The sequence below is a fragment of the Enterovibrio sp. FF113 genome (genome assembly GCF_041439165.1).
Classification (GTDB): Bacteria; Pseudomonadota; Gammaproteobacteria; order Enterobacterales; family Vibrionaceae; genus Enterovibrio; species Enterovibrio norvegicus_A.
The window spans coordinates 201,536-251,666 of record NZ_JBGONO010000001.1 but is presented as its reverse complement, the minus strand read 5'-3'; the positions used below and the strand labels follow the sequence as shown (position 1 = coordinate 251,666).

General features: G+C 47.0%; 46 protein-coding genes. 25 read left to right on the top strand and 21 right to left on the bottom strand.

Going from position 1 to position 50,131, the window contains the following annotated elements; all coding sequences use genetic code 11:
* Positions 1 to 153: 153 nt before the first annotated feature.
* On the bottom strand, positions 154 to 1,035 hold the full coding sequence (locus tag ACED36_RS01255; protein WP_371732610.1) for a LysR family transcriptional regulator: 882 nt from the start codon (positions 1,033 to 1,035) through the stop codon (positions 154 to 156).
* 185 nt (positions 1,036 to 1,220) lie between these two features.
* Between ACED36_RS01255 and ACED36_RS01250 the strand changes: the two genes are divergently transcribed.
* Positions 1,221 to 1,931: a cation transporter gene (locus ACED36_RS01250; protein WP_017003402.1), complete on the top strand. Its 711-nt coding sequence runs from the start codon at positions 1,221 to 1,223 to the stop codon at positions 1,929 to 1,931.
* A 126-nt stretch (positions 1,932 to 2,057) separates the two neighbouring features.
* Here ACED36_RS01250 and glcF read toward each other — a convergent pair whose 3' ends face one another.
* Genes glcF through ACED36_RS01235 form a run of 3 tightly spaced genes read right to left on the bottom strand, consistent with a single transcriptional unit; the run spans position 2,058 to position 5,837 of the window.
* Positions 2,058 to 3,323: a glycolate oxidase subunit GlcF gene (gene glcF / locus ACED36_RS01245; RefSeq protein WP_371732609.1), complete on the bottom strand. Its 1,266-nt coding sequence runs from the start codon at positions 3,321 to 3,323 to the stop codon at positions 2,058 to 2,060.
* Positions 3,320 to 4,393 (bottom strand): glycolate oxidase subunit GlcE, encoded by a 1,074-nt coding sequence (gene glcE / locus ACED36_RS01240; RefSeq protein WP_371732608.1) that lies wholly within the window; start codon positions 4,391 to 4,393, stop codon positions 3,320 to 3,322. Before glcE ends, glcF begins: the two co-directional genes overlap by 4 nt.
* Positions 4,386 to 5,837: an FAD-linked oxidase C-terminal domain-containing protein gene (locus ACED36_RS01235; RefSeq protein WP_017003405.1), complete on the bottom strand. Its 1,452-nt coding sequence runs from the start codon at positions 5,835 to 5,837 to the stop codon at positions 4,386 to 4,388. The genes glcE and ACED36_RS01235 overlap by 8 nt, the downstream gene beginning before the upstream one ends.
* A 270-nt stretch (positions 5,838 to 6,107) precedes the next feature.
* On the opposite strand from ACED36_RS01235, the gene ACED36_RS01230 reads away from it, so the two are divergent.
* Both ACED36_RS01230 and ACED36_RS01225 read left to right on the top strand, forming a co-directional pair.
* Positions 6,108 to 6,569: an isoprenylcysteine carboxylmethyltransferase family protein gene (locus ACED36_RS01230; RefSeq protein WP_016958543.1), complete on the top strand. Its 462-nt coding sequence runs from the start codon at positions 6,108 to 6,110 to the stop codon at positions 6,567 to 6,569.
* Positions 6,570 to 6,708: 139 nt separating this feature from the next.
* The gene (locus tag ACED36_RS01225; RefSeq protein WP_371732607.1) at positions 6,709 to 7,770 is read left to right on the top strand and encodes a helix-turn-helix domain-containing protein; all 1,062 of its coding nucleotides are present in this window, start codon (positions 6,709 to 6,711) and stop codon (positions 7,768 to 7,770) included.
* Here ACED36_RS01225 and ACED36_RS01220 read toward each other — a convergent pair.
* On the bottom strand, positions 7,767 to 8,804 hold the full coding sequence (locus tag ACED36_RS01220) for an alpha/beta fold hydrolase (protein WP_016958545.1): 1,038 nt from the start codon (positions 8,802 to 8,804) through the stop codon (positions 7,767 to 7,769). The two genes, ACED36_RS01225 and ACED36_RS01220, sit on opposite strands and share 4 nt — an antisense overlap.
* A gap of 222 nt (positions 8,805 to 9,026) precedes the next feature.
* Here ACED36_RS01220 and ACED36_RS01215 point away from each other — a divergent pair, with 222 nt between their 5' ends.
* Positions 9,027 to 10,187: an AAA family ATPase gene (locus ACED36_RS01215; protein ID WP_017003407.1), complete on the top strand. Its 1,161-nt coding sequence runs from the start codon at positions 9,027 to 9,029 to the stop codon at positions 10,185 to 10,187.
* 427 nt (positions 10,188 to 10,614) lie between these two features.
* Here ACED36_RS01215 and ACED36_RS01210 read toward each other — a convergent pair whose 3' ends face one another.
* The gene (locus ACED36_RS01210) at positions 10,615 to 13,707 is read right to left on the bottom strand and encodes an efflux RND transporter permease subunit (protein ID WP_371732606.1); all 3,093 of its coding nucleotides are present in this window, start codon (positions 13,705 to 13,707) and stop codon (positions 10,615 to 10,617) included.
* A 5-nt stretch (positions 13,708 to 13,712) separates the two neighbouring features.
* Positions 13,713 to 14,804, bottom strand: a complete 1,092-nt coding sequence (locus ACED36_RS01205; RefSeq protein ID WP_016958548.1) for an efflux RND transporter periplasmic adaptor subunit — start codon at positions 14,802 to 14,804, stop codon at positions 13,713 to 13,715.
* A 135-nt stretch (positions 14,805 to 14,939) separates the two neighbouring features.
* On the opposite strand from ACED36_RS01205, the gene ACED36_RS01200 reads away from it, so the two are divergent.
* Positions 14,940 to 15,566 (top strand): TetR/AcrR family transcriptional regulator, encoded by a 627-nt coding sequence (locus ACED36_RS01200; protein WP_371732605.1) that lies wholly within the window; start codon positions 14,940 to 14,942, stop codon positions 15,564 to 15,566.
* A 60-nt stretch (positions 15,567 to 15,626) separates the two neighbouring features.
* Here ACED36_RS01200 and dgt read toward each other — a convergent pair whose 3' ends face one another.
* The gene (gene dgt, locus ACED36_RS01195) at positions 15,627 to 17,087 is read right to left on the bottom strand and encodes a dGTPase (protein WP_371732604.1); all 1,461 of its coding nucleotides are present in this window, start codon (positions 17,085 to 17,087) and stop codon (positions 15,627 to 15,629) included.
* A 475-nt stretch (positions 17,088 to 17,562) separates the two neighbouring features.
* Between dgt and ACED36_RS01190 the strand changes: the two genes are divergently transcribed.
* Both ACED36_RS01190 and ACED36_RS01185 read left to right on the top strand, forming a co-directional pair.
* The gene (locus tag ACED36_RS01190; protein ID WP_371732657.1) at positions 17,563 to 17,955 is read left to right on the top strand and encodes a VOC family protein; all 393 of its coding nucleotides are present in this window, start codon (positions 17,563 to 17,565) and stop codon (positions 17,953 to 17,955) included.
* Positions 17,956 to 18,045: 90 nt separating this feature from the next.
* Positions 18,046 to 18,372, top strand: a complete 327-nt coding sequence (locus tag ACED36_RS01185; protein ID WP_016958552.1) for a hypothetical protein — start codon at positions 18,046 to 18,048, stop codon at positions 18,370 to 18,372.
* 56 nt (positions 18,373 to 18,428) lie between these two features.
* Here the strand turns inward: ACED36_RS01185 and ACED36_RS01180 are convergent, their stop codons facing one another.
* Entirely contained in the window at positions 18,429 to 18,998 is a 570-nt protein-coding gene (locus ACED36_RS01180; RefSeq protein ID WP_371732603.1) for a hypothetical protein, read from the bottom strand.
* A gap of 106 nt (positions 18,999 to 19,104) precedes the next feature.
* The gene (gene dctP / locus ACED36_RS01175; protein ID WP_371732602.1) at positions 19,105 to 20,139 is read right to left on the bottom strand and encodes a TRAP transporter substrate-binding protein DctP; all 1,035 of its coding nucleotides are present in this window, start codon (positions 20,137 to 20,139) and stop codon (positions 19,105 to 19,107) included.
* Positions 20,140 to 20,616: 477 nt separating this feature from the next.
* Here dctP and ACED36_RS01170 point away from each other — a divergent pair, with 477 nt between their 5' ends.
* The 4 genes from ACED36_RS01170 (at position 20,617) to phnP (ending at position 25,600) form a co-directional block, all read left to right on the top strand.
* Positions 20,617 to 23,160 (top strand): Ig-like domain-containing protein, encoded by a 2,544-nt coding sequence (locus tag ACED36_RS01170; RefSeq protein ID WP_016958555.1) that lies wholly within the window; start codon positions 20,617 to 20,619, stop codon positions 23,158 to 23,160.
* Positions 23,161 to 23,367: 207 nt separating this feature from the next.
* A complete protein-coding gene (locus ACED36_RS01165) occupies positions 23,368 to 23,940 on the top strand; it encodes a cytochrome b/b6 domain-containing protein (RefSeq protein ID WP_016958556.1) in 573 nt (190 codons plus the stop codon).
* 102 nt (positions 23,941 to 24,042) lie between these two features.
* Positions 24,043 to 24,354, top strand: a complete 312-nt coding sequence (locus tag ACED36_RS01160; protein ID WP_016958557.1) for a hypothetical protein — start codon at positions 24,043 to 24,045, stop codon at positions 24,352 to 24,354.
* 487 nt (positions 24,355 to 24,841) lie between these two features.
* On the top strand, positions 24,842 to 25,600 hold the full coding sequence (phnP, locus tag ACED36_RS01155; RefSeq protein ID WP_016958558.1) for a phosphonate metabolism protein PhnP: 759 nt from the start codon (positions 24,842 to 24,844) through the stop codon (positions 25,598 to 25,600).
* A gap of 81 nt (positions 25,601 to 25,681) precedes the next feature.
* Here phnP and ACED36_RS01150 read toward each other — a convergent pair whose 3' ends face one another.
* Positions 25,682 to 26,644 carry a hypothetical protein gene (locus ACED36_RS01150; RefSeq protein ID WP_016958559.1) on the bottom strand — a complete coding sequence of 321 codons (963 nt, stop codon included), beginning with the start codon at positions 26,642 to 26,644 and terminating at the stop codon, positions 25,682 to 25,684.
* Positions 26,645 to 26,800: 156 nt separating this feature from the next.
* Here ACED36_RS01150 and ACED36_RS01145 point away from each other — a divergent pair, with 156 nt between their 5' ends.
* On the top strand, positions 26,801 to 27,430 hold the full coding sequence (locus tag ACED36_RS01145; RefSeq protein ID WP_371732601.1) for a flavin reductase family protein: 630 nt from the start codon (positions 26,801 to 26,803) through the stop codon (positions 27,428 to 27,430).
* 43 nt (positions 27,431 to 27,473) lie between these two features.
* Here ACED36_RS01145 and ACED36_RS01140 read toward each other — a convergent pair whose 3' ends face one another.
* Positions 27,474 to 28,016 (bottom strand): DinB family protein, encoded by a 543-nt coding sequence (locus tag ACED36_RS01140; protein ID WP_016958561.1) that lies wholly within the window; start codon positions 28,014 to 28,016, stop codon positions 27,474 to 27,476.
* Between the two features lie 60 nt (positions 28,017 to 28,076).
* Positions 28,077 to 29,519 (bottom strand): cytochrome-c peroxidase, encoded by a 1,443-nt coding sequence (locus tag ACED36_RS01135; RefSeq protein ID WP_241823319.1) that lies wholly within the window; start codon positions 29,517 to 29,519, stop codon positions 28,077 to 28,079.
* Between the two features lie 362 nt (positions 29,520 to 29,881).
* On the opposite strand from ACED36_RS01135, the gene ACED36_RS01130 reads away from it, so the two are divergent.
* From ACED36_RS01130 to ACED36_RS01120, 3 genes are all read left to right on the top strand, one after another.
* Positions 29,882 to 30,481 (top strand): TetR/AcrR family transcriptional regulator, encoded by a 600-nt coding sequence (locus ACED36_RS01130; protein ID WP_016958563.1) that lies wholly within the window; start codon positions 29,882 to 29,884, stop codon positions 30,479 to 30,481.
* Positions 30,482 to 30,577: 96 nt separating this feature from the next.
* The gene (locus ACED36_RS01125; RefSeq protein WP_016958564.1) at positions 30,578 to 31,429 is read left to right on the top strand and encodes an alpha/beta hydrolase; all 852 of its coding nucleotides are present in this window, start codon (positions 30,578 to 30,580) and stop codon (positions 31,427 to 31,429) included.
* A gap of 69 nt (positions 31,430 to 31,498) precedes the next feature.
* Positions 31,499 to 31,972 (top strand): NYN domain-containing protein, encoded by a 474-nt coding sequence (locus ACED36_RS01120; RefSeq protein WP_016958565.1) that lies wholly within the window; start codon positions 31,499 to 31,501, stop codon positions 31,970 to 31,972.
* Positions 31,973 to 31,978: 6 nt separating this feature from the next.
* Here ACED36_RS01120 and ACED36_RS01115 read toward each other — a convergent pair whose 3' ends face one another.
* The 3 genes from ACED36_RS01115 to ACED36_RS01105 all read right to left on the bottom strand — a co-directional run bounded on the left by ACED36_RS01115 (position 31,979) and on the right by ACED36_RS01105 (position 35,339).
* Positions 31,979 to 32,491 carry a GNAT family N-acetyltransferase gene (locus tag ACED36_RS01115; RefSeq protein ID WP_016958566.1) on the bottom strand — a complete coding sequence of 171 codons (513 nt, stop codon included), beginning with the start codon at positions 32,489 to 32,491 and terminating at the stop codon, positions 31,979 to 31,981.
* A 119-nt stretch (positions 32,492 to 32,610) separates the two neighbouring features.
* Complete coding sequence (locus ACED36_RS01110; protein WP_016958567.1) at positions 32,611 to 33,954, bottom strand: TldD/PmbA family protein; 1,344 nt, start codon at positions 33,952 to 33,954, stop codon at positions 32,611 to 32,613.
* Positions 33,954 to 35,339, bottom strand: coding sequence for a TldD/PmbA family protein (locus tag ACED36_RS01105; RefSeq protein WP_016958568.1), 1,386 nt, complete (start codon positions 35,337 to 35,339; stop codon positions 33,954 to 33,956). Before ACED36_RS01105 ends, ACED36_RS01110 begins: the two co-directional genes overlap by 1 nt.
* A gap of 261 nt (positions 35,340 to 35,600) precedes the next feature.
* On the opposite strand from ACED36_RS01105, the gene ACED36_RS01100 reads away from it, so the two are divergent.
* The 3 genes from ACED36_RS01100 (at position 35,601) to ACED36_RS01090 (ending at position 37,759) form a co-directional block, all read left to right on the top strand.
* Positions 35,601 to 36,587 carry a GTP-binding protein gene (locus tag ACED36_RS01100; protein WP_016958569.1) on the top strand — a complete coding sequence of 329 codons (987 nt, stop codon included), beginning with the start codon at positions 35,601 to 35,603 and terminating at the stop codon, positions 36,585 to 36,587.
* A gap of 73 nt (positions 36,588 to 36,660) precedes the next feature.
* Positions 36,661 to 37,062, top strand: coding sequence for a DUF1801 domain-containing protein (locus ACED36_RS01095; protein WP_016958570.1), 402 nt, complete (start codon positions 36,661 to 36,663; stop codon positions 37,060 to 37,062).
* 187 nt (positions 37,063 to 37,249) lie between these two features.
* Positions 37,250 to 37,759 (top strand): rod shape-determining protein, encoded by a 510-nt coding sequence (locus ACED36_RS01090; protein ID WP_371732600.1) that lies wholly within the window; start codon positions 37,250 to 37,252, stop codon positions 37,757 to 37,759.
* A 13-nt stretch (positions 37,760 to 37,772) separates the two neighbouring features.
* On the opposite strand, the gene ACED36_RS01085 is transcribed toward ACED36_RS01090, so the two are convergent.
* The gene (locus ACED36_RS01085; RefSeq protein ID WP_026023870.1) at positions 37,773 to 38,054 is read right to left on the bottom strand and encodes a hypothetical protein; all 282 of its coding nucleotides are present in this window, start codon (positions 38,052 to 38,054) and stop codon (positions 37,773 to 37,775) included.
* Positions 38,055 to 38,197: 143 nt separating this feature from the next.
* On the opposite strand from ACED36_RS01085, the gene ACED36_RS01080 reads away from it, so the two are divergent.
* On the top strand, positions 38,198 to 38,632 hold the full coding sequence (locus tag ACED36_RS01080; protein ID WP_016958573.1) for a GFA family protein: 435 nt from the start codon (positions 38,198 to 38,200) through the stop codon (positions 38,630 to 38,632).
* A gap of 48 nt (positions 38,633 to 38,680) precedes the next feature.
* On the opposite strand, the gene ACED36_RS01075 is transcribed toward ACED36_RS01080, so the two are convergent.
* The 4 genes from ACED36_RS01075 to dgcN all read right to left on the bottom strand — a co-directional run bounded on the left by ACED36_RS01075 (position 38,681) and on the right by dgcN (position 42,745).
* Positions 38,681 to 39,148, bottom strand: a complete 468-nt coding sequence (locus ACED36_RS01075) for a GNAT family N-acetyltransferase (protein ID WP_016958574.1) — start codon at positions 39,146 to 39,148, stop codon at positions 38,681 to 38,683.
* 316 nt (positions 39,149 to 39,464) lie between these two features.
* Entirely contained in the window at positions 39,465 to 40,598 is a 1,134-nt protein-coding gene (locus ACED36_RS01070; RefSeq protein WP_017003421.1) for a fatty acid desaturase, read from the bottom strand.
* Positions 40,599 to 40,788: 190 nt separating this feature from the next.
* The gene (locus ACED36_RS01065) at positions 40,789 to 41,727 is read right to left on the bottom strand and encodes an enolase C-terminal domain-like protein (RefSeq protein WP_017003422.1); all 939 of its coding nucleotides are present in this window, start codon (positions 41,725 to 41,727) and stop codon (positions 40,789 to 40,791) included.
* A gap of 4 nt (positions 41,728 to 41,731) precedes the next feature.
* Positions 41,732 to 42,745 carry an N-acetyltransferase DgcN gene (gene dgcN / locus ACED36_RS01060; RefSeq protein ID WP_371732599.1) on the bottom strand — a complete coding sequence of 338 codons (1,014 nt, stop codon included), beginning with the start codon at positions 42,743 to 42,745 and terminating at the stop codon, positions 41,732 to 41,734.
* A 237-nt stretch (positions 42,746 to 42,982) separates the two neighbouring features.
* Between dgcN and ACED36_RS01055 the strand changes: the two genes are divergently transcribed.
* The 6 genes from ACED36_RS01055 to ACED36_RS01030 all read left to right on the top strand — a co-directional run bounded on the left by ACED36_RS01055 (position 42,983) and on the right by ACED36_RS01030 (position 50,096).
* Positions 42,983 to 43,873: a LysR substrate-binding domain-containing protein gene (locus ACED36_RS01055; protein WP_017003423.1), complete on the top strand. Its 891-nt coding sequence runs from the start codon at positions 42,983 to 42,985 to the stop codon at positions 43,871 to 43,873.
* 154 nt (positions 43,874 to 44,027) lie between these two features.
* Positions 44,028 to 45,611 carry a hypothetical protein gene (locus ACED36_RS01050; RefSeq protein ID WP_371732598.1) on the top strand — a complete coding sequence of 528 codons (1,584 nt, stop codon included), beginning with the start codon at positions 44,028 to 44,030 and terminating at the stop codon, positions 45,609 to 45,611.
* Positions 45,612 to 45,733: 122 nt separating this feature from the next.
* Positions 45,734 to 47,563 carry an MOSC N-terminal beta barrel domain-containing protein gene (locus ACED36_RS01045; protein WP_371732597.1) on the top strand — a complete coding sequence of 610 codons (1,830 nt, stop codon included), beginning with the start codon at positions 45,734 to 45,736 and terminating at the stop codon, positions 47,561 to 47,563.
* A 106-nt stretch (positions 47,564 to 47,669) separates the two neighbouring features.
* The gene (locus tag ACED36_RS01040; protein ID WP_017003425.1) at positions 47,670 to 48,419 is read left to right on the top strand and encodes a hypothetical protein; all 750 of its coding nucleotides are present in this window, start codon (positions 47,670 to 47,672) and stop codon (positions 48,417 to 48,419) included.
* A 238-nt stretch (positions 48,420 to 48,657) separates the two neighbouring features.
* Entirely contained in the window at positions 48,658 to 49,665 is a 1,008-nt protein-coding gene (locus tag ACED36_RS01035; protein ID WP_371732596.1) for a response regulator, read from the top strand.
* 2 nt (positions 49,666 to 49,667) lie between these two features.
* A complete protein-coding gene (locus ACED36_RS01030; protein WP_016958584.1) occupies positions 49,668 to 50,096 on the top strand; it encodes a PAS domain-containing protein in 429 nt (142 codons plus the stop codon).
* The last annotated feature ends 35 nt before the right edge of the window (positions 50,097 to 50,131 follow it).

The window sequence follows — 50,131 nt, the reverse complement described above, 5'->3', positions numbered from 1 at the left end:
ATGCTTAAAATGCTTAAAATGCTTAAAATGCTTAAAATGCTTAAAATGCTTAAAATGCTTAAAATGTTTGAAATGGCGGATATTTGGCTGATTACCTTTCACATTACCGCTTACAAGCACTCACATCAAAATGCGCAACTTACGCGTTTCCACTTAAGAATTCTCAGCTAAATACTCTTCTAAGCGATCTGACAGCCATGCTGTGAGTGCACCTGTGTGCCCATCCATCGAGGTGATTTCACCATAAGGTTGTAATTGCATCGCGCTGGAGTGGCGCAATACCTGCAATGTTCCGCTTCTTAAGTACTTTCTTAACAGCACCGATGGGACGTTTGACCAACCAGAACCGTCTAAAACAGCATCGCGTAAGTGCTCATAAAAGGGCAGGGCGATGTAGTGCGGCGAGATAGGGTCGAGGGCCTTTAGGCCTTCATCATCGACATACGCGAGCGTCACTTCGGTATAGCGTTCTAGATCTGCCCGTTGAACGCGTTTGAGTTTGGCGAGAGGGTGGTCTTTATGAACCACTGACATCATACGGATCTGCCCGAGCTTTTTAGAGCTGATGCGACCAAAGGCACGAGTTTCCGGTAGCAGACCAAAGGCAACATCGACCATGTTTTCATCGACCATTTCGTATAGCTCTGGCGGTGGTGCGACATATAGAGACACGCTGGAGTCAGGAAATAGCTGGTGGATTTCACGCATGGTGGCACGCCAGAACGCTTCGGGAATGGCGTCGTCTCGACCAATTCGCAGCGCAGATTCAATGCCACTTTCGAATTGACGACACTTGGCACCGATATCATGGACGGCTTGCAGCACCCGTTCGCAATCGTCGTGGATCATGCGGCCTACGTTGGTGAGTGTCACGCTGTTACCAGAGCGGGACAACAGTTCTACTCCAAGGTTATCTTCCAATGCACTGATGGCTGCACTGACTGTGGTTCGGCTTTTTTCTAGCTCGCGAGCGGCTCCGGCAATGGAACCTGTTTCGACGGCGGTGAGGAACATTTCTATTTGGCTACTTCGCATTTTATGTCCATGTCGGCGCATGTAATCGGCAAATTGATTTTAACTCTAAATAAAAAGAAGAAAACCCCAGCGACCAAAAAGTTGTCGCTCAGTAACTCATGGATTGCCAAAAATGGCTGTATTGTGGTTATCAAAGCGCTATTGGAAGGCGCTGCAGTCAAATTTTTTGTCACTTGTGGGGATTTATGTCGTGTGAATATGCGAAAGAACGTAACTTACTGAAATTTTCTAGTTTTGCTTGTTTTTGCTTTGCTGCATTGGGTGTTGGGATCGGTCTTTGGGCTGGATCTATGGCGATAGTCTTTGATGGTGCTTACTCTTTGGTTAGCTTGTTTCTGTCATTGATGGCACTTGGCGCAACGGTTTACATTAGCAATGGCACAGCAAAAAACGGAAAATCAGGTCAGTGTGTTTCTGCGCAGAAAGCCGCGGTTATTGAATCATTGGTGGTTTTGATTAAAGGTCTCGCCGTATCAGTGGTCTGTGTGGTGTCGTTTGCATCTGCCTTTGAAGCGATGTTTAACGGCGGCCGTGAAGTAAACGCAGGTTTTGCGCTGATTTTTGGTGTGGTTAACCTTGTTGCGTGTATGGCGTGTTATTACATCGTCAAAAAACACTCAGGCAAAAACGCGTCGACGATTTTGAAGGCGGAAACCAGTCAGTGGCTGATGGATACCGTTATTAGTGCAGCAGTGTTGGTCGGCTTTATCGTGGCGGCGGCTTTGATGGAGGCCGGTTTCACTGAGTATGCAATGTATGCAGACCCAATCATGGTCATTTTGGCTTCTGTCTATTTTGCTACCGTACCTGTGAAAATGGTGGGTGATTCAACGAAACGCTTGTGGAGCATCTATCAGCAACAAGATAGCGTTTCCGGTCATCGTGTATTGGCTTGAAAGCACCGCAATTAATCGACTGACATTTCAGGAAAGGGACAGCTCGATGCGCTGTCCCTTTTTTTGTCTGATGTATTCACCTGTGCTCTCTCAGACCCCCGAGCATTTGCAGTTAAGACGGAAAAATTAGTGCTTATTTGTTGATAGCCGCTCTGCAAGTAGTTCAATCCAATGTTTAACCGGCACATCGCTGCCTGATGATAGGTGAAGTTGGCAGCCAATGTTCGCGGTCACGATAACCTCGGGGCTGTCACCTTGCAGTGCTTCGAGTTTTTGTTTCAACAGCGTTTGACTCAGTTCAGGTTGTAACAACGAATACGCCCCCGCAGACCCGCAACATAAGTGATCTTCTTGAGTTTTCGTTTGGATCACGCCCAGTTGCGACAGGGTTTTGTATAAATTGTCTTTACGGTCGATACCGTGTTGTAGTGAACATGGGCAATGCACGGCAGCGCGTTGGTCACTTTTCTTGAGTGGTAAACGGCTCAAATCTTCTTGCGCCAAGATGTCGCTTAGATCTTTGGCAATGGCAGCCACCGCATTCGCTTTATCTAGATACGCCGCTTCATCGCTTAATAGCTCTGGGTATTCTTTAATGGAAATCCCACAGCCAGACGCGGAAATGACAATGGCCTCTGCGCCATTTTCAATGTGTGGCCACCATACATCGATATTTCGTTTGGCTTGTTCGATGGCACGTTGGTGTTCCGCAAGGTGAAGGTTCATCGCGCCACAACAGGTTTCTTTGTTGATGGTGATAAGCTCAATGCCAAGGTGGCTCAATACGGCTCTTGCCGCGGCCAATGTGTTTGGGGTGAGCGCCTGTTGCACACAGCCTTTAAAACCAATCATGGTTCGGTGCGCTTTTGTTGTTGAAATTGGCTTGGGTAAATGTAATGCGGAGACGCTGGCATAGCGCTTGTGAGTCTGCGCCATGGGTAGCTTTTTCTGCAAGGCTTTGGGTAAAAGAAGTCTAAAGGTTCGAGCAAGTGTCATGCTCATACTAACCAATAGAGAATGTGGGAAAACGCGGGTAAGGATGAATCGATACAGTTTTTCTTTTGCTGTTCTCGGGACTTTCTTTTCAAGTTGCTGTCGGCCGATATCAAGAAGTTGGCCGTATTTTACGCCGGATGGGCAGGTGGTCTCACAGCTTCTGCATGTTAGGCAGCGATCGAGATGCCGTTGTGTGTTTTCGGTGACTTCACCCCCTTCAAGCATCTGCTTTATCAAATAAATGCGACCGCGTGGTCCGTCTCTTTCATCACTGAGTTCTTGATAGGTAGGACAGGTAGCATTGCAGAACCCGCAGTGTACACAGCGTCGCAGTATGTCTTCGGCTTTTTGTCCTTCTTTTGATTTTAGAAACGTCCTGTCGAGGTTCGTTTTCATCGTGAATTCTCTCCAAGCCAAGAATACATGCGACCGGGATTGAATAGGCTTTGCGGGTCAAAAGCGGCTTTGAGTGCTTGATGCAGTCGTTGATGCGTCGGTGATAACGGATGAAAGCAGGGCTGTTGTCTGTTTTCATTGCTATAGCAAGCAACGTGTCCGCCGTGTGCTTCTGCGATCGGGGCTAATGCCTCGAGTGTTGCGTCTGTTTTTACCCAACGAATACTACCCGCCCAATTGATCAAGCTGTGTTCATATTGCGCCAAATGCGGCGCGGCCGGATTAATCGAAAACCGATAAAGCTTGCCACTGTTGCTAAAAAACGGATGACGAAAATTACGAATTGATCGCCAGAATAGCGATTGATGTTGCAGTGTTTCACCGCCGATTTCTTGCGCGGTGCTTCGCACCGTTTGTTCTGAACCAGCAAGACGAAGATACAAACAGCCTTCCACCCATGCAGCGCCAGAAAGCGGGTAACCTTTGGCGACAAGGCTTCGCATTTTTGTGATGGCTTGCTGAGCATCCATGTGTAATTGCAAGGTTTCTACCTGCTCGGGTTTTGGCATGACGCGAAGACTGACTTCCGTAACAATACCCAATGCACCCATGGCGCCAGCTTGAAGGCGTGACAGATCGTAACCCGCCACATTCTTCATGACCTGACCGCCAAATCGAAGATGTTCGCCAAGGCCGTTGATCAGTTTTACGCCAAGAATGGCATCGCGCAGTGACCCATGAAAAGGGCGAGAAGCGCCATTGATGTTACAGGCGAGTGAGCCGCCTAACGTTGCCTTTCCTTCAAATGCAGGCGGCTCGCCAACCAGCATTTGGTTGTATTCAGCGAGTACAGATTGCAACTCGGCGATGCGCGTGCCGGATCGTGCGGTGATCACCAGTTCACTCGGGTGATAAGCAATGATGCCATGATGGTTGGTCAATGAAACGGGCTGGCCGACCGCTTCACGACCCATGAAGTGTTTTGTATTGCCACCAATCAGATTGAGAGGCGTGTTGCTGGCTTTTGCATCTAAGACTTGTTCAATGAGGGAGTGCGTGACATCAGCCATTGGGGGCGCCTCCCTTTTCTTGCTTAGATTGGCTGCGCTTCATTATCGTGTGTTCTTGGCAATGCTTGGGCGTAGGAATGCCTTTTCCGGGATTTAGCAGGCTGTCAGTGTCAAACGCGGCTTTCACGCGCAGAAACTGAGCGAGTTCGGCATCGTTAAATTGCTCATACATTTGATCGATCTTTTCCATCCCGACACCATGTTCTCCGGTTATGCATCCTCCGGCTTCGACGCAAATTCGCAAAATCTCTGCACCAAAGGCCTCAGTTTTTTCTAGCTCGCCCGGTACGTTTGCATCAAACAGGATCAAGGGATGAAGATTCCCGTCGCCGGCGTGAAACACGTTCGCGACGCGTAAATCATAGTGTTGGGATAAACGGTGAATTTCGGTTAAAACAGGCGCTAATTGACGGCGCGGAATGGTGCCATCCATGCAGTAATAATCGGGAGAAAGTCTCCCAACTGCGGGAAAGGCAGATTTCCTGCCTTTCCACATGAGTGCACGTTCAGCGTCGCTGTTGGAAACCTTTAATGATGTCGCGCCGGCTTTGTCTAAGATGGACTGTGTAACAGTCAACTGATGGTTCACATCGTCAGCATTACCATCGAGCTCACACAGTAAAAGAGCGTGTGCATCTTTGGGATAACCGGCATGAGCAAAATCTTCTGCGGCTTGAATGGCATAGCTGTCCATCATTTCTAAACCAGCAGGAATAATGCCTTGGGAAATGATGTCGTTGACGGCGTTGGCGGCATTCTCGACGTTGTCGAACCCTGCGACGATCACTCGTGCCAGCTCGGGGATGGGTAAGAGTCGGACGGTGATTTCTGTCACCACACCTAACATACCTTCAGAACCTGTCATCAAAGCAAGAAAATCAAACCCTGCAATGTCTGCGCTTTTGTCGCCAACGGACAAACGCGCTCCCTGTGCTGTCACAACAACCAAGGAGATAATGTTGTGTACGGTAAGGCCATATTTGAGGCAGTGCACACCACCCGCGTTTTCCGCGACATTACCGCCAATCGAGCAGGCGATTTGTGAGGAAGGATCGGGCGCGTAGTAAAGACCATAATCGGAAGCAAATTCTGATATCGCCAAGTTACGAACGCCGGGTTGGACAACCGCGAGGCCACTTTTTATGTCGATATTAAGGATGCTGTTTAGCCTAGCAAGAGAGAGCACAATGCCGCCTTCGATCGGAAGCGCACCGGCTGAAAGGCCTGTTCCGGCGCCGCGCGCCACAACGGTGATCTGGTATTGGCTACAAAGCGCCATGATGGCCATGACTTCTTCCGTTGAAGCGGGAAGCACCACGCAGGTGGGTAGCGAACAATAGACAGACAACCCATCACACTCGTACGGGTGGAGTGTTTCCTTATCTACAATGATGTGCTCACTACCGACAATGCGCTCAAGCGCGTCGAAAATTGCTGCTTCCATGCATGTCTCCCGTTGTGTATGTATTCGGATGTTAAAACGTTAGTCGATCCTGTTACCTTGGCGCGGACAATCCCTACACTGCTCGGTAAAAGTGTGGAGCATGTAGCTTATTCACCGCAACGCAATACAGAATTGCTGTCAGCGAACCAACCTAGTATGGGTGATAGCGTTGTGTATGATTCCTCGGTATCGTTCTGGCTTAACACGTTAATTCATATTGGATTTCCACGATGAAGCGCTGTATGGTTTCTGTTCGCTAACGGAGGGATTATGGATAGCCTAAAACTGAAACTGCCACCTTTGCTTCAAGTCATTATTGTGATGTTACTAATGAAAATAATCGCTTCGGCGACTCCCGCCATTAGCTTTTTACTGCCTGTTTCTAAGCCCTTATTTGTATTGCTGGTCGTGTTAGGTGGGGTATTTGCTGTAGCCGGTGTTGTTGCATTTCGTCAGCATCAAACCACGGTAAATCCAACGCTGAAAACGGAATCTACTTCATTGGTGCAATCGGGTGTTTATCGTATTACACGTAACCCAATGTATGTGGGTTTCTTGCTTTTGCTCGTGGCGAGTGCTTTCTATTTTGCTAACCCGTACACCTTACTAGGTTGCGTACTGTTCGTGCTTTATATGAACAAGTTTCAGATTGAGCCGGAAGAAGACTATCTGGCAAGCCAATTTCCTGATGAATACCCTGCTTATAAAGAGAAAGTTCGCCGCTGGCTTTGAAGCATTTTCACTTCATTTGGTTGCGCTAAAGTGAGATCTATATGTTTCATTTAGCGAGTAGTGCGAAGAAAAAGACAACATGCGTGTTTATGTTCGATAAACTCAAGGTATCTGAGATGGAAACCCACAACTAAGTCAAATGCTTGCCATACCTGTTCCTTTCGTTGTGTCACTGCTGCTTGTGATTGCCGCCATGCTTTTGTATTTAAAGCTGGGGCAATCCGGTATGAAATCGATCCTGTTCGCGCTTCTTTGTGCCATTTGTACGTCGGTAGTTGGACTACGTTGGACGTTTGACCTCCAAATGCTGAGATTTATTCAGCCTATTTTGGCATCGATTCTGCCAGTTGCTGCGTGGTATTGTTTTGCGAGAGCGCATCATATACAGCCGCCATCTCGTTGGCATTGGTGTTGGCCTTTTGTCATCGCGGCTTGTTCGTTTAATTATCAAATTTGGCCGCAAGCAACTGATATCGTCTTAATTGCTTTATATGTGGGTTACGGCGGTGCATTGATACGTTCTTCTTTCACAATGCCGGAAGAGGTGCGCTTATCAAATGTCGAAAGAGTCATCATGGCGGAACGAACGGCAGGGGCAATGCTGCTTTTCTCTGCTTTTATTGATAGCGCGTTGTCGTTTGATTTCGTGGTCTATAACGGCGACCACGCGGCATTCATTATTTCACTGTCATACCTTGTTTTGATCCCTATGGTGGTTATCGCAGTGGCGATTGTTGGTTTCAGTACGCTGCAAAACCACACAGAGACGACGAGCGAATCAACACGGATTTTGGTCAGTGACGCCGATAGACAAACGCCCGAATCACCCACACAGAGCAAATCTCAAATGTCTGATCAAGATGCTACCGATATCATGAACAAGCTTGATGTGTTGATGATAGAAAAGGCATCATTTCGAGATCCCGACATCACGTTAAGTCGTTTATCCCGGCAGCTTGGGATACCAGCCAAACAGGTTTCTATCGCAGTGAATCAAATTCGTGGTGAGAATATTTCTAAAGTTATCAATGCTTATCGCATTGAACATGCAAAGGTGTTGTTATCAACAACAGAAGACAGCATTACGGATATCTATCTTGCCTCTGGATTTCAGACTAAATCAAATTTTAATCGAGAGTTTCTTCGCTTGACGAGTCAAACGCCAAGTGCCTTTAGAGCCTTATCGGAATCGCCGTCTTAGTTATCGCTCACGGCTGGGGTGACTGCCGAGTTAAAAAACTGCGTAATATCCGTGAATATTTGGTCGTGTAGCGTATTTCTGTCTGTACCAACTCCGTCCTTACATACCACACCATCACCGGGCCGTTCCTCTTCTAATATTTGGTTTGCTCCGGGTTTACACAACTGCATAAAACTGAAATGGGTCGCTTGCTCAAAAACTTTATAACGGCGGTTGAGTAAGGGAATGTGTTCGGCAAGGTAGCCTGACTCCAATGCTTGCGGCAAATCACCGATATCAATACCCGCAGCCAGAATAAACACGGACTTGTCGATGGCATCGAGACTCTCGGTTGAGAAGCTGCGGGCAAGGCCGAGGTCAAGAATAACCACGTGTTTGAACCTATCATCGGAAAAGTCGTTGGATGTTGGCTCGCCCATTTGTGAAGACTGCAATCCAAGCTCTGTTGCCAGCCCACAAGTCCGTGGGTTGGGAAATAAAAGACACTGTTTTTGGAAGGTGTCTCGGTCGAATTTCGCGCCCACTAACTGCGCAACACTCCATCCCCCTAATGAGTGTCCAACAGCCGATATGTTGTTGGCATCAATGACACGATTCCAGCGCTCATCGCCTAACAAAAAGTCCAACACTCGTGTTAAATCGCGAGGACGTTGCCACCATTGTTCAGCTTGATGGGGAGAAAGATCAAAAGTGGTGGTGCCGGGGTGATCAGGGGCGGCGACGATGTAACCCTTTTTGACCAGATCGTTTGCCAGCCAGTTGAGATTCCGCCAACTGCCACGGTATCCGTGTGACAACAAGACGACGGGGTGTTGGGCCTGATTCACTATTGCATTCTTCACAACAGGGGTGCCTTGAAATGCAATGTTGTCTGCGACCAATGCGGCTGGAGAGGTGTCAATTGTTGGATACCAAAGCGTGAGATTTAACGGGCGATGGGGATCATCTTCAAGTTGAAATTGAGTGAATCCGACGGTATTTGCCAACGCATTGAAAGAGAGAAAGAGCAGTAGCAGAGAGGCGATAGGGTTCATGTTGTCATTCCTTGTCAGAAGGTTGTATCGAATACGGTTTCGAATAATATTCCCTCAAACCCAGTATTGATGCGGCTTAAAACCGGATCGAGGACGACCTAAAACCGATTCGAGTACCTATTACACGCAATTTTCACCTTTCCTTTTCTTTCTTCACTCAAGTATTCCAATCCTGAGATTTAATGATACTGTATATAAAAACAGTTAAGCTAGGTGTCTTCGATGCTCACATCTCTTTCGATTGCTAACTATCGATCTATCATGTCTCTTACTCTTCCCCTTGGGGCGTTGAACCTGATAACAGGACCTAACGGCAGTGGTAAATCGAACCTTTATAAAGCGCTTCGTTTACTGGCCAAAACGGCCTCTGGTGGCGTGATCAATTCACTGGCGGAAGAAGGTGGTTTGCACTCAACCTATTGGGCGGGGCCAGAAACGATCTCTGACGCGATGAGGCGCGGTGATGTTGAGGTTCAAGGCACTAAGCGAAACAATGTGATGAGGCTTAAGCTGGGGTTTGCCAGTGACACCTTTGGTTATGCGATCTCGTTGGGGCTTCCTGCACCACAGCAATCTGCATTTGCGTTTGACCCTGAAATTAAACACGAATGCATTTTTAACGGTGACTATTATCGACCGGCAAGTTCGTTGGTTGAGCGTAAAGGGGGCGTCGTTAAGATCCGTCAAGGCAGGCAGTGGGAAGTGATTTCTCAACACATTCCTAATTACGACAGTCTGTTTGACTCTCATGCCGACCCGGCGTCGGCAGCGGAGGTTTTCCATGTTCGAGAAATGATTCGAAGCTGGCGTTTTTATGATCATTTCCGTACTGACAGCGATGCCCCTGCACGAAAACCACAGCTCGGCACACGCACACCTGTGTTACATCACGATGGTCGAGACTTGGCAGCTGCGCTACAAACTATTATCGAAATTGGTGACAATGAAGCGTTAGATCACGCCATAGAAGACGCCTTTCCCGGTTGTAAGCTGCGTGTTGTCACCAAAGACGATGGCCGTTTCTCGTTGGAGTTTTTCCAAAAGGGTTTATTGCGACCATTAACGGGCGCAGAGCTTTCTGATGGAACGTTGCGATTTGTGTTGTGGATAGCGGCACTGCTTACGCCAAGGCCGCCTGCGTTGATGGTACTGAATGAGCCGGAAACCAGTTTGCATCCTGATCTATTGCCCGCTTTGGCGCGTTTGATTGGTCATGCTTCACAGCACTCCCAGATTTGGGTGATCTCTCATGCAAATCGACTTATCAATGCACTGAATGAACATCCCGATTGCCATTCCATCGCGCTGGAAAAAGTGTTGGGCCAAACGGAAGTGCAAGGTCAAGGAATGCTAGATGGACCGAATTGGAATTGGCCTGAATAGATCAGAATATCGAGTGGGATTGGAAAAAGTGACAAAAAATCGTGATAAATGTCTCTTTAAAATTGTCAGCTAACTCCTTTCGTTTCAAAGGAAAAGATCAGGTGTCAAAATTAATGCCCAAAAACGTATGCAATTCTGTATGTGGAAGTGAAAATTTGTGCCTATAATTAATCCGCTGAGACGATTTTAGGATGAGCGTGCTGTAAACATGTTTGCATATTAAGTGTGATGTGTTCATCGCTACACGATGAAAAGGAAAACCACCATGCGGGTTCCATTTATTATCAAACTTTTGTTTCCAATTTTGCTGCTGATGGGCTTGATGATCAGCCCTGTGCTTTATGCTTTTTAGCTAGCGTGGATTCGATTAGGAAAAACAGCCACCTTTTTAGGTGGCTGTTTTTTATGGGTGTTGAATATTTCGGGGTTATACCATTTGGCTTTCGAGTGAATTTTCTTTGTCTAGTGGATACACGGAGGCCGCGAATTTAAAGGCCGCAGGGACAAAATAAAACGAAAGTAGCGTTGTGAGTAGAGTACCGCCTGCGATGGCAATTGCAAAGGGAGGCCAAAATCCACCGCCAGCTAAAATTAACGGTAAGAAGCCACCAATCGTGGTAATCGTGGTAGAAGTAATGTGGCGTCCACAACTGCTGACTGCTTCAACAATAGCATCTCTGTTTCCCGCTACCGCAGCAGGGCTGGCTTTGAGTTCAGCCAATATGACAATGGCGGCATTGATAGCAAGCCCCACCAAACCCAGTAAACCAATGATCACGGTAAAACCAAACGGGTAACCAAAAATCCAGACAGACAGTAAGCCCAGTCCGGCGGCTTGTGCACCGACTAAGAAGATGATCCCCCCCAACCTGAATGAGTTAAAAGACACCACCACAACCGCAATCAACAACGTAATGACTATGGTCAGGTTTGCCATTAGTTGGTTAACAGACTCATTTCGCTCAGCCGATTCTCCTCCAAACTCAATTCGATAACTCGGGGGCAACTGAATGTTGGCTTCGGCGAGTTTTTGGTTGAACGCATTGAGTGCGGTTTGAGGCAGCACGCCTGCAGTAAGGTAGCCTTCAATGACATTAACACGTTCACCGTCACGACGAGGAATGGCGCCTCGGCTTGGCTCTACATTCAAATTGGCGATGGCGGTAAGAGGAAGATCTATTGGTCCTTCATTGCCAGCTAGCGGCAATCTGATCCGGCTTAATTGGGAAAGGCTGGTGCGTGATTCGTCATCCACTCTGACTCTCACAGGAATTGATTCTGTTTCTTCAATCACGCTGCCTTGCACAATACCGGACATAGAGGCGTTAAGCAGCGTGGCAACCTCGCTGAGGGACATACCTGTCAGTTGGCTTGCTTCTTCATTCACATTGATGGTGATTTTTGGCACGCCGGGCTGCAAGGTTTCGCGAGTGTTGATCACATCAGGTGTTTGCGCCATCAGTAGACGTATTTCTTCGCCAATTTCACGCAATGTGTTGAGGTTTGGCCCGTATACACGAACTTCAAGTGGTGCATTAAACGGAGGGCCTTGTTCAAGCTTTCTAACCAAAATTTGGGCGTGAGGCAGGGCACGAGAGAGCTCACTTTGCAGCTGAGGGATCATTTCGTTTGCGGCACTAAAATTTTTGGCTTTTACCATGGCTTGAGCGAAATTTGGTGCGCCACGTTGTCTACCCATCATGTTGTAGTAGAACGATGGGTAGTTGCTACCTACCACCCAGCCAATACTCTCCACATCGTCATTGTTTGCCATGATGCTGTCGATTTCTTGCGTGGTTTCCAAAGTGGCCGTCATGCTGGCTTGCGGCGCTAGGTAAACCTGAATTTCAAACATGTCTCGGTCTGAAGGTGGGAAGAATTGCTCGGTGAGCTGACCTGCTGCCCAAAATCCTGTCATGGGCACGATGAACACTAAAGGAATAGTGATCAGTGGGAAACGAATAGCGCTATGTATAGACGTTCTAAACAGTGCGCTTAGCCTAGGAAGTGTAATGCCAGCGTGATACCAACGCGTGCTGGATTCGCCTGCAGGCAACCATCTTGCAGCAAAGGCAGACACGAGCAGTTGGGATACCAGGTAAGAGCCAATCAAAGAGAAACTCACGGTGATGGCGATAGCGCCAACAAATTCACCAGCCGGCCCTGGCATTAGGAAGATCGGAGCGAAAGCCAAAATGGTGGTGAGGGTCGATCCCAGAAGAGGTAACCAAAGGTGGCGAATCGCGCGCATGGCGGATTCTAGTCGTTTCACGCCTTGCTGGCGGTAGTGCTGAATGGTATCGACCATTACGATGGCATTATCCACCATAATACCTAGCGATACGATCAAGCCCGTGACGGACATTTGGTTTATCGGTAGGCCAGTGAAACTCATCAGCGCGAGCGTAAATGCTGAAGCAATGGGAAGCGATAGTGCAACCAACAATGCGGAACGAAAACCCAAAGTAATAAACAGAACAATGAGCACTAGCCCAAAACCAAGGAGCAGGCTTTCGACTAAATCAGACAAGCGAGTTTCGGTATAACGTGCCTGCTTGAAAATAGGTTCAAGCGAAATATTGGCGGGTAGTTCAGTGCGAAAAGCGTCTAGCATGGTCTCTGCTGATGCTGTCCAACGGTCTACACGAATATCACTTTGCATGCGTGCTGATACAAGTACCGCGGGTTTCCCATCAATAATCGCTATTTGGGCAGGCGGAGATGCCGCGGCTCTTTCTATGGTGGCAATATCTTCAAGCCTAACCAGAAAACCATTGTTATCTATGGCAATGGGAACGCGTTTGACGCGGTCTATAGAATTGAGCGCTCCTGCGACTTCGAGCTGAAAACGTGCGTCTTTACTGTGAAGTTCACCAGCAGCATTTTTTGCGTCTGCACCAGAAATTGCGTTGGATAGCGACAGGGCGGATTGACCTAATGCGCTTGACGCGGCGACATCCAATGTGACCAGAATTTCCTCATCGGGCAGGCCATGGATATCGACAAAGTCCGTATCAGAAAGGTTTCGCCATCGCTTGGCGAGCTCACTGGCATAGCGACCCATGATCAAGGCGTCAGGTTCACTGCCACCTTGCCATTGGAGCGCGACGATGTAGGTAAAGGCGTTGGAATGGTCATTGTCAAAATTAGGTGCCAAGGCATCTTGAGGAAGCTGTGGCGTTGCATCGCCTAACTTATCGCGAATCTTCGACCAAACCGGTTCAGCGTTGATTATTTCATCATTTAGCTCAACGGTGATCACTGAAATACCGGGTTTAGATTGTGATTCGATGAGGTTAATGTCATCTAAACCTCGAAGAGAGCGTTCGATCTCTTCGGTGACGAGGGCTTCAACCCGCTCTGCACTTGCGCCGGGGTAAACGGTGGTGATTGTCGCCCATCGGTTGACCAAGGCCGGATCTTCAGCTCGGGGTAATGTCGACAGTGCCGATAGCCCTGAGACCAAAACTAGCACAGTAAACAACACCAATAGTCGTGTATTTTTGAGCAGCTTTTCCATGATGCTTACTCCGTCAATACTTGGACTTGTTGGCCAGCAATGACGCGGTGTAATCCTTCGATTACGACGAGTTCACCGTCGTCAATTGCCCCCGAAACGTACGCATTTTTGTCGTCAGCATGAAGCACCTGCACAGAGCGGCGTGCTATCTCATGACTGCCACTCTCGTTCGGAACCGCAGCGTACACATTCCACATGCCGCGAAGTCCATCTGTAACGCCTGCGAGCGGCATCCAAAACCCTTCATCAGGAGAAAGGTAATTGTATTGTAGGTAAGCCAGTTCGCCGTTTATGGCTGACGTTTCTTCAGGCAACAGAAAGCGCAATGTGATGGTACGCGATCGCATATCAATGTCTGCGCCAGGGTTAAGTAACTTGGCTGGATATTGCTGGCTACCCACGCGAATAGTTGGATCTGTCATCTGATTGATATCGGCCAACGCTTTAACGGGGATGCCGATTTGTGCTTCTTTTTGTGAATCCGCCAACAAGGTTAATGTGGGTGCACCCATGCTGACCACATCACCATTGGACACGAATCGATGACTGATTTTTCCGCTGTAGGGCGCGTAGATAGTCGATTTGTCTTTGCGTAACGCACTGGATGCAAGTGACGCATCAAGCTGACGAATATTGGCCAATAGGGCGTCACGTTGGCTGGTCAGGGAATCGATTTCTGAATCTGCGCTGAAGCCTTTTTTCTTAAGTTGACGTTGGCGTTGCAGATTGTTTTTGATCAGGTCGAGTTGTGCGTCCAGTTGTTCAAGCTGCGCAGAAAGCTGTTGGGACTCGGTATCAAGTAGCAGGGTATCGAGCACGATAAGTGGATCGCCTGCTTGGACTGTGTCACCCACATCGACCATGAGCGCATTCACTTTTCCGCCGAGTTCAAAACCGAGATTGGCGCTTTGCCCAGCTTGAACGGTTCCCACGAATTCTCGGTTAATGGTGTATCCGGGAGTCATTGCCACTGAAAGCGTCGTCACTGATGGAACGCTCTCTGGCGGCGTTTCTTCCTGAGCTTGTGTTTCTTTATTGCACGCCGTCAGTAGCGACAGGGATGCAACAAGAACAATCGTCGACGCATATCTAGGCATGGCAAAACACTCATAATCCGTTTAGTATTTAGACTAGACTGTCTAGTCCATATTGATCAAAAATAAAGCAATCAAACTGGACTGTCTAGTTTGATTGCTATATTTATCTCCTGTCGTTTCATTTAAGGAACATTAATGACAACGCATCTTCATCAGCGAAAAGAGCAAAAGAGAAAGCAAATCTTAAAAGCGGCAATCGAGCTCTTTTCAAAGCAGGGCTATGGCATTTCAATGGATGCGATTGCAGAGCATGCGAAAGTCAGTAAGCAAACGGTCTACGCGCACTTTTCCAGTAAAGATCACCTGTTTGAAACCTGTATTATCGACAAGTGCATGACGTCTGGGCTGAATTGGGATCTGAAAAACGATAAACGTCCTGTCCATGAAGTGTTATGCGAATATGGTTGGCTTTTTCAGAGCATGCTATTGGGTGAAGAGGCGAGGCATACATTCCAGAACACTATCCGTCAGTCTGATACACACCCTGAGATTGCCAAAATTTTCCTGGAGCAGGGGCCGAAACGTAATATCGCGTTGCTCAGTGATTATTTAGCCACATTGGTGCAAAACGGTGACTTGCCTTGTTGTGAAGACACAGAAGCCGCGTCGATGCAGCTTTTGCTGATGCTGCATGGCCGTCCCGTTTACTGGGGCTTTTTTGGTTTTGACGCAGGTGAAGATGAAACAACGCGTCGCAGTTACATCAACAAGTGTGTGGAGGTGTTCCTCCGTGGATATGGGTATCCCTCCCATCTGCTTTGAGGATCAAAACACCAAATCGTAATGGTGATTTGAACAGGAGCAGCTAATTATCAGTCGCTTTTATCCGCTTACCATCAAAGACTTGTATTCGTCGAACGCAAATTGATCGGTCATTCCACTGATGTAATCTTGCAGTAGTCGACAGCGTAGATAGAATTCCCACAGCGATGTGCTCTCAGCCGTCATCTCTTCTTTCAATGCCAAACTGTATGCTGCAACATGTTTACCAGAAAGCTTATTAAACAATCTGCGTTCTACCGGAAAATAGCGTCCATCACCGTCGACAATTTTCTTAAAATCGTCTAATGGCAAGTCTAGCAACGGACGATATTGATCGAGCAAGCCGCCAATAATTTTATAACCCTGTAGCTCTAGTGTTTCCACTTCAGGGTCATTAAATACGTGATTGATCGCAACCTGCTTGAAGGTTTGCGTGATGGCATGAAATTGGCTGTTGTCTTCAATCAAAGCACGGTTAAATTCGCCCGTGAAAACCGTGCCAATGTGGTCGGTAAATTGCTTTGCGGCATGATTCACTAAAGGGTGAACCATCACCACGCGCAGTTTGATAAAGAACTTATGAGTTTTGCTGATTTCGTCCACTTGAGCGTCGTTGTATACCCAATCTAAAAGCTCGTCGAAGGTTTGGTTGTTTTTGATCGGGCGATTCTGTGGTTCGAGCGTTTGATAGGTGCTTTTAAGGTGTCCGGTTAACGCTTCGAGCGACAGAATGCGTTTTTCTACCGCATCTTCTAAGTCAGCCATGCAGTAAGAAATGTCATCGGCGGCTTCCATGATATAGCTAAGCGGATGACGACAGTATTTTTCCATGTCGAGTTCGCGCATCATGTCTTCTACGTAGCGCGATTCCGTCGCGTAGTAACCGACTTTCTTGGTGAGATAGCTTTTGCACGCTGGCACGTCTTGTTTTGTTTCCGTCGCTGGGCGTGTGTATTTCAACACGGCGGCGGCTTGGCTGTAAGTGAGGTTAAAACGGTGAAGGGAGTGAACCAACCTAATGGCTTGCGCATTGCCGTCGAAATGGCAAAGCTCATGGATAATGGGTTCAATCAATGCGATGGGCAGCTTCGTCATTAAGCCCGACATGGGTTTAAGCTCGGTCAAGTTTTGAGTAAACCAGCGGTTAATGGCATCTTCGCCGCAGTGCCCAAACGGTGGGTTTCCCATGTCATGCATCAAGCAGGCAATTTCCACCAAGGATTCAATTGCTCGTTCAAGGTCTGATAAACCATATTGCTGTTTTTGGTTTTCATCCAGTTGGTCGTAGATGGTATGCACGATAAAGCGGCCAACCTGCTGGACTTCCATGGAATGCGTCAGACGGCTTCGTACCGCGGAATTGCGCTCGAGTGGGAAGACTTGTGTTTTTTGCTGCAATCGTCGAATGGGTGCAGAGTTAATGATGCGTCCACGATCGCTTTCAAACGCCCTTTGTAGGTTACTCCCATAGGGGTGGGGGCGAGCGAAGCTGATTTTCTTGCTGAAATCAATCGTAGACATTTAGGCTTCCTTGGCACTAAGCAACGTTATTTCATCACCTTAGCGCTGGAAGATAATAATGTACATAGTGACGGTAACAGAGTGGAGGTTCGAGACTCTGTTGGCGACCACAATGGTTTAGTGTAGACAGACTGTCGATGACTTATAGCTAGAAAATTCGTGAAATAACCGCGATACCGGCAACAAGTCCAAAGGTAAAAATGGTTAGGCCTAACACATACTGGTGCTTTCGATTTGGTACTGACATGCTGAAATTCCCTGTGATTCAAGTCGAGCATTGTGTCACTTGAAATATGATATACGGAATAGCACAGCAATTTGGATGCCAGATTTATAGCATCAATAAATCAATGAGTTATGCCCGTGAGGATTGGATGCTGATTTTTGCTTGGTAAATTCCACCACAAATTGGCAAGTTCTGTAAATTGTCTATAAAAGCAAAGCAAAACCCAAAGAAGAGAGAAGAGTGATGAGTATGATTTCTGGGGTGCACCATGTGGCGCTGATTGTTAGTGACATTACGCGCTCAAAGTATTTCTACGTTGATGTGCTGGGTTTTAGGTTGGAAGCAGAAAACTATCGCGCCGAAAGAGATTCTTGGAAGGTGGATGTCGTATTGCCCGATGGTCGGCAGTTAGAACTGTTTTCGTTTCCACAAAGCCCAGAGAGACCGTCATACCCAGAAGCGCAAGGTCTTCGCCATTTGGCGTTTCAGTGCGAAGACATTGACCTGGTCATTCAGCACCTCCAGCAAAACAAGATCGAATGCGAGCCGATCCGCATTGACCCATATACGCGAGCGCGTTTCACGTTTTTTAGCGATCCAGATGGCTTGCCATTGGAACTCTATGAGTTATCAATTCGATGAATTCTGGTCTTGTCTCGAATTTGGGGCGGAAATGTAAAACCTCGCACTGATAATATGCCATTGGTTAATATGCAACTGATGGATTTACGGATGAAGGAAGTACGCCGCTGGCGACGATTTAGGTGTAACCCACGTGTGAAAGGGCAGCTGCTATGGGCGCATAAGTTCTTGCCGCGCGTGAGTATAGTGATAACCGATATTTCTGAAAAGGGCATCGGGTTTGTATCTGAATGGAAACTCGAAGAAGGCCCCTGTGAGTTACGGGTAAATTCTATGCCGACCTTTTTCGTTGTCATCAAACACAAAGGGGCGATCACTCGTCAAGGGCGTAAAGTGTATCGCTATGGTATCTCGTTGCGCCGAAAGCTTCATTCTGTTCAGCTGGCACAATTTCGTGAATCGCGGAAAGCGGCGTGATGTTAGCCTTGGGTTATCTGCTTTACTCTCACCTGACGATCTATCCATTTACTCACTTAGCGATAGACTTTTCCGCCGACTCGCACGGTTTCGGGGACGGTTTTAATTTTTGTTCCTCTTAAATACAGGTTTCCACCCACGCGTAAATCGGGTGGCAGTGCGGTGATACCTGTATTGGCGAGATAAAGATTTCCCTCAACATTGAGCTTTCGTGGTAACGCTTTAATAGGTGTATTAACCAAGCTCAAATCGCCTTTGACGTTCAAGCCTCTGGGCAGCGACGTGACCTTTGTGCCAGTCAAATTCATGTATCCACCCACATCGACTTTTGGCACGCGTGTGAGTTTGGAATGTGATGCGTTCAAGTAACCCGCAACCTTCAGTTCCTTGGGCAAACGGGTAATATCGCTGCCTTGGATATCGAGAAAACCTTTCACATCCAAAGGATCGGGCAGTTCTGTGATTTTGGCGTTCTTCACTCTTACATTGCCATATCCATCAATATAGCCATGAAGTTTAATGGTATCGACGAACTGTGTGCTTTTCTTGTTAAATGCCAAAGCAGTGCTTGGGCTAAGCATGATCAGAATGGTGAGAAAGACGTTTATCGCGAGTTTCAACGGCACGTATCCTAAAATGTTCTAGCGATTATTGATGGTATTCTATTCCTATATTGCTGAATATATATAAAACGCTAATTGTCCCAAGAGTTGCTAAATAAAAAATTTGGATTTACTTAACGTTGTTGAAATCTGCTTCTAATGCTTCCAATAAACGTTTTCCCGCTTCGCCTGCGTTCTCAATATACTGTTTCCTAATGGGATCAGAGGCTTTCTTGAATGCGGCTTTTTCGCGTTTAGTGAGCGTGACCATGGTCATGCTGGGCTTGGATTCTTTGATGGTCTTCAGCTGTGCTTTGTTCAGCTTGGTTTGTTGCTCGAATATATAGGGCGAGAGCTCTTCTATTGTTTCGCTGAGAATGCGTTTATGCGCGGAGGACAGGGTTAAGTACCACGCTTGATTGGCGAGTACGGAGGTGGTGAATTTTTGTTGTCCGGACCAAATAAGGTATTCGGTGACTTCGTAGAACTTCATTTCTTCAATTGAAAATATTGGATTGCTTTGTCCATCGATAATGCGGGCTTGTAGTGAGCCGTACACTTGCGAATAAGGAAGAGGTAACGCTTGTGCGCCAAAAAGTTTGAAGGTTTCTATCACCAATGACGAGTTCATCACTCGCATTTTAAATTGGTTAAAATCCCGTGGCTTTCGAATGAGTTTATTGGTGGACCACACCATGTCACCTTCGAGATAGATCGTCATTAATCGCAGGTCTTGGTCAATCAATGCATTGCCCAAAATCTCATAAAGCGTGGGGTTAGAGGAAAGCACTCGTTGATTGAGTTCGTCGTCGGCAGAGAAAAGGTAAGGAATCGTGAACACTTGCATTTCTGGCACTTGGGCTCCGATGATACCCATCGAAGCATGGGTCAGTTGCAAGGTACCAATGGCAGTGAGTGCAGTAAGGTCTTCTGATTCGCCGAGCATACCGTAGGAATATATATCAACAGCAACCTCGCCTTGAGATTTGTCTTCGACTTTTTTCTTGAACGCCTGCGCATAGATATCCTGCACCGAGCCTTCAATTTCTTCGAGACCAAAACGCCACACTGCTGGTGGTTCAGTCGCCGCTAATGAATGGGTGAGCATCGTCATCCAAACTAAACAAATCGCAATGCCCTGCAAAAATACCTTTCTTATCTTCATTATTCTGCGTCCTTTTGCAGTCGTCTCAAGGTGATGAAATCTTTCCCTATTAAGTTGATAACGCAAAAAACGCATTGCCATCAGTGTATTCAATGAGACTTTGCGGCAATAAAACAGTGATGATGTCTGATTTTTGCTTGAGGGAAACCGAAACGTTGCTTGCTGGCTTTGATGCAGTGTAGCAATTGTGAACAAAAAATACGCATAGCGCTTGGAGTGTAGTGGGCTAATTAACCATGATGGTTATGGGATATTTCATGACAAGAATAAAGTGAGAGTCCTCTGTATTTTATACCCATCTTATTCAGTAAGCGGTCATAAACTTGCGCGGGGAAAATCGTCAACATCAAGGGAGAGATTGCAGTAAGTAGTTATTCTATTAGTAAAATCTCTGACTCAGCGATTGACGATTTTAACCAGCAAGAATGACTGAATACGTATTTTGATTGGGATTGTTATCGGATAAGGAAATTCATCATGCACAAACCAATAATGTACTCTGCAATTGCCTTGAGTATTGCTACCGCGCTTCCTGCATGGGCGGTAGATTGTACTGCTTTGCCTACGTGGGAAACCTCCGCGGTTTATAACGGCGGTAACCAAGTTGCTTTTCAAGGTGAAGCGTTTAAAGCCAAATGGTGGACATCTGGGAAGAACCCTGCGGAGAATTCCGGTCCATGGCAAGAATGGGAATCCCTCGGGCAATGCGTATCAGGCGGAAATGTGCCCCCTGTTGTCTCCGTTACGTCACCTCTTAACAATACCCAGTTTACTGACGGCGATACGCTTTCTCTTTCTGCCTCCGCATCGGACAGTGATGGCTCGGTTAGCGATGTCGAATTTTTCGCCAATGGCTTAAGCCTTGGTGTCGTTAATGCTACGCCGTATACCTTGAGCTGGACGGCGACAGAGGGACAATACACCATCAGCGCAGTGGTGACGGATAACGAAGGTGCGTCCAGTGAGCAGAGCGTTTCAGTCACGGTTGTTCCGCCAGATTTCGGATTCCCGCCAAGTGCACAGTTAACGAATCCAACCAGCACATCACAAATCAAAGTGGGTGATAATGTGCCGCTGCAAGTGCTTGCCTCTGATGCTGACGGTCCAATTGCGCGTGTTGATTTCTATGTCGATAACCAGTTGGTCGGTACTGATAACACGGAACCATTTGAAGTTAGCTGGCCTGCAACAGAAGGCAGCCATACCTTTAATGCTAAAGCGACGGATCAAGATGATCTTTCTGCTTGGACGGGTGAAGTTTCCGTCAGTGTGGCGGGTGAAAGTGTTGGTGGTGGTTGTGCTGGCGTGCCGACTTATAAAGCCGGTACACCTTACGGGGCTGGTGACATCGTACAAAACGGTAACTACAAATATCAATGTGATGTGGGCGGTTGGTGCTCATCGAGTTCGGCCTGGGCATACGAACCGAAAAACGGTGAGTATTGGACCGATGCTTGGACAGAGCTGGGTATCTGTGCCATTGGGCCCACTGTCACATTTACCACGCCTTCGGACAACGCTACGTTGCTAGCTGGGGAGCCGATAGTCATTGCTGTTGATGCAACGGATGCAGATGGCAGCGTAGATGGCGTAGAGTTTTTTGCGGCGGGACAAAGTCTTGGTGTCGATGCCACTGCGCCTTACCGTGTTAATTGGTTGGCGCAAGGCATGGGTGAAATCAGCCTAAGTGCGGTTGCGACCGACAACGAAGGCAACACGGGAAATGCAGGTGTGCTGGTTAATGTGAGTGACCAACCGCTGGTGGCGAGTCTCACGTCACCGTCTGCTGGCACGACAGTCGGCCTGGGCAAAACCGTCGCACTGACGGCAGAAGCCAGTGCATTGAACGGCAGCGTATCAAAGGTTGATTTCATCGTTGATGGTTTGATTGTTGCTTCTGATTCGAATGCGCCATACAGCGCTAATTGGACTCCGGGCGCCGCTGGAAGCTTTACGGTCTCTGCACTAGCAACTGACAGTAACGGTTTAACGGCGGCAACTTCGGGTGTTACTGTGAAAGTGTTCGAACAGTCAGCGGTCAAACACAAATTGATTGGTTACTGGCACAACTTTGTGAACGGCGCAGGTTGCCCGTTGAAGCTTAGTGAAATGTCTGAAGCGTGGGATATCATTGATATTGCCTTTGCAGAAAACGATCGCAACAGTGATGGTACGGTTCACTTCAACCTTTATAACGGTGATATTCGCAGCAGTTGTGCGCCGCTTGACCCACAGGTGTTCAAGCAAGAAATGGCCGCATTGCAAGCTAAGGGCAAAGTGTTTGTTCTGTCTTTGGGTGGTGCTGAAGGCACAATCACACTGAACAATGATACTGATGAAGCTGCGTTTGTTTCTAGCCTGACAGAAATCATTAAAGAATGGGGCTTCGACGGTTTAGATATCGACCTTGAAAGCGGGTCTAATTTGCTTCACGGTTCGCAAATTCAGGCGCGCTTACCTCGTGCCTTGAAGCAGATTGAAGTGAACATGGGCGGTGATATGTATCTTACCATGGCACCAGAACATCCTTATGTTCAAGGTGGTATGGTTGCATACACAGGGATCTGGGGCGCGTATATTCCACTAATTGATGAGTTGCGTGATACGCTCGATTTACTGCATGTCCAGCTTTATAACAATGGTGGCATGCCAAACCCTTACCTTGCGGGTGCAGCGCCAGAAGGTTCGGTAGACATGATGGTTGCCCAATCAAAAATGCTGATCGAAGGGTTTGAGCTCGCAAATGGCACTATGTTTGCACCGCTTAGAGACGATCAAGTTGCGATTGGTTTGCCGTCTGGGCCAAGCTCTGCCAACTCAGGTCAAGCACCGACACGTAACATTCTTGATGCGCTCGATTGTGTCACCAAGGGCACAAGTTGTGGCACTGTGGTTCCAGCATTTAACTACCCGAATTTTGGTGGTGTGATGACATGGTCAATCAACTGGGACCAGCACGATGGTTACAATTTTTCAGGCCCAGTGGGTGATAAATTGAAAGCCATGAATGCAGGGCAGTGATACTTAGCGTATCGCTTGGCTTCATTACAACGTTTGATAATCTAAGCGGTATGTAATCAAGCAAGTATGTAGTAAATACAAAATCGGCAGCCAGTCTGCCGATTTTTAATTCCTGTCTTAACTGTCGGCCTGTCTCGTAAGCATGACTTCATCGATTAGTCTTCGTTCATATACTTCGTTCAGGCTTTTTATGGCGTAGATAAATTGATGACTCATCATGTTGGCGGCAAAACCCTAAAAGGACTCTCCTTTTTGTTTTCTCAGTTACCCAAATCAGAGAAATGGCTGCATATGCTAACCATGACCTGGGTATTGTTTCAGTTAGGTACGTCCTTTGGCATGCACGTTCATGCGGATACCACAGAAGTGCAGCTCACTTGGATAGACAAATCGCATATGTATGGCGGGTTAGGGTTGCTGGTGGTGGCGACGTTATTTTTCATTATTGTTCTGAATCGCCGTTCGATGGCTGATTTATATCCTTGGGTGAGCGGGGATTTCAAGTCCATCAAGGAAGATATTGGCTCGTTGTTTAAATGGCACTTGCCTGAGCCTCGGGCTGGCGGATTAGCCGCAACAGTAGAAGGGCTAGGGTTGCTAGCCTTGCTGTTGGCTGTATTTACCGGAACGCTGTGGTTTGGGTTCTTCACTTTTGGCAGTGCTATCGCTCCCGATTTTCTCTCTATTCATAAAACCGCTGTTGGGGCTATTGAAGCTTATATATACGGTCATGGCCTCTTTGCTCTGTTGCATTTACTGACATGGTGGCAAAGCAAATGATGTATTCCTTTTTTACCTGTAGCCAATAAGCGATATGCAAATTAGTGTCTATAATTTTGTCATATATCAAATTGTGTCAGGTAAATATGAGAGGCATCCAAGATGGAAACATGGAAAGAAAAAGAAGTTGCCGAATTTGCTGTTGCTGTGATGTCTAAACGGTCGGTGACGGGTGTAGGCGCTGAGTACGAAAAATCAGGTAGCGGTAACGACTGGCAAGGTTGTATTCGACTTGAGTTTGATGGATTTAGTGATGCTCGCATCCTGAATCTGGATCATATTTGGAAAGACATGATTGAAAATGAAAAAACGATGTTTTCTGGTGAGGTATTGGCGTGTGAAACCGTTTCGAGCAGTGGCGAATCTGTTTTGCTCAATACGCCTTATGAAGTTGAAATTAGAGTGAGCTATTAACGCTGTTTTCTTGCCTGTTTAGCAGCATGCTCAACGTTTTCTTTCTTGGGTATGCTGCAATTAACCGTCTCTTCACTGACTAACCTGCCTTATATCGCTCCTCTATCCCCACGTGATTTGACTACTTTTTCCCCGAAATATTCAATGGTAATTGTTAAAAAATTTGACGAATAGCCACTACAGTTATGAATAGGAATCAGTACACTGACCTAACTCTCACTTTGCATGTACGGGTGATATATTGTCGCGATGCTGCGGTAAATGACTCGCCATTAGAGCGTTGGGCTGAACTCGGCGAACTATATCCATTGTGTGCATTCTCTATTCAAATCACAGCTATATTGTCCAAGCACTGGCGGTATATCCAAGCAACCAACAAACTCGCCTTTCGGGAGTCACGATGAATCCTGCATGTTGAGGTTGTTGAGGTAGAGATCATTGTTTGAACTGGGCTAGCCCCGCTATTTTGTCTGCTAGGGAATGAAAGATGCTCAGATTGACGTTATTGGGAACGGGTGCTGCGGGTGGCGTACCGTTGTATGGTTGTGAATGTATTGCTTGCGAAAGGGCGAGATCTCAAGCTGCGTTTGAAAGAAAACCTTGCTCAGCGATGCTTGAATGGGGAAGGGGCGGTGCACAAGAGAGACTGCTGATTGATGCAGGCTTGATGGACCTGCATTCACGTTTTGCGGCTGGCACGTATTATGGATTTCTGTTGACGCATTTTCATGTCGATCATGTTCAGGGTTTGTTTCATCTTCGTTGGGGCAATACGTCACCTATTCCGGTTTGGTGTCCTGATGACCCGCAAGGCTGCGCAGATCTGCTCAAGCATCCAGGTTGCTTGAGTTTTAAACCCACGTTGGATCATGGGGAATCTTTTAATATAAACAGGCTCAAGATCACCCCGCTCGCGATGAAGCACTCGCGTCCCACAATGGGCTTTCTGTTTGAGTATGGGATCATGAGTTTTGCCTACCTGACTGATACAGATGGTCTTTCTGCACAAACCTTAGATTTCCTTCTAGAGCGGCAGCCAATAGACGCTATCGTGCTTGATTGCAGTTTCCCGCCTAACAGTGAAGCTGGGAATCATGGAAATTTAGATATTGCTCGCCTGATCCAAGAAAAGCTTAAGCCCAAGGAATTGATCATCACACATATTGGTCACGATCTCGATCGGTGGTTGATGGAGAATGGCGTACCGAATTGGGTGGAGATTGGACGTGATGGGATGGAGATTTGAAGGTAGAGAAAAGAGCCTGAAGGAAAATATACGCGCTTGGTATCTAGGCTAAACGCGTATATCCGAACTTACTGCTGTAATCTAAATAGCAACAGAGCGGTAGAACAACCGTTCGTAGCGTTTGCCATCAACCAGTCTAATCAGGCGTGAAATTGTTCCAACGATCACCAAGACAAAAATGAGCCTTCCCCAGAAAATGGTGTTGAAATCCGCGCCGATCACCAGCATGAGAATGGTATCTTCTATCAAGCTATGAAGCAGTCCCAACAGGGTAATGGCAGTGAAAACATCACGAGGCGGAATATGGCCTTTTCTTGCTTCATTGACTAATAAACCACCACCATAAGACAGACCCAACGTAATGCCAATTAACGTCAGGTTAGTGGCTTCTTGGCTAATACCAAGTAATCGTAAAAACGGGCTAAGTGCTTTGGCAATTAAGCGTTCGATACCGAGCACTTTCAACAGGTTTAACATCAGAATAAGGGCAAGAATAATAACGAATACAATGCCAAGATTTTGCACTTGATTAAGCGCCCAGTCGGTGAGGGGGATGTCGCCAGAGACTGAAGTTTGCCAGATGATTTGTGCGGGATCTTGCAATGAACCTGTTGTGCTGTAAATCAGTTGTAATATCCATGCAAAGAGCAAAGCACCGCCGACGCGGCTGACAATGGCCCACCACACTGAGACGCCTGACTTTTTCGCTAAGCTCACTTCAATCGGCATGGAGTGTGCTAGCAAAATCATACAGCTTAGAATTGACGCTTGAGCCACTGTCATGGGTACGTCAAGGTTGACCAATATGACCAAAGAAGAATAGATGTTAATGAACATCGCGGTGGCCCAAACCAACCCCATTTCACTGGGAAGACCAACCAACTGCATGAGCGGCGCGATGAAATCTGAAAACCACTCAACGCCGCCCATTTCTTCAAAAATCTTTACAAAAATAATGGTCGGGATCATGACCTTGTACAGAGTGGTCGCCACGTTCACGCTGTCTTTAAATGTACGGCTTAGAAATTCCTTTATTCCGCTCATGTTTTTCCTGGTCTCTACAAATAGCTACAGTGCTTTTTCGGCTATCCTAACTTGTTTTTTTTGTTTGGTAATTCTAAAATTTGCGATTCATCACGATGATCGAAAAAGAACGTTACGCTGTATTGGTCCATACACTGACAATAAAATGAAAAGATCATGAATTTCAACACAACAGAACTCGACGCGATGGATGACCGTTATCGCGCTAAATTTATAAACAGTCTTTCCGGTTTTAAGAGCGCTAATTTGATCGGGACTACAGATGCCAAGGGCAATCACAATCTTTCGATTATTAGTTCTGTTTTCCACATCGGCGCCAATCCCCCGCTAGTGGGCATGATCTGTCGGCCCCACACAGTCACTCGTGACACGTTGGAAAACATTCAAGCTTCGGGTGTGTATACCATTAACCAAGTATGTGTCGATGTATGGAAGCAGGCGCATCAGACTTCTGCACGTTATCCCGCTGACGTATCTGAATTCGAGGAATCGGGATTAACGCCAGAGTGGGTAGATGGAATTGCAGCGCCTTATGTTGCAGAAAGCCGCGTGAAATTTGCCTTAGAAGTCCGTGAAACCCAAACGTTGGCCATCAATGGAACGGTGTTGATCATTGGTGAAATCGTGCAAGTCATTGTCGATGAAGAAGCGATTTCAGAGGATGGTTATATTGACATTGAAGCGTTGGAAACGGTGGCGATATCAGGGTTAGACAGCTATCACGTCACCAACCGTCTTGCCCGACTTCGCTATGCAAAACCGGGCAAGAATGTGGAGGAGATCTAGGCTTTTAATGCCCTATAGTAGGTCAGCTATCGATATCTCTAATTCAAACAGCGCCACCCTCTGGTACAACAATGGGTAAATCCATGCAGCCATAATCCAACCCTAATTGGCTCAATAAACAAGTGAGTTGCCCACGATGGTGAGTTTGGTGGTTGAAGAGGTGTTGGCAGTATTCTCCCACGAATTTAGTGAGGCTCTTTCCTTCAGTGTTTGTGTAAGTAAATGGTTTAGAAGTGACATCTTCAGTCAGGTGTTCAACCATCGACAAAATGATGACGTCCAGTTTTACTCTAAGTGGCATAAATTCATCAAGGCTTGGCGCGAAAGTATCGTTGATGGCACGAGAAATGGGCATGCCATCTAATGATGACTCATCCAAGCCAGCAACGTGATTGGCTGCTAGGCGCTGAAGCATGATGAGGTCGCCAAACATAATGTGATTCCAGTGATCAAGCACACTCGGGAAAAAGGCGTGGGCATCTTGATTCAACTGCTCGTCGCTGAGTTGGCGGCAAACACGTAAAAGGTTCGCATTGATGCGCTGATTGTATCGCGCCATCATTCTAAAATTCGATTGTAAGTCCATATCATGCTCCCTGCAGGCTGTTTTTGAGTCTTGTTGCACTCTTTAATCTACGCTGTTTTCTTACAACGGATCGCCATTTTTATTGATTGCATGAAGTGTTAGACCATCTGGACCGTTACCCGTAGCGATCCATGGTGAGAGGCATTCTCTGTCTTCCACACAAGGATCGGTGAGCGATTCGACAAACGCTATAAGTAGGAGGACTTCTTTATCGCTTAATGAGATACGCGGCAGTTTGGACTGGCCTTCACTGCGTAACGTTTGCAGTTGCTTCAACGCGGGGCGTGTGTTTGTCAGTAACATTGAGGCCTGAATATCTTGGTCCAGTTCGCTGTAATTGAATTGCGTAATAGCCTGCTGCGGATTGGCGTGATGCAAAATAACCTGTTTAAGTGAAGAATAAGCGCCAGCATGGCCCCAAGGCGAAGTTTTTGTCACGTTGAGGAGTGATGGTGTCCGAAATGCATAGCGATCATTATCTGCGCCAGTGACATACCATCGGCCTTGATCCATTGTGCTGTCTTCTTTACCTCGGCCAATTTGAGGCATTGCGATAACGTGGAAATCCTCATCAGTAAAATTGTCCCCTGAGTGGCAATTCACACATCCAGCACCACCTTGTTGAGGCTCATTAAAAAACAGCAGCGCACCTTTTTTTGCATTTTTTGATAGTGCGGCCATATCGCCCTGCACATATTGCTTCCAAGGAGTGTTGGTAAACACCATTGAGCGCTCATATTCGCCCAGCGCCAGTGCGATATTGCCGTAGGTGATCAAGCTTTCGGCGTCGGTATCTGGTTGGTTGAACACGTCGCGAAATTCGTCTAACCATCGATTCTCGTCTAACTCGTGTTCGAATCCCGATGCACCCTGTAAGCGGTTGGCGAGATGATTTCGCACATCAGCATTGGTTCCATCAGATTCAAACTCAAACCCGCGCATCTCTTCTTTTGAGGTGACAGGAAAACGTGTTTGGGCAACGGTCAGGTTGATACCAGCATCTGGGTCGGCCATGCCCAAAGAAACGTCTGGCGTAGCAATCCCTCCTATGGCGCCATTTTGCCCTGGAACAGGAAATAGGCTCTCGATTCGACCGTCGTGAAATATTGAACGATCCCAAAGACCCATATTGAAAACAGTAGGCGAGTTGCGTGGCACTGTTGGACCGCCGTCATAGTGCTCTGAAGAGCTGCTGTGACGTCTACCTGGGCCAAGAACGTCTGGCTCTTCAGCACCTACACCAATGGGAAGTGCGAGCCCATCAGCACCTCCTAATGTGGGATAGTGGCATGACACGCAGGCCGTATCTTTGTCTCCACCAAGCGCTTTGCTAAAAAAGAGCGCTTTTCCGAGTTGTGGTAACGGTTCTGAAATATGCGGAAGCGTTCGTCCCTCCGCGGGGTCACCGGTAAAATTATGCTTGGCAATTTCTTTGCTCAATTGGTAGTTGAGCCAAAAATCTTCGTTACAGCCTGACAGCGAAATCAGGATGAGAAATATCACGGATGTTTTCCAAACAAAATTAACCATTGTGTGTTTTGCCTATGAGTGGTCGCTTTTTAAAGAGATCAACATTGAGAATGCTAGCATCAGAGTAATTTTCAATTTGTCTTGATATTTAGGCAGTCTCACGCATGGGAAACATATCATTTTTGCATCGAGATCTATTTGAGATTCCAGGTATAATTGGATCAGCCGCACAATTATCCAAGTTAACATTGAGTGTATATTTGATGGGCTTAAGGCATTGCATCTTGACCAAAAAATGGCTCCAGGTGAGCTGGCACAACTCTGACCAGAAAAACTAAGATTGATAAATCGAACGTTCGTGCTATTAATGAAATAACGCAGGACAGAAGTTACTCATGAGCAAAAAGAGTCAGACCAGAGAGCAGATATTATCTATTGCATTTGAAATGGCGAGTCAGGAAGGGTTGGAAAGCCTAACCATTGGCGAGCTAGCAAAACGCGTGGGTATGTCGAAAAGTGGATTGTTTGCGCACTTTAATTCACGCAGTAACCTACAAGCAGCCGTTGTGGCTTATGCCGGAGAGCGATTCGCAGAGCGAGTGATCGCACCCTGTAGAGAAGCCTTGCATGTGTCCATAGAAGCAAAAATTCGCCACATGCTGGATAACTGGCTGACATGGAACAGTTCGTTTCAAGGTAGTTGTATGTTTCTTGATGCGTGGCGTGAAAGCCACACGGACGATGATCCTATGCAGAAAGTGCTGGAGGCGACCATCAAGAAATGGCTTCACTACCTTCACATTCAGTTTGAACGAGGCATAGAACTGGGTGAGTTTCATGACGATATGGATTGCTGGCAAACAGTGTATGAGTTGTATGGGCTATACCTGAGTAGCCATTTGTTTAGGACCTTGGGTCTGGAAAGTAACGGGGCACAAAAATTTTGGACGGGCATTGATGAATTGTTCGCTCGCACACGTAAACTCACGAATTAATTTAATTTTCATCAATGAGTAAAGCAGTCTTTAAGTCGGTCTGTTTTTTTATTCCAACATAAAAGCACGACCGTACTAAAAATAAAAGGATGTGAAATGAGCAGCAAAATCTACTTCGGTAAAAATAAGCGATTTAGTTTCCGTCGCAGTGCGTTGAGTATCGCATCTCGGCTTCATCATCGCATTGCCCCAAAGCATGCGTTGAAAACGGCTCGACGGATTTTCCTGACGCCAGCGAAAGGAAAAGAGAATAACGCGGCACCGACAAGTATGGTCATCAAAGCGGTCGATACGTCGGAAGGGAAAATGATGACTTACCAGTTGGGGAGTGGCCCTGTTTGGCTGTTGACCCATGGTTGGTCAGGGTCAGCAAACCAATTTTTTCCGTTAATGGAACACATTGCTCAGGCGGGTTATACGGCGCTGGCTTACGACCATCCCGGCCACGGTAAAAGTGAAGGAAAAGAGGGTAGTATCCCCGCGTTTCTTAACGCGCTAGACGGCATATTGATACATCAAGATGAGATTGAAGGTGTTATCGCGCACTCTATGGGCGGCGCGACCTTGCTTGAAAGTGACCATGTTTGCCTTCATGGCAAGCCCATCATTCTTGTTGCTCCTGTGCTGAAATATTGGGAAAACTTATTTGGTACCGTTGAAGCCTCGGGTTATTCAATGAAGCTGTTTCACGCAGTCGTGGAAGATGTGGGTAAGCGCTATAACACGACGATTGAGAGTATCGATCCATTTGAAAAACTCGCCCAACGCCAATCTCCAATCACTATCGTTCACGACAGAGGGGACAAGTTCGCTCCGTTTTCGGTGTCAGAATTGGCGACGGAATTTTCGCATGTGTCGCTAGTGGCAACGGAAGGGTTAGGCCATGGGCGTGTGTTGAAAAGTGATCCATTAAAAGAAGCGTTTTTGCGCATCGCTGATAAAGCATAAAGGGCTATTGTGTTATGCTTTGGCTCGCTCTCATCTGTCTTTCTGTTTATTCGTCGATAAGGTAATCCTTTGAAAAAAATTGCTGTTTTTGTTGATGTGCAAAATGTGTATTACACAACCCGACAAGCATATGGTCGCCAGTTTAACTATCGTTTGTTGTGGAAAAACCTCGCTCACATGGGGGAAGTTGTATCAGCAACGGCGTATGCCATTAACCGTGACGATGACCAGCAAATTAAGTTTCAAGATGCTCTGCGTCACATTGGCTTTGAGGTCAAACTTAAGCCGTTTATTCAGCGTAGTGATGGAAGCAGCAAAGGTGATTGGGATGTTGGGATTGCTATTGATGTGATGGAAGCTGCACCAAAAGTCGACATGGTGGTGTTGTTGTCTGGCGATGGTGACTTTGATGTTTTGATGGACAGAGTACGGGAAGGGTATGGTAAAGAGGCGGTGGTGTTTGGCGTACCGACTCTAACTGCCAATTCACTGGTAAACAGCGTTGACCGTTTTATTCCTATCGAAGACGATATGTTGCTGTAACTATTTCTATAGATCGCGCTTGAGCAAGACGAGCTCTGGCGCGGGTTCTATTCCAGACTCAAGCACAAAGCCTAATCGTCCTAACAGCGCCAAACTGCGAACATTGTGAGGGTGCGTAATGGCGACAATTTTTGAGAGCTTGAGGGTGTTTGTTGCCAATTCAATCATTGCTTGTGCCGCTTCTGCCGCATAGCCTTTCCCTTCGTACTCAGGGAAGAATCCATACCCCAAGTCGATGTCATCTAATGAATCTCTTTTGATCAATCCACAGATACCGATCGGTAGACCGCTTTGTTTTTCCTCGACGGCAAACAACCCCATATGGGCATGCGTATACATAGGCATGAGTGATGCACGAAGATAAACGGCTGCATCTATAACGCTTCCAATGTTCTTATCACCCACAAAACTCAGAAACCCTTCGGTATTGTAAAGGCGATGAATAAACGGTGCGTCTTTATCGTTTAGACGGCGCAGCGTCAAACGTTTGGTTTCGAGTATGAATTTTGATGAAGGCATAACTGATTCTTATTAAAAAAAGCGACTAAGGAATAGCAGTTGAAATAGAACATCCTTGAAAAAACATACAAAGAAACGAGCCCTGCTTAGGGCTCTTGACAAGTTTCAGGCTAAAAAAGTTACTTACCGGCGATGTTCAATCGCGCAAAGCGAATCAGTGGCGCAAAAAAACAACCGTCATAATTTGGCATCACGGTGCTACCTACGGCTTCGACTTCTTTGATCATGGTGTAGAAGTTACCGGCCACGGTGATGCCACGAACCGGTTTCAGACGCTTACCATCTCGGCAGAGGAAGCCGCTTGCTCCAAAGGAGAACTCACCGCTGATAGAATCTGCACCTGAATGGACACCTTGCAGTTCAACCAATTCGAGATATTCACCCGCGGTGACTTCAGCTTCGCTGCTCGTGCCTGCTGAAATGACATCGTGACGTGATGACACACTCAGGGTACCTTTTGCTGAACGGCCTGCGTTAGCTGTGTGTGCAACGCCGAAATGTGCGGAAGTGGCTGAATTGTGCAATAAGCCAACCAATGTCCCATTTTCAATTAGCGGTGTGTCGGCGGTTGCGAAACCTTCGCCATCAAACGCTTTGATGGAAAAGCCCCCTGGCATGTAAGCGACATCTTTGAATGTCAGCAAAGGACTCATCACTTGCTCGCCAACTTTATCGCGCCATGGGTTAGTGCCTCGTTTGGCGGACTCGCCTGAGAAACAGCTACCAAATGCGCCGAGTACATCGTTCAGGGAGTCTTGCTCGAAAATGACCGAGTATTGACCTGTTGCGATGGGCTCACCTTCCAGCAAGGCGTCTGCCATTTCATAGGCATCGTTGATGATTTTGTCAGGCGATAATCCGTCAAAAGTACGCGCGATAGACGCCGCTACATGCATAGCTTGTTTGTCATTGTGATCGATCAAGGCAGCGGTATAGCAACTGAATGTGCGCTCTTGATGCGAGCAGCGTGTACCGAGTGTATTGCCAAGCAATACGGTGGCGCTGTTTTCGCTGTAACCGTTATAAGGGGCAGATTTCGCCAATGGTTTTTCACGAATACGGCTTTCTAACGACAACGCCAGCTCAATTTTTTGCTCGGGTGTTGCACTGTCTTGTTGGAATATTTCCGGGTACTCAGTACGCAAGATTAACCCTTCAGAACGAATTTTCTGGTACGGGTCTTTCTTGGTAAAGCTGGCATTGGTGAGTGCTTGATTCACCATCTGCGACAAATTTTCAGGCTCTAAGGACTCTGAATAACTAATGGCAATGTGTTCGTCTTTGATCACGCGAACACCAATCACCTGACTGGCTGTTACCTTGTACTCAGACAACTCACCCTGGTCGGATTTTAAGCTAAAGCTTTCGCTGCTGGATGCAATAACATCCGCCTGTGCGCCCTGTTTTTTCGCCAGCTCTAAAACGTGCTCGACGGCCTGTTCTAACGTATTAGTCTCACTCATTAGCTACCGCCTCCCACTAAAATATTGTCTACTTTCAATGCAGGTTGACCTACAGTCGTTGGCACTGAACCACTGACTGAACCACACATGCCTGCTGCCAACTCAAAGTCTTTGCCGACCATGCTGATCTCTTTCAGCACTTTTGGTCCGGTGCTGATCAGAGTGGCAGATTTAAGCGGCGTGGTGACTTTGCCGTTTTCAATCAGATAGGCTTCTTGAACGGCGAAGTTGAACTCGCCCGTGCCAGGTTGCACTGAACCACCGCCCATTTTCTTGGCGTAAATACCGCGTTCAATGCCGCCAATCATATCTTCAAGCTCGTCATTACCTGCCTCAATGTAGGTATTACGCATACGTGAAGTTGGCGCGTATTTGTAAGATTCACGACGACCAGAGCCTGTGCGGGCGAAGCCGGTTTTCAGGCTACCCATATGATCGACCATAAAGCTGGTGAGCTTACCGTCTGTGATCAATTGCGTGTGCTGGGTTTCCATGCCTTCATCATCGATGTTGATTGAACCCCATTCGTTTTTCATCAAGCCATCATCAACGGCATTCACGACAGGATTGGCAATCATTTCGCCCATTTTGTCGTGGAAGACGGAGGCTTTTTTCGCCACTGAGGTAGTTTCGAGCAAGTGACCACATGCCTCATGGAAAATCACACCGCCAAAACCATTACCGATAACAACGGGCATTTCACCGGAAGGACACGCCGCCGCACCGAGTTTAATCAGGGCTTGCTTGGCTGCCATTTCGCCTAATGCTTCAGGATTAACTTGGCCATTGAACTCCCAGCCAGAGAGCATGCCAGGCGCTTCATAACCGGTAGATTGCTCGTTACCGTGTGTTGCGACAACAGAAGACGCAATACGCGTGTAGTGGCGAGTATCTTGAATGTGTAAACCCGTCGAGTTGAAGATTTCGATTTGCTGCTCGCGCTGCATAATACGACTGATTACTTGGGAGATTTTATCGCTTTCTGCACGCGCTTTTGCATCGACACGCTTGAGGAATGCAATTTTCTCTTCAACGTGGTTGTTAGCCGAGAAGGGCATGGTCACGGGGTGACGGTCACTATTGACGGTCAGGTTTAATGCGCCAGCATTCACGATTTGGTCGCGTTTGTCTTTCGCGCATAGTAAAGAGGTAACTTGTTTGAGTTTTTCTTCATCTTGACTGTTGGTGTAGCCGTAAAGAACTTTGTGACCAAAGAACAGTCGAATACCGATCCCGAAATCAATGCCGGAGTTAACTTTATCAACATCACCGGACAGCACTTCAACACTACCCGAATGGTGTCGCTCAATGAACAATTCCGCAAAATCAGCGCCTAGAAATAGGGCATGATCAATCACTGCTTTGGCAGTGTTCGTATTTAGCATTTCTTCCTCCTGAAAAAAGAGTCAGCTTCTTATACCTTCAGAGTATCAGTTAGGTTCAAACGCACCAATCATCTTTCCCTTTTAGTGATATAGGAATAATCAATTAGTTAGCGTTTGTTTAAATATCAACCAGTAATCACAAACGCGAAAGCGAAAACTTGAATTTAATCCTCAATGAGTCAAGAAAAGCGCTTTGCTCTGTTAGCTGTCTTGATACACTTCCTGCTATGAGCGTCACGCTGTGCAAAATTGGATTTAAAAATGGCTGTAAAACTGACGAAAAAAGTTCCGACAAACATCATCACAGGATTTCTTGGCGTGGGTAAAACCACCGCCATACTCTCTTTGCTTAAACAAAAGCCGGAAAATGAAAGCTGGGCCGTGCTAGTGAATGAATTTGGTGAAGTGGGGGTTGATGGTGCGTTTCTCAGCGAACAGGGCGCATTGGTAAAAGAAGTGCCGGGTGGTTGCATGTGTTGTGTGGCAGGGCTTCCGATGGCGATTGGTATCAATGCACTTCTGGCACAGAACCCTGATCGTCTTCTGATTGAGCCGACGGGACTGGGACACCCGAAAGACATTATCGGCAAGCTGTTGTCGGAACACTACGCCAATTATATTGAGCTCAATGCCACCATTACGTTGGTCGATCCCCGCAATTTCGCGGATGCACGTTACACTGAGAATCAGAACTTTCGCGATCAATTGGCCTTGGCTGATGTTGTTGTTGCGAACAAAACCGATTTATCTTCTGTGGATGACATCGCCGCGTTTGATGATTATGTCGCAAGCTCAGAGATCCCTAAGCAGGCATCAGGCTATGTAGAACAAGGGCAATTGAACCCCGATTGGCTTATGTTACCGCGCATTGACCGTGAGGCGCAGTTTGCTCATCATCATTCTCATGACGACGATGAGATGCCGGCATTCGAATTGGCGCCAGGTGAAAAATTTCGTCGCAAAGAGAACAAAGGCCAGGGGTATGTAAGCTGTGGTTGGGTATTCGAACCCAATACATTGTTCCCGTTCGACTCGCTTTATGGTCTCTTTGCCAATCTTAATGCGGAACGCGTGAAAGCTGTGATGAACACCGACGATGGCATGTTTGCGTTTAACGTCGTTAATCAAATCGTGTCAGTCAGTCCGATCAGTTTAACGGGCGTGGAATCAAGGGCAGAGGTCATTGATAAAAAACCTTTGCCATGGGATGAGCTGGAAGAGATTCTTTTATCATTCGTGATGAAGTGACCTTATGCCCGAGCAACTAGCCTGAGATGCCCGATGTGTTGTCGGGCTTCTCGATCCTTAAGGAGTGCAGATATTGTCACCAGAAGTGTATGCAAAATTTGAACGCTATCCACCACACGTCAAAGTTCAATTGATGCGTATTCGTTCACTGATCTTTGCGGTTGCCAAAACGCTTGATAAAAGTGTGGATGAAGGCCTCAAGTGGGGGGAGCCTAGCTATACGGTAAAAGGCGGCACAGCGGTTAGGATTGATTGGAAGCCTCAGTCTTCGACGTCTCTGTTTCTCTTTGTGAACTGTAAAACTAAGTTGGTTGATACTTTCCGTGAAGTTCTGCCCGATGCGTTTGAATATCAAGGGAACCGCGCGTTAAAGTTTGATCTTAATGCAGACATACCCGAAGAAGCACTACGACTTTGTATCAGTGTGGCTTTTACCTACCAGAAGCGAAAAACCCTACCTTTGTTAGATATGTAATGTCATATTTTGCAACATACTCATTCATGCCTTAATTACTGTGCAATGATGCGTAAAAATCCGTCATAAATTTTGCTGTTCCCCATAAAAAATGAACAATAGCCAAACTAAAAATTATAACTGAGTGCAAGTTGGGAGTAGACACATCGTTTCCAGTTGCAGCTCTGGCGGTTGTCTGGGAACACGCATGCTTACACGCTTAATCTATGCCTACGGAAGTACACTTTACATTCAAATATGGGAGGAACGTCTTCGAGTTTTAAACGCAAAGACAGGAAAGGTCTTTGACGAGCAGCCTCTAATTGCTTGGAAACCAACGGGTCCCGTGCAAAAACGTATCGTGGCGATAGGTAACGCCGCGCAAGCGCTAAAATATGATATTGATATAACAGTAAGTAACCCGTTTTCGCATCCGAGAAGCTTGATTGCAGATTACACTGCCGGTGAAACAATCATTCATCATGCAATTTCACAGGTGACTCCTCGTTCTTTTTTTTCTCCTAAAATTCAGGTGATCTTACATCCAATGGAAAGGATAGAAGGAGGCTTGACGGATATTGAGAAGAAAGCCCTACGCGATATGGCCTACGAAGCGGGCGCAAAAAATGCGTATGTGTACTGGGGGGATACTTTGCCTTCTCAGCACCTGCTAAACGCAGGGCTGAAAGAAATCCATATAGCCAATATTGAGCCGTAGCGTTAAACGTGGGTTATGCGGGAAGCATGTTATTTCTGGCTAATCCACGTTTTACATTTGTGCAGAGTTTTCCGAAGCGTCGAATCTCATCAAATTGCGGCGTCACGCCGCGAGACATTTCAGACTCCCAATAAGAAAGTTCGGAATCCACCAACTCCAACAGCTTTTTAGGGCAGCCGATACAGCTGTTATCGGGTCCGCAGACAAAAGTTTCGGGTTCGTAAAGTGGCAGTTCCATCTTCACTTGTTGGATAATGTTTTTCATTGCGTCCATGCGAGTCGGTTTCTTGTTCATCATAGAGACTCGCTCATTGCGGGAGCAGGATTTTATTCCTCTGCAATAAGCTTGTCGAGCTTTAGGTTTGAGACACGTAATTCCCTTGCTGATTAGATATCTTTGGTGCAAGTTAGAAGAAATAACCCGCAAAGGAATGACACATGCCTACAGTCACCTCACCTTATACTGGCCAATGTCTTTGTGGCCAAATCCGCTACGAAGTTGATCATATCGAGCCGAATATGGGTCACTGCCATTGCTCCATGTGCCGTAAATTTCACGGTGCCGCGTTCGCCACTTTTGGCGAGGTAAAAGCGGAAAGTTTCCGTTTCGTTGCGGGTCGCGATCTTTTGAAAGCTTATGTTGCGGATAACGGAACGAAACGCACATTTTGTTCTCATTGCGGTTCAAGCCTGCTATTTGAACCTGCCAACAGTGACGGCAGCTTGGTTGAGTTCACGCTTGGCACGTTAGATAGCGAGATACCCATTAAGCCTGACGCACATATTTTCACTAAATACGGCGCGCAGTGGCATGATATTACTGATGATTTACCGACATTTTCTGAGGGTAGGGAATTGGATAGCTCGCAGTAAGTGTTTTATAACGTACCGTCAGCATTGGCAAAAAGCCGAAGACAGCTGTTAGACGGCTTTTTCCATCACGTAATTGGTGAAGACTTGGCCCTGCTTTTCAATCTGTTGAACTTTAACGACGTGAAAGCCCATACGTTCGTAAAAAGGTTTGGCGGTGATACTGACGTGGGAAAAGTAACGGGAAAGTTCTGAATTTTTCTTGCCCTCCCTGAACAGGGTTTTCATCAACGTTTTTCCCACACTCTTACTTTGGAAGTCTGCATCAACAAAAAAATGGTCAATATAGCCGTCTGACCGCAGGCCAGCATAGCCTGCTATCTTGTCATTGATGATGGCGACAAAAGGTTGTATTCGTTGCATGCGATCACACCAAGCAGCCTCATTGCACTCATCGGGTGCCCAAACTGCGACTTGCTCTGGCGTGTAATCACGGATGTTTATTTGCCTGATGGTCTTGTAAAAAAGCTGCCACAACATCATTTCTTCGCCAGCACGCATCTTACGAACAGTGATCATGGTTTTGTTGATCTTAGTTTTTGGACTTTGAAGTAAGTGAAGCTGAGTACTATGAATATCGCAATAAACACGGCGGAGTCTATAGCGACCTTTGTGATGCTAAATGGTTGAGTGAATACATCGTATGCAAATCCAAACTGCTTCAGCAAAAGATCGGACAAGCTACTCGAGGCAACGGCGAAGATAATAAGCCATACAGTGGGCAATCTCGGGGCGTTCATTGTGGTCTTCTTTGTTGTGTATCTTATCTAAACAATACAATAAGCTGCATAAAAAAGGGCAGCGTAAGCTGCCCTGAGTGATGGTGTTTGTGAGCTTACGCATAACTCGCGGTAAGCATTTGCCAGTTACGTTTCTGCTCAATGAAATCCCCTTTGAGGATTTGCAGCTGCTGAACCAAAATGGCTTTCTCATATTTTTTCAGAAGATTCTGTTTTCTCATGTCAATCAAGCGTTTCTTAGCTTCATAGTATTCGCTCATGCGAACAACCAACGCATCATATTCTTGTTCAATCGCTTGTAAGCGCTGTGAAGCATTCGGCGTCACGCTTAAGCGCGCTTGAATATTCTTAAGCAGCATAGTGGCGCGCGCTTTCTCGATACGATCTTGTGGTGTAATACGAAGTTTCGTGGTTAGGCCTAGCCAGCTACTCGCTTTGATTAACCATTTGGTTGGGTCGAACTGCCACCAATAAATACCGTTGCGATAATCGTTTTCAAAGATATGGTGGAAATTATGATAGCCCTCACCGAAAGTGAAAAATGCCAAAATACCATTGTCACGCGCGGTATTTTTTGCGGTGTAAGGTTGCTTACCCCAGATGTGCGCCAGAGAATTAATAAAGAAGGTGGTGTGGTGACTGGCGACAACGCGCACAAAACCAATCAGGATGATTGCACCCCAAATATCGCCATGAAGTACACCAAAAAGGATTGGGATACCGAAGTTTGTCGCCAGCAGTAAAGGAAGATAATACTTGTGCTGCCACATAACGACCTTGTCTTTTTGTAGGTCACGACAGTTGCTGTAATCCGAATAGCGGTGCTTTTGATATTCACGAAGCATCCAGCCGATGTGTGAATACCAGAATCCACGTTTTGCCGAATAAGGGTCAGTGTCGTTGTCATCCACATGGCGATGGTGAACGCGGTGATCTGATGACCAATGAAGAATGCTATTTTGAAGCGCAAGTGCGCCGCCCAATGCAAAGATGCCCTTAAGGATAGGATGCGCTTGGTAGGTTTTATGTGACCAAAGACGGTGGTAGCCCGCTGTGATAGACATACCCGCGAACGTAAACATGGCAACAAACATAGCGATTTGTGCTAGATCGAAGCCGTAGAAATAAGCCCAGAGTGGCGTGCCAATGACCGCGACGGAAAAAGTGACCGTAAAGACCATAACATTGAGCCATATAACGGGAGGTTTTTGTGCTTGATTCGATTCCATTTTAAATACCGCAAAATTCCAGCGTACACATGTAAGCTAGAATAGGGCGAGCTTGTTAAAGGGTCAAGATGGTCATTAACAGTTTGTCGCAATTTTGTCGATTTAACCGCCTTTATTCTTTTGAAAGTAAAAAAAGAGTGAAACGTATTGAATACATTTCATTCTCCCATTGACGAAGTTGCTGGGCGAACTAACGCAATACGATATTGCCGCGTTGATAATGCAGGCCGTTGTCTATGTCGTCACTGATCAGAAATGCACCGTCCAGATCAACCATTATGGCGGTGGCGGCAACGGGCAATGCCGCTCGCATGGCAATCGAACTTCCTAGCATACAACCGACCATGATTTGCAGCCCCGCTGTGCGTGCTGCTTGTTCCAATTCGAATGCTGCCGTTAACCCGCCGGTTTTATCAAGTTTGATGTTCACCATTTGGTATTTGTCGACCAAAGCGATGACATCGTCGGCGGTGTGACAGCTTTCGTCTGCACAAAGCGGAATTGGGCTCGCAATGTTTCTCAAACCTTCATCGTTGTCAGCGGGGAGAGGCTGCTCCACCATGGCAATGTTGAGCGATGTGATTTGATTGAGAGTGGTGGCAATATCCAGTGATCCCCAAGCCTCGTTTGCATCAACAACCAATGTGGTATCTGGTGCGACGGCGCGAACGGCGGCCAAGCGCTCATACACCAAATCAGCATCCAATTTTACCTTAATCAGTGTTGCGCCTTGTTCGACATAACCTTTGGCTTCGTCAGCCATATCTTGTGGCGAACCAATTGAAACTGTCATGGCGGTTTGGATGGTTTGTGGCAAAGAGAAATTGTCGGGGAAATTGTCTGTTTCTAGGTCCCATAATGCGCAATCCAACCCGTTTCGCGCCGCACCGGGTGGTAAAAACGACTTCAGTGAGGTGCGGTCAAATAGCGTGTTGTTGACCGACTCAATTTCGGCGAGCACGCTGTCAAAACTCTCCCCGTAGCGGCCTGTTGGTGAGCATTCTCCCACCCCCACTTTTCCGTTCTTTTCGATGCTCACTTGTATGACCTCGGCGGTCGTTCGGCTGCCTCGAGAAATCGTAAATGGACGCTTCAAGGTGTAAGTGACTATATTGGCTGAAATCTTCATCGCGTTACTCCTCAAATACGTGAATTAGATTATCGACAATATTGTCTACACCAAAACGCACGGGATCGGTGGCGGGTAATCCGTATTGGTTAGAGAGGGAGTCTAAATAACGCTTAGCTTCGTCTTCGCTCAGTGCTGAAGTATTAATCGCCAAACCCACAAAACGAGGATTCGGATTAGTGAGCTTTGCTAATCGAACGGCGAGCTCCATGATGTCGGCAATGTTTGGAATAGGCATGTGTGGCAAATGACGAATAGTGTCGCGATTCGCCTCATGACACAGAACAAGTGCATCAGGTTGTGCGCCATGGAGTAGCCCCATTGTGACACCGGAAAATGCCGGATTAAGCAGTGAACCTTGACCTTCGACTAGCTGCCATTGGTTTGGCTCACAGTCAGGTGATAACGCCTCCGTCGCGCCTGCGATAAAATCTGAAACGACTGCATCAACGGCAATGCCGTTTCCTTCAATCAAAATACCGGTTTGGCCAGTGGCGCAGAAGGTGGCGGATAGTCCGCGTGCTTTCATGGTTTTTTCTAGCGCGAGCGTGGTGAACATTTTGCCGACAGAACAGTCCGTGCCCACCGTCAATAGGCGCTTACCTGAACGCTTGATGCCAGTGCCTACTGGGAGCGTTTCGTTCGAATGGCGAAGGTCAAACAAAGCGGTACCTGATTTTTCTGCCGCTTCGGCAATGGCAGGGGTATCAGCCAACCTCTGGTGTAATCCGGAAGCCACATTCATGCCTGCATTTAGCGCTTCTAAAATATACGGAACAAAATGGGGTGCGAGTACGCCACCCGCATTAGCCATACCCAAGACTAAGGTTTTTGCCCCATCCTTCGCCGCAGTTTGAATGTCGATGTCAGGTAAGTTCAGTGACGGAACATCGTCGTTCAAACGCAACTGTCCCATGCATTTTTCGGGACGCCAGTAGTGAATGCCTCGTGCGGTTTTAATGGCGAGTGGGTCTTTGCTTTCGCCCAACATGAGCAGGTAGGGGAATGGAATGTTCATAGATCTCCTTGTCATATTTGACGATTAGAATGTTTCATTTTCGCTTTATCTTCACTATAGAAGCCAACGCGGACGGTGATAAATGCCGTTTATGTTTCGCTGATGCCAAACCGTTATCAAAATGGGATAAAACTGTGATGAGTGTAGGGTTAAGTGCCGGAATTAAGTTTCAGATACCGATATACTCGTGCTTTCTAACTTGCTGAGTATTTCCTCAAATGAGGTTGAAAGTTTCGGATGAACATTGAAAGTAAATGGTTGGAAGACTTTCTCGCCTTGGCGGAAACCCGCAATTTTTCGGGTGCCGCTGGTCTTCGAAATATCACCCAGCCTGCGTTTAGTCGGCGTATCCGAATGTTAGAGCAATCGGTTGGTGCTGAGCTTGTTGATCGAAGCCAAACGCCCGTCGCGCTAACCGCCAGTGGGCGCATATTTCGCGTGACCGCTCGCACATTGGTCAACCAAATGGTTGAAGGGATCAGCCATATCTCTGCCCTGAATTACTCTGATGGCAGCGTCGTTCGTATTGCCTCAGCTCACTCGTTGGCGCTGAATCTTACGCAATCCATTCAAGCGCAATTTTCGGATGAATCTCGTCCCATGCTGAGTGTGGATGCCATGAATGTCGACGAAGCAGTCGATGCATTGCGAGAAGGTGAATGTGATGTGCTGTTAGCCTTCGACAATGAACATCTTAAATTAGCGCCCTATGAGCACATCAAAGTCGGTACAGCGGATTTATTGCCCGTTTGCGCGGCGGATAATAAGGGGCAGCCAATTTATCATTTCGAACACGACAATGTTCCTTGGCTTGCTTTTACACCCACCTCATACATGGGGCGTCAGACAGAAACTGTTCGCCATGAAGTGAGTTTGAAACCTGTCTTTTTGTCGTCCATGGTGGATATGCTCAAGCTTCAAGCCTTGAATGGATTGGGTGTGGCGTGGCTGCCTGATTTTGCGATAAGAACAGAGCTGTCCCAGGGGCGTTTGGTGGTGATGAAAAACAAAGCGTTGAACCGACGGGTTTCTTATTATGCTTATCGCTACCAATCTCGGCTTCATCCTTCAGGTGAAAAAATCTGGGCGGCATTGAAAAAAATAGCAACCGATAACTCGTTCAACTAGATAAGGAAATCGGTTGAAGGGACGAGAATCGCGATTTATGTGATCGCTGACCTGCTATATTTCTTGAACGCGCTGCCGATAAAAGAATAAATGGCTCCCGCCTACTGCGTCGGTGAGGAGTTCAAGGCTATTGTTTGTTGACGCTGGGGGTGTCATGTCGTTTAAAGAACCTATCCCGAATTTCGTCAAAGCCATGGGGCATCGCGTTGTCAGCTACATTCTGAATATTTCAGAAGCGGAAGCTAGGCATGCTCTACAGCATCAAGGGAAACTCTCTGCAAAACAGGAAGACACAGTCACTTCTTATGTGCAGCTTTGTCGTCAAATGCGTGCTGTCGCCGTATCGCAGGGGGACATCGAACAGTCATTTTTCCATCGGCTTCCCCATGTGTTGCAAAATGGGCAGCACATCTTTTCTGTATGGCGTCGGCAAAATGGCGGTGTCACGCCGTCTTTTAACAATAGTGATCCGCTAGCGCGAAGTTTAGCGACTGTCGCCGCGGAGCTTTATCCCTTGTTTCTGGTTAAAGCCGGTGCGCGTCCGCATTTGTTTTATCGTGCTTCTGGCTATTTGAGCGCCGCAATTTCCCATCTGCCAGGCAATAAAAACCTATATCGTCATTTCATTGAAGACCGCTCATTTGAGCGGGTGTTTGAAGTGATCGGCAATGAGCCGAGTGAAACCTTTGGTCACTACGTGGATTCGAAAGGAAAACGAGGGGTGATCACGTTGTCATCGTTGCCTGCCGCGCTTTTGATCAATAGCTACGATCTGATGCGCGTTCGTGGGCCTGTCAGTGCCGAAATGTTCGTCAATACCGTCCTAGAAATGCTAGAAATCGCACGCAGCGTAGCAGATGGTGAAGTCGCGCAGATCCCTCTGTTTGTTGGATTTCGCAATGCGGCATTGGTTGATTTCGATGAACTCGAAACCAAATGGGGCACCTTGCGCCGTTACACTCCGTCCATTGCTGAATATGTCTTGCAACTGCCTAGTCAAATGGCAAAACGCAAAGACAGTGGTTTCATGCTCGAATCGGGCTATGCCTATGCCATCAACAGTGGTGACTTGCTGGATGACGACGATTGGCCGAGCGAGGTGTTGGAAGCAGAAAGCGATAAGGTTTCCACTGAACTCAATATCACGCTTTGCATGGCCATGTGCTTTTTGAGTGATTCACCGCCCTTTGTGGCGCCGGAATGGGCATGGCATATCGATCCATTCTCTCTGGAAGGCGCAAAGGGTGCAGTTGATACCGTCAAAGAGGCGGATGAACCCGTGAGTATTACTAATGGTGTTTTGGACGAGCTAGAGAACTGGAGTTTGCTGCTTGAAGACACCGATTCAACAGGTATTCGCCTTGCGTTTACGCGATTGTTCAGCGCTGCACGTCAACCTGATCGTCTTGATGGGTTATTGGATTCAATATTGGCACTTCGCAACATCTTTGGTGCAGGGAAAGACGCCGATGATGTTCCTCAAGCGGTAGGCGAATTGATCAGCGGCAATGCTAACGAAGCCATGGAGTTGGCAGAAAGCCTGTCTGATGATTGGAACAATATCTTAAGTGGCGAAGCTTGGTGGGATAGCGAAGAAATTCGTGAGAAGACCATGTCGTGTATTTCACTGTGTTTGACCAGCCTGCACCATCTGTATCTTAAATGGCCGACTATGGTTAGCGATCCCGATCGCCTTCAACGCATTATTGCGACGAACGGCAAACCGATTGCCTGTTAGTTCAGGTTCGTGAAGGTTATACATCACACATTTTGATCACATAACGGGCTGCTTTTTCAAGGGCCTGTGTTCTAATACTCTGCAATGTGTTTTGGGAATCATAAGAAATAGCAGGAGCTAGCGTGGGCGCAAAAATCAATCAAATTAATGTTTACCCAGTTAAATCAGCAGGTGGACTTTCCTTATCGAACGCATGGGTTGAAAGTATCGGTTTGAGCTTCGACCGTCGTTTCATGGTCGCTGACAGTACGGGCAAATTTGTTACTGGGCGGACTGACCCTAAAATGACGGAAGTGTCTGTGTCGCTTCAGGCGAATGGCATTACGTTGAACCACCCTACGCTGTCACCTTTGGTACTTAAATACGCTCAATTCTCGCTTCAAGAAATTCACACCAACGTTTGGAAAGATGAATTCTGCGCCTATTCAACGACGTCGACGGCCAATGCATGGTTTAGTCATTTGTTGGGAGGCCATAAACAACTTTTGTTTACGGGTGAAGAATCTTCACCGCGTTTTGCATCGAAAGCGCAAACTAAGGTTAGCTTTGCCGACGGTTTCCCGTTATTGGTGATTTCACAAGCGTCACTTGATGCCCTTAATGCACGAACACCTGACATGCACACCATGGATCAGTTTCGCACCAATTTGGTCGCAACAGGATGTGACGCTTTTGAAGAAGACACATGGGCCAAGGTACGCATTGGCTCGGCGGTATTCCGGGTTGATTGTCCATGCAGCCGTTGCGTCTTCACTACGTTAGATTTAGATACAGGGCGTTTCCGTGTGAATGGGGAACCTATCAACACCTTAAGCCAATTTCGCACTGATAAAAGCGGCAATGTGAATTTCGGCATGAATCTGATTGCGCTCAATGAAGGTGAAATCAAAGCGGGTGATCAGATAGAAGTGTTGGAGTATCGCGACGCTGAAGTTTACGAAGACAAGACAACGCCGAAACTCACTTTGCAATGTAAAGACATCGAGCATGTTGCGCAGGATTTTAAAACCTTCTGGTTCGACAGTACAGAAGGCCAGTTGCCCGCTTACAAAGCCGGTCAGCATCTTCCTATTGAGTTGGATATTGATGGCAAGCGCGTACAGCGTCGCTACACGTTGTCGTCATCACCGACACGACCAGAGCGCTTGGCGATTTCTGTTAAGCGTGTCGAGGGTGGTGAGGTTTCAAACTGGCTGCACGATAACTTAAAGGCAGGCGCAGTGATCAAGGCGCAAACGCCTGACGGTCAGTTCCATCTTAGCGATGATGCAGCAAAGCGTCGCTCTTTGTTATTGCTATCGGGTGGCAGTGGCGTGACGCCTATGATGTCCATGCTGCGAACGCTGTTCGATCATAACGACATTGATGATGTGATCTTCTTCCACCAGTGTCGCTCCGAAGCCGATATACCATTTTCGGATGAACTTGATGCCATGGCAGCCAAGCACAAAGGCTTGAAAGTCATGACACTGCTTAGTCGCCCTTCTGACAGTTGGAAGGGACTCTCTGGACGATTGAGCCAAGAACATTTAGCACTGATCCCTGCGCTGATAGGACGCGAAGTATTTGTGTGTGGCCCGCAAGGGTTTATGGATTCTGCAATGACATTGCTCAGTTTACTGGGTGTGCCAGAATCACAGCGTTATCAGGAATTCTTCACCCCTCCGACAGTTGGCGATGATTTACCTGCCATGGAAGTCTCAATCACTATCGAAGGCGAATACATTCGTGGCGACAATCAGCGACCTATTCTGGTTCAGGCCGAAGAAGTTGGCGTTCAAGTGGACTATAGTTGTCGCGCAGGTGTGTGTGGCTGTTGCAAGATGCGCTTAGTGGAAGGAGAGGTTTCTCAACCCGATATGCCCGCTCTATTTCCGGGCGAAAAAGAGGATGGCTTGGTCTTAGCGTGTTGCTGTGTACCTAAAGGTGATGTGGTATTGAGTAAACTCTAGCCAACCAGCGGTAAATTAACGCTTTTTTTCTTTCAGCTAACATTAAAAGCTGCCTCATGAGGTATCATGGCGCAGCTTTTTTTGGGGCTTATTTTGGGAATAGATTATGACAAGCGCGAATAAAAAAGGCGCACTACTTTTTGCTGGCGGTTTAGTGTTGGGCGGCCTTGTTGCTGGTAATCACTGGTCTTCAATCAGTAATGTGGCACAAGAACTACTTGAGGGCGTAAACACGCAATTAACGCAATCTCAAAGCGAGTTGATTCAAGCACAACAAACCATTGTTCAGCTAGAAGAAGCGATGGTCGCGCGCACATCAGATGCTGCAACGACCGAGGGTCTGATTGAACAGAAAGATGTGGAAATTGATCAACTAAAAGCGCAGCTTGTGCAATTGACGCACCAGGCAAAACAGATGGACGAAATGAAAGCGACACTTGATATCAAGGTTGCTGATCAAGTTGATTCCATCAGTAAGCTAAGGGCAAGGCTTCAAAACACCGATGTGCTTTACGCGGAGCGCTATAGATTGGCGCAAGCGGTGAGTGATTTAAACGAAAGGATCTTTAAAGCCAGCCACAAAGCGGAATCCAGCCAGCAAGCCTGTGAAGAATTTAAAAAGGGCAACTCTTGGAATTGGGTGTCAGAAAAAGATTGTGACAACTTCAATACCTATAACCAGAAAGCCGAAGAATTAATGGCCGAATTTGAAGACCAAAGCGCAAGCCTTGATAAGGTGAATCGAGAGTTATCTGCGTTCGGAAATCTGCCCGTCCCGCAAGATCAATTAGCGATACCGCAAGAACCAAAAACTACTCCCAAAGAAAACATCACACAAGAACAAAGCCAGCAATAATAGGGTTAGATAAGACTTCACGATATTGCACTGCGATACGTGGAGCTTTTGATTGTTACGGACAGTGTGATTGAGTGATTTTTTGTCTTGAGGCGAAAAAACAACCAAGTGACGCTATGCTTATTGAAGTAATGTCATAAACCTAAGACAAAGCCTTTACAATGGCGTTATATTTCTCGGCTTTGCCTTCTTCGATGCGCTCAGCATCAACAATAATCGGACGGTAGGGGTAGACACGTTGACAACCCGAGTATTGATCACCGATGACTCAGCATTAGCGCGAAAACAACTCGCTCGCTCGATGCCAGCATTCATCAATGCTGACGTAACGTTTGCTGAAAACGGACAAGTCGCCATTGACCAGCTAACAGCGAATACTTTTGATGTGATGTTTCTTGATCTAACTATGCCTGTTTTGGATGGTTACGAAACATTGGAAGCCATGCGAAACAGCAATATTACCGTGCCCGTTTTTGTGGTGTCTGGTGATATTCAGCCTAAGGCACAGGAGCGTGTGTTATCGCTGGGAGCGCAAGCATTCGTTCAAAAGCCAGTAAGCCCAGCGCAACTAAACGAGCTGCTCGCGCCGTATAAATCAGACACTGCGCCTGAAGCCGCCGCTGCTGAAAAACCTGTTGAAGACTTGAAAATTGGCCGCCGTGAAATGTATATGGAGGTGGTCAATGTCGCGATGGGGCGCGCAGCAGACTCGCTAGCGCGTTACTTTGATGTGTTCGTTCACATGCCTTTACCTCACGTTAACGTGTTTGAGGTGAGTGAGCTGGTGATGACCATCAGACACCTTGCAGCGAACGATAATATGTCAGGCATTTGCCAAGGGTTTAGTGGTGAGGGTATCGCTGGTGAAGCCTTGATGCTCATTTCCGATTCTTCGATGAAAGATCTGCTCGCCATCCTTGATTATCCTGATGATGGCAGCGTAGATAATGACCTAGAAGTTTTGGTGGATGTCAGTAATGTGCTGATTAGCGCGTTCTTATCCGGCATTGGTGAGCAAGCAGGCCTTGTTTTTGCCCAAAGCTACCCTGCAATTATTGGCCAGCATCTTGCGGTGGACAAGTTGGTCGAAGGGATGCACGGCACATGGAAACGCACGGTAACGATTGAAGTAAGCTATGCCATTGATAACACAAGCATTAAATGCGATTTGCTCTTGTTGCTGGTGGATGAATCGTTGCCATTGCTTGACGCTAAACTCGCCTATCTAATGGATGATGAGGAGTAACCATGATTGACTCACCAGAATTTGAACAATTCAACTGGATGGTCGATATGGTGCAAAATATCGACATGGGGTTGATTGTTGTGGACCGAGACTTCACCATTCATATGTGGAATGGTTTCATGGTCCATCACACAGGAAAGTACCCAAACAAAGTGCAGGGTAAATCGCTGTTTGATGTGTTTCCTGAAATTTCAGAAAGCTGGTTTCGTGCAAAGTGCCGACCCGTTTTTGAATTGAAATGCCGAAGCTTTGTGGTGTGGAAACAGAGACCGTATCTTTTTCACTGTCGTAATGTTCGCCCCCTTACAGGGCAAACTAACTTTATGTTCCAAAATGTGACGCTTAATCCGATTGTGAATTTACGTGGCGAAGCACAACACATGTTTATTTCTGTAGCGGATGTGACGGGCGAAGCATTAACTTACTCGTAGCGGCACAACGTTGAATTTCGAAATAATTCCTGCAA

Bases quoted from the DNA above. Each gene is read 5' to 3' on its own strand.
- ACED36_RS01255 (WP_371732610.1), bottom strand. From the start codon at position 1,035: ATGCGAAGTAGCCAAATAGAAATGTTCCTCACCGCCGTCGAAACAGGT.
- ACED36_RS01250 (WP_017003402.1), top strand. From the start codon at position 1,221: ATGTCGTGTGAATATGCGAAAGAACGTAACTTACTGAAATTTTCTAGT.
- glcF (WP_371732609.1), bottom strand. From the start codon at position 3,323: ATGAAAACGAACCTCGACAGGACGTTTCTAAAATCAAAAGAAGGACAA.
- glcE (WP_371732608.1), bottom strand. From the start codon at position 4,393: ATGGCTGATGTCACGCACTCCCTCATTGAACAAGTCTTAGATGCAAAA.
- ACED36_RS01235 (WP_017003405.1), bottom strand. From the start codon at position 5,837: ATGGAAGCAGCAATTTTCGACGCGCTTGAGCGCATTGTCGGTAGTGAG.
- ACED36_RS01230 (WP_016958543.1), top strand. From the start codon at position 6,108: ATGGATAGCCTAAAACTGAAACTGCCACCTTTGCTTCAAGTCATTATT.
- ACED36_RS01225 (WP_371732607.1), top strand. From the start codon at position 6,709: ATGCTTGCCATACCTGTTCCTTTCGTTGTGTCACTGCTGCTTGTGATT.
- ACED36_RS01220 (WP_016958545.1), bottom strand. From the start codon at position 8,804: ATGAACCCTATCGCCTCTCTGCTACTGCTCTTTCTCTCTTTCAATGCG.
- ACED36_RS01215 (WP_017003407.1), top strand. From the start codon at position 9,027: ATGCTCACATCTCTTTCGATTGCTAACTATCGATCTATCATGTCTCTT.
- ACED36_RS01210 (WP_371732606.1), bottom strand. From the start codon at position 13,707: ATGGAAAAGCTGCTCAAAAATACACGACTATTGGTGTTGTTTACTGTG.
- ACED36_RS01205 (WP_016958548.1), bottom strand. From the start codon at position 14,804: ATGCCTAGATATGCGTCGACGATTGTTCTTGTTGCATCCCTGTCGCTA.
- ACED36_RS01200 (WP_371732605.1), top strand. From the start codon at position 14,940: ATGACAACGCATCTTCATCAGCGAAAAGAGCAAAAGAGAAAGCAAATC.
- dgt (WP_371732604.1), bottom strand. From the start codon at position 17,087: ATGTCTACGATTGATTTCAGCAAGAAAATCAGCTTCGCTCGCCCCCAC.
- ACED36_RS01190 (WP_371732657.1), top strand. From the start codon at position 17,563: ATGATTTCTGGGGTGCACCATGTGGCGCTGATTGTTAGTGACATTACG.
- ACED36_RS01185 (WP_016958552.1), top strand. From the start codon at position 18,046: ATGAAGGAAGTACGCCGCTGGCGACGATTTAGGTGTAACCCACGTGTG.
- dctP (WP_371732602.1), bottom strand. From the start codon at position 20,139: ATGAAGATAAGAAAGGTATTTTTGCAGGGCATTGCGATTTGTTTAGTT.
- ACED36_RS01170 (WP_016958555.1), top strand. From the start codon at position 20,617: ATGCACAAACCAATAATGTACTCTGCAATTGCCTTGAGTATTGCTACC.
- ACED36_RS01165 (WP_016958556.1), top strand. From the start codon at position 23,368: ATGACTCATCATGTTGGCGGCAAAACCCTAAAAGGACTCTCCTTTTTG.
- ACED36_RS01160 (WP_016958557.1), top strand. From the start codon at position 24,043: ATGGAAACATGGAAAGAAAAAGAAGTTGCCGAATTTGCTGTTGCTGTG.
- phnP (WP_016958558.1), top strand. From the start codon at position 24,842: ATGCTCAGATTGACGTTATTGGGAACGGGTGCTGCGGGTGGCGTACCG.
- ACED36_RS01150 (WP_016958559.1), bottom strand. From the start codon at position 26,644: ATGAGCGGAATAAAGGAATTTCTAAGCCGTACATTTAAAGACAGCGTG.
- ACED36_RS01145 (WP_371732601.1), top strand. From the start codon at position 26,801: ATGAATTTCAACACAACAGAACTCGACGCGATGGATGACCGTTATCGC.
- ACED36_RS01140 (WP_016958561.1), bottom strand. From the start codon at position 28,016: ATGGACTTACAATCGAATTTTAGAATGATGGCGCGATACAATCAGCGC.
- ACED36_RS01130 (WP_016958563.1), top strand. From the start codon at position 29,882: ATGAGCAAAAAGAGTCAGACCAGAGAGCAGATATTATCTATTGCATTT.
- ACED36_RS01125 (WP_016958564.1), top strand. From the start codon at position 30,578: ATGAGCAGCAAAATCTACTTCGGTAAAAATAAGCGATTTAGTTTCCGT.
- ACED36_RS01115 (WP_016958566.1), bottom strand. From the start codon at position 32,491: ATGCCTTCATCAAAATTCATACTCGAAACCAAACGTTTGACGCTGCGC.
- ACED36_RS01110 (WP_016958567.1), bottom strand. From the start codon at position 33,954: ATGAGTGAGACTAATACGTTAGAACAGGCCGTCGAGCACGTTTTAGAG.
- ACED36_RS01105 (WP_016958568.1), bottom strand. From the start codon at position 35,339: ATGCTAAATACGAACACTGCCAAAGCAGTGATTGATCATGCCCTATTT.
- ACED36_RS01100 (WP_016958569.1), top strand. From the start codon at position 35,601: ATGGCTGTAAAACTGACGAAAAAAGTTCCGACAAACATCATCACAGGA.
- ACED36_RS01090 (WP_371732600.1), top strand. From the start codon at position 37,250: ATGCTTACACGCTTAATCTATGCCTACGGAAGTACACTTTACATTCAA.
- ACED36_RS01085 (WP_026023870.1), bottom strand. From the start codon at position 38,054: ATGAACAAGAAACCGACTCGCATGGACGCAATGAAAAACATTATCCAA.
- ACED36_RS01080 (WP_016958573.1), top strand. From the start codon at position 38,198: ATGCCTACAGTCACCTCACCTTATACTGGCCAATGTCTTTGTGGCCAA.
- ACED36_RS01075 (WP_016958574.1), bottom strand. From the start codon at position 39,148: ATGATCACTGTTCGTAAGATGCGTGCTGGCGAAGAAATGATGTTGTGG.
- ACED36_RS01070 (WP_017003421.1), bottom strand. From the start codon at position 40,598: ATGGAATCGAATCAAGCACAAAAACCTCCCGTTATATGGCTCAATGTT.
- ACED36_RS01065 (WP_017003422.1), bottom strand. From the start codon at position 41,727: ATGAAGATTTCAGCCAATATAGTCACTTACACCTTGAAGCGTCCATTT.
- dgcN (WP_371732599.1), bottom strand. From the start codon at position 42,745: ATGAACATTCCATTCCCCTACCTGCTCATGTTGGGCGAAAGCAAAGAC.
- ACED36_RS01055 (WP_017003423.1), top strand. From the start codon at position 42,983: ATGAACATTGAAAGTAAATGGTTGGAAGACTTTCTCGCCTTGGCGGAA.
- ACED36_RS01050 (WP_371732598.1), top strand. From the start codon at position 44,028: ATGTCGTTTAAAGAACCTATCCCGAATTTCGTCAAAGCCATGGGGCAT.
- ACED36_RS01040 (WP_017003425.1), top strand. From the start codon at position 47,670: ATGACAAGCGCGAATAAAAAAGGCGCACTACTTTTTGCTGGCGGTTTA.
- ACED36_RS01030 (WP_016958584.1), top strand. From the start codon at position 49,668: ATGATTGACTCACCAGAATTTGAACAATTCAACTGGATGGTCGATATG.